This is a genomic window from Pseudomonas sp. KH_046_1 (assembly GCF_057839025.1).
On record NZ_CM174481.1, the window covers coordinates 630,749 to 686,817 of the forward strand.

Sequence of the window (56,069 nt, forward strand, 5' to 3'; positions counted from 1 at the left end):
TCGGCAGCAAAGCTGCCAACCCTGGACACAGATCCGGTGGGCCTGATCAGATCATCGGGCCCTGAGGGTCTCAGGCGTCGGGCGCCTGATCTTTCGGTGCTTCAACATCACTTTCTGCGGCCACTTCACCTTCTGCTTCCGGGTTCAGTGCGGCTGCTTCTTCTTCAGCTGTAGCTTTCTTGCGCTGAAGCTTTTCCTCTTTCTTCTGCTCCTTGGCCAAGTCTCTCTGACGTTTGGCGAAGGAATAATTAGGTTTGGCCATGGGCGATCCTCTGGGGTCGAAGGTGAGGTTGAGCGGCGCATATTCTGCCCTGTATCGGTGCCAAGCCGTTAGCTGGGTTTTTGCTCGGCCCATTTTGGCGCTATGGACGGTTGCCAGGCATCCAGAGCATCGAGCAGGGTTTGCGGCGATTCGCTCACTTGCAGCATGTCACGGTGCTGCCCGCGAACGAAGCCTTCGCCGACGATATGATCGAGAAAAGACGTCAATTTGCTGTAGAAACCGTTCACTTCCAGCAATCCCAGCGGTTTTCCGTGGTAGCCGAGCTGGCCCCAGGTCCAGACTTCGAACAGTTCTTCGAGGGTGCCAAGGCCGCCGGGCAGCGCGATAAAGGCATCGCTGAGCTCGGCCATCCGCGCCTTGCGCGCGTGCATGCCATCGACGACTTCCAGGCGAGTCAGGCCGCTGTGGCCGATTTCCTTGTCCTTGAGGCTTTGCGGGATGATGCCGATCACTTCACCGCCGGCCGCCAGGGCCGCATCGGCGACGATGCCCATCAGGCCCACGGCGCCACCGCCATACACCAGGGTCAGCTTGCGCTCGGCCAACGCCCGGCCAAGGGCCACGGCTGCTTCGCGGTAAGCGGGGTTGGTGCCGGTGCTGGCACCACAAAATACACAAACGGATGTTAAAGACATGCCTTGCTCCATGGTCGATCAGGGCCACAGAGTAAAGGCAGGCGCGCGGCAGTCCAAGGGCTAGACTTGGTGTTCCGGGGTTTCGTACGTACCGCTGGCGCCGCAAGCGTAGGCGGCCAGCAAACTGCACAACAGGCTGTTGATCGACATGACAGACGTTCCATTTGAAGGGGGACGGCCAGATGATAGGCCCGGGCCAGACACTTGGCCGGTAGATAATTTGCATCAGCGTCATAGCCCGAAAGTTGTATACAATTTTTGATTCAAGTCATATGAACTTGCGAAGTTTTCAGGCAGTCTTCTGTTCATTCGCGATTTCGTTAACCCTGCCTTGGAGATTCACCATGTTTGCCAAACTTGTTGCGGTATCCCTGTTGACACTGGCCAGCAGCCAACTGATGGCTGCAGAGTGCAAAGTCACCGTCGACTCCACCGACCAGATGTCTTTCGACACGAAGGCCATTGAAATCGACAAGAGCTGCAAGACGTTTACCGTGGAACTCAAGCACTCCGGCAGCTTGCCGAAGAACGTCATGGGCCATAACTGGGTGCTGAGTAAAGAAGCCGACATGCAGCCGATCGCCACCGACGGCCTGAGCGCCGGCATCGACAAGAACTACCTGAAGGAAGGCGACGCCCGCGTGATCGCCCACACCAAGATCATCGGCGCCAAGGAAACCGACTCGGTGACCTTCGATGTGTCGAAGCTCGCGGCCGGTGAAAAGTACGGGTTCTTCTGCTCGTTCCCAGGCCACATCTCGATGATGAAAGGCACTGTGACCCTGAAGTAATCAGGCACACCGCGTCATCGTTCTTCGCGAGCAAGCCCGCTCCCACAAGGTTCTATGTCGGACACAATTTTTGTGAACACCTGAAACCCTGTGGGAGCGGGCTTGCCCGCGAAGGGGCCAGAAGCATCGACGCATGTTTTGGCCAAAGAAAAAGCCCGCTGAAGCTCAACACTTCAGCGGGCTTTTTCATTCAATCACCAATCACGGCGCAAACGGCATCACCCGCTTGTGATGGGTCTTGTTGTAGGTATCCACAATGATCTTGAACGCCTCTTCACGCACCGGCTCGCCGTGCAGGAAGGCGTCGATTTCAGCGTAAGTCACGCCGTGGGACGCTTCGTCCGGTTTACCCGGCGAAAGATCCTCAAGGTCGGCGGTCGGGATTTTCTCCACCAGCGACTCCGGCGCGCCGAAGCTGCGGGCGATGGCGCGGACCTGGTTTTTCACCAGGCCACTGAGTGGCGCCAGGTCGCAGGCGCCGTCACCGAACTTGGTGAAGAAACCCATCACCGCTTCCGCCGCGTGATCGGTGCCGATCACCAGCCCCTGGGCTGCGCCGGCGATGGTGTACTGGGCGACCATGCGCATGCGCGCCTTGGTGTTGCCGAGCACGAAGTCCACCGACACCGCATGTTTGCCTTCGAAGGCTGCCACTTCATTGGCCAGGGATTTGACCGCCGGGCCGATATTCACGGTGTGGCGCTCGTCCGGCTTGATGAAATCCACCGAAGCCTGGGCGTCGTGCTCATCGAACTGGGTTTCGTAGGGCAGGCGCACGGCAATGAACTTGTAGCTGTCTTCGCCCGTGCGTTGGCGCAATTCACGCATTGCACGTTGGGCCAGCAGGCCGGCGGTCAGGGAATCGACGCCGCCACTGATGCCCAGCACCAGGGTCTTGAGCCCGGAGTTGACCAGGCAGTCCTGAATGAAGATCAACCGCCGGGCGACCTCGGCCTCAAGGGCGGCTTCGTCGGCGAATGGCGGCTGGACCTTGAGCTGTTCAGCAATCTCACGCTGTACGGCTTGCATGAATTCACTCCTTGCTTGATGTACTTGAAAGGGCGGCAGGAACCTGGAAAACGTGTCGCAGGTAAGCGACGAAATTCGGGTCTTTGCAGTGCGTCTTGCCTGGCTCGTCGGAGATCTTCGCCACCGGCTGGCCGTTGCAGGCGGTCATTTTAAGCACGATGCTCATCGGTTCGACACCTGGAATATCACAGGTCAGGTTGGTGCCGATGCCGAAGCTGACATTGATCCGACCGCGCAGCGCCCGGAATATCTCCAGGGTCCTGGGCAATGTCAGGCTATCGGAGAAGGTCAGCGTCTTGCTCATCGGGTCGATGCCGAGCTTGTGATAGTGGGCGATGGCTTTTTCCGCCCAGACCACCGGATCGCCCGAGTCGTGGCGCAAACCGTCGAAAAGCTTGGCGAAAAACAGATCGAAATCGCCGAGGAAAGCATCCATGGTGATGCAGTCGGTCAGGGCAATCCCCAGCAGGCCACGGTATTCACGGACCCAGCAATCGAGTGCGGCGATCTGGCTGTCGATCAGCCGCGGGCCGAGTTGCTGGTGCGCCATGATCCATTCGTGGGCCATGGTACCCAGGGGTTTCATGTCCAGTTCCCGGGACAGGTGCACGTTGCTGGTGCCGACGAAGCGTCCGGGGAAATCGTGCTTGAGCACATTCACCACTTCTTCCTGCACCCGATACGAGAAGCGACGGCGCGTGCCGAAATCGGCCACCTGCAATTCGGACAATTCATCACTGCTGGCGTTGGCGCTCAGCCAGTCGAACTTGCGGTAGAGCTGCTCACGGGCCTGCTCCAGCACGACTTCGCGGTAGCGATAGCGGTTGCGCACCTCGCTGACCAGCGCCAGCAGCGGCACTTCGAACAGGATCACATGCAGCCAGGGGCCCCGCAGGCGGATAAACAGCTCACCGTTTTCGAGGCCGGTGTGGATGTAGCGCAGGTTGAAGCGAAACAACCCGAGAAAACGCAGGAAGTCCGGCTTCAGGAAGCTGATGCGTTCCAGAAAGCTCAACTGGTCGGCGCTCAGGCTCAACTCGGCCAGGCGTTCGATCTGGAAACGGATTTCCGCCAGGTACGGGCGCAAGTCCTCGCTGTTACGGCAACGAAACTCCCATTCGACTTCGACGTTCGGGTAGTTGTGCAGCACCGCCTGCATCATCGTCAGTTTGTAGAAGTCGGTGTCGAGCAGGTTCTGCACGATGCGATCGGCAAATACACTCTCGCTCATAACGGGAATCTCCAGCGTTGCTGCGGTATTGATCAGTGGCGTTAGTGGCGCATATCAGAGGGCTGGATTGCCAGCGATTTCTTGGATCACTCTAGATCCCACAGGGAATGCGCAAGGCTCAGTGTTGTGGAGCATCCGGGCTATCGATCTGCTCCAGCATCCACTTCACAAAGTCCCGCACCTTCGGCACTTCAGCCGAATGCTCCGGGTATGCAAGGTAATAGGCATCGGTGCTGGGCATTGCATGCTGCCAGGGAATGACCAGTTTGCCGTCCGCCAGTTCCTCTTCCACCAGAAAACGCGGCAACAACGCCACGCCGCAGCCAACCTGGGCGGCGCGAATGCACATATAAAAGGTTTCGAAGCGCGGGCCGTGGTAGCTGTGTTCGGTGTGGTAGCCCTGATGGTCGAACCAGTCATGCCAGGCCTGGGGGCGGGAGGCGTTTTGCAGCAGGACCAGGTCAGTCAGTTGCGTCGGATCGGTGAACGGCGTGTCCGGCAGGCTGCCCGGGGCGCACACTGGCACCAGCTCTTCGCCGAACAGCTTCAGGCATTCGGAGCCGGGCCGCGAGCCCTGGCCGAAATAGAACGCCAGGTCGCTGCGCCCTTGCTGCAGATCGTCGGCTTCCTGCTCGCTGCACAGGTCCAGGTGAATCGACGGATGACGCAGGCGCCAGCCCTTCAGGCGCGGCACCAGCCAGCGCGCACCGAAGGTAGGAGGCGTCGAGACGCGCAGGACTTCTGTTTCGCCACCGTAGGAACGCAGGTAATGGGTCGACATCTCGACCTGCGTGAGGATTTTTCGCACTTCAACCAGGTACAGGTCGCCGGCCGGTGTCATCTGCAGGCGGCGGCGCACCCGACGAAACAGCAGGTGTTGCAACAGCTCTTCGAGTTGCGCGACCTGTTTGCTTACGGCGCTCTGGGTCAGGTTCAACTCTTCGGCGGCCCGGGTGAAGCTCAAATGCCGGGTGACGGCCTCGAAGCACTGCAATGCAGCGATCGATGGCAAGTAGCGTTTATTCAGCATGGGCGGTCCTTGGTTCTTGTCTCTTTATTGCCAGCAATGCACAGCATGAATAAACGGAATGATATCTCTCTTAATCGTCGTTTGTTGAGTAACCTCCGGGCAGCTAAAACTACAGGTCTGATCAGCCGTGAATTTCCGGCTGCACGTGTTCTGTCTTTTGCTTGAGGAGTGACCCATGGTTGCCGCATTGCTTGATCGTCTAGGTGTGAACCCGGCCCTGTACCAGAACGGCAAAGTGCCGGTGCATTCGCCGATCGATGGCAGCAGGATCGCCGCCGTGAACTGGGAAGGCGCCGCTGAAGTCGAGCAGCACATCAGTCGCGCAGATCATGCGTTCGAACTGTGGCGCAAGGTTCCGGCACCGCGCCGTGGCGAACTGGTGCGGCAACTGGGTGACATCCTGCGGGAATACAAGGCCGACCTCGGCGAGCTGGTGTCCTGGGAAGCTGGCAAGATCACCCAGGAAGGCCTGGGTGAAGTTCAGGAAATGATCGACATCTGCGACTTCGCCGTCGGCCTGTCCCGTCAGCTGTACGGTTTGACTATCGCCTCCGAGCGTCCTGGCCACCACATGCGCGAAACCTGGCATCCGCTGGGCGTCGTTGGCGTGATCAGTGCGTTCAACTTCCCGGTCGCGGTCTGGGCCTGGAACGCCACGCTGGCGCTGGTCTGCGGCAACCCGGTGATCTGGAAACCGTCGGAAAAGACTCCACTGACCGCACTGGCTTGTCAGGCGCTGTTCGATCGCGTGCTGAAGAACTTCAGCGATGCGCCGCCGTACCTGAGCCAGGTGATTATTGGCGGTCGCGATGCCGGCGAAGCCCTGGTCGATGATCCGCGTGTCGCGCTGGTCAGCGCCACCGGCAGCACCCGCATGGGCCGTGAAGTGGCGCCGAAAATCGCCGCACGTTTCGCCCGCAGCATTCTGGAGCTGGGCGGCAACAACGCAATGATCCTCGGCCCAAGCGCCGACCTGGACATGGCCGTTCGCGCGATCCTGTTCAGCGCCGTCGGCACCGCCGGTCAGCGTTGCACCACTCTGCGTCGCCTGATCGCCCATGAGTCGGTGAAAGAAGAAATCGTCACCCGCCTGAAAGCTGCGTACTCGAAAGTGCGTATCGGCCATCCGCTGGAAGGCAACCTGATTGGCCCGCTGATCGACAAGCAAAGCTTCGACAACATGCAGGATGCGCTGGAGCAGGCTTTGAGCGAAGGCGGCCGGGTGTTTGGCGGTGAGCGTCAGCTGCAAGACAAGTTCCCGAATGCCTACTACGTGTCGCCAGCCATCGTCGAAATGCCGGAGCAGAGCGATGTGGTCTGCCACGAAACCTTCGCCCCGATCCTGTACGTGGTTGGCTACAGCGATTTCCAGGAAGCCCTGCGCCTGAACAACGCCGTGCCGCAAGGCCTGTCCTCGTGCATCTTCACCACCGACGTGCGTGAAGCCGAGCAGTTCATGTCGGCGGTAGGCAGCGACTGCGGCATCGCCAACGTCAACATCGGCCCGAGCGGCGCGGAAATCGGCGGCGCGTTCGGTGGCGAGAAAGAAACCGGCGGCGGTCGTGAGTCCGGCTCCGATGCATGGCGCGGCTACATGCGCCGCCAGACCAACACCGTGAACTATTCGCTGGAGTTGCCGTTGGCGCAGGGCATCACCTTCGACTGATTCTCACGTCGAGCAGTGATCCCCTGTGGGAGCGAGCCTGCTCGCGAAGGCGTCGGCACATTCAGCATCAATGTGACTGACAGGCCGCATTCGCGAGCAGGCTCGCTCCCACATTTGAACTGTGTGTTTGTTGGGTTTCTGTTGGAGTCTGGCAATGCCGTTACGCGAAGAGTGTCTGTGGGAAAAACTGACGCCACAAAGGCCGGACAATTCGGCCCTCAAGGGTGAGGTTTCGGTGGATGTCTGCGTCATCGGCGCCGGGTTTACCGGTTTGTCGGCGGCGGTGCATCTGCTGGAGCAAGGCAAGACCGTTTGTGTGCTGGAGGCTCACCGCGCCGGCCATGGTGGTTCGGGGCGCAACGTCGGGCTGGTCAACGCCGGGATGTGGATTCCCCCGGACGAGATCGAAGCCGGGTTTGGCGAGGCCGTCGGCAGCCAGCTCAACCGCATGCTGGGGGCGGCGCCATCCCTGGTGTTCAGCCTTGTGGACAAGTACAGCATCGATTGCCAGTTGCGTCGCGAAGGCACGCTGCACATGGCGCACAACGCCCGCGGGGAAGCCGATCTGCGCAGTCGTGAAGAACAATGGAAACGTCGCGGTGCGCCGGTAGAGCTGCTCACCGGGCAAGCTTGCGAACAAGCCACCGGCACGAAAAAGATCGCCGCCGCGCTGCTCGATCGCCGCGCCGGCACGCTCAACCCGATGGCCTACACCACAGGGCTGGCCAAAGCGGCCATCGGCCTCGGTGGTCAATTATTCGATCATTCCCCGGTCACCCGACTCGAACGTCAGGGTCAGCGCTGGTCAGTACAGACTGCCCAGGGCTCGGTCATGGCCGAGAAGGTGGTGATTGCCTCCAATGCCTACACCGAAGGCGACTGGACGGAACTGCGGCGCAATTTCTTCCCGGGTTATTACTATCAGGTGGCCTCGGCCCCGCTGACCGAAGAAGCCGCCCGGCAAATTCTGCCCGGTGGCCAAGGGTCCTGGGACACCCGACAGGTGCTCAGCAGTATCCGTCGCGACAAAGACGGTCGCCTGCTGCTTGGCAGCCTGGGTAATGGCAATCAGAAACCGGCCTGGTTTCTCAAAGCCTGGGCCGACCGGGTGCAGCAACATTACTTCCCTTACCTGAAACCGGTGGAATGGGAGTGCACCTGGACCGGTTGCATCGCTTTCACCCCCGATCATTTGATGCGTCTGTTCGAACCGGCGCCCGGTTTAGTGGCAGTCACCGGTTACAACGGCCGGGGCGTGACCACGGGAACAGTGGTCGGCAAGGCCTTTGCCGATTACCTGTGTAACGGAAATCCTCAAGCGCTTCCGATTCCCTTTGCTCCCATGCAGCCACTGACCGGGGTGGGGTTGCGCAGCTGTCTGTATGAGGCGGGATTCTCGCTGTATCACGCAGGCCAGTGCCTGCGGATCGTGATCTGAAGGTTGATTTTTGCAGTGGGAAGCGGCGCTTTTTCGATCTGCAGCTAGCCTGTAGTGGTGCGGGTTGTAGCAGTCCCGCACCAGCAGTGTGCACTTCGGTGACGCACGTTGTTACAGGCTGGTTGCACGTCGTTTAAAGCCGCGGTTGCAATGATGGCGCAGGCGGGTTGCGCCTCAAAAAAATAATGGTTTCACCTTCCGCGGTTTAGACGGTTGCACGCCCAATGAAAATGGGACCGAAACAGTCGAATTAACAAGACAGCAGCGACTTTTTTCAGAATAAAAAACCGATGGCACGGCCCTTGCTCTGAGCATTCAGTGAAGTCGCAGTGCCAATTAAAAAAACCATGGAGCACCACCTCATGTCCCAGACGTTTTACAAGAAAGGCTTTCTGGCCCTCGCAGTGGCAACTGCGCTGGGTGTTTCTGCGTTTGCTCAGGCTGACATCAAGATCGGCGTAGCGGGACCAATGACAGGCGCCAACGCGGCATTTGGCGAGCAGTACATGAAGGGTGCACAGGCGGCGGCCGATGCGGTCAACGCGGCGGGCGGGGTTAATGGGGAAAAAATCGTACTGGTCAAGGGCGATGACGCCTGCGAACCGAAACAGGCTGTGACGGTCGCCAAAGACCTGACCAACCAGAAAGTCGCCGGCGTGGTCGGTCACTTCTGCTCCTCGTCGACCATCCCGGCCTCCGAGATCTACGACGAAGCGGGCATCATCGCCATCACTCCAGGCTCCACCAACCCGGCTGTGACCGAGCGTGGCCTGAGCGCCATGTTCCGTATGTGCGGGCGTGACGACCAGCAAGGCATCGTGGCCGGCGACTACATCGTCGACGTGCTCAAGGGCAAGAAAGTTGTCGTGCTGCACGACAAGGACACCTACGGCCAGGGCCTGGCGGATGCCACCAAGGCTCAACTGGTCAAGCGCGGCGTAACGCCTGTGCTGTATGAAGGCCTGACCCGTGGCGAGAAAGACTTCAGCACCATCGTGACCAAAATCCGCGGCGCCGGCGCTGACGTCGTCTACTTTGGTGGCCTGCACCCGGAAGCCGGTCCTCTGGTGCGTCAACTGCGTGAACAAGGCCTGAAAGACGTCAAGTTCATGTCCGATGACGGCATCGTGACCGACGAACTGGTGACCACCGCTGGCGGTCCGCAATTCGTTGACGGCGTGCTGATGACCTTCGGTGCCGACCCACGCATGCTGCCAGACAGCAAGACCGTGGTAGACGCCTTCCGCAAGGCCGGTACCGAGCCTGAAGGCTACACCCTGTACGCCTACGCTTCGGTCCAGACCCTGGCAGCAGCCTTCAACGGCGCCAAGTCCAACAAGGGCGAAGAAGCGGCAGCATGGCTGAAGAAGAACCCGGTCAAGACCGTCATGGGCGAGAAGACCTGGGACAGCAAGGGCGACCTGAAAATCTCCGACTACGTGGTTTACCAGTGGGACAAGGATGGCAAGTACCACCAGCTGGAAAAACAGAAGTAAGGGCTGACCCGATCAGCTGACTCCACAGTTCCCCTGTAGGAGCGAGCCAGCTCGCGATGACGGACTGACAGGCAACTCATTCGTTGAATGTTAAACCGCAATCGCGAGCAGGCTCGCTCCTACAGGGAGCGGTGGTGTGTCGGCTGATCGTGGCTGACATTGCTCCGACGTATATCTGTATTTTCCTTAGAGGAACCGCACAGCCACATGTGCAGGTTCTCATTGCGTGAGATTGCGTTATGGATGGTATTTTCCTGCAGCAACTGGTCAACGGCCTGACCCTCGGGTCGGTCTATGGCCTGATCGCCATCGGCTACACAATGGTCTATGGCATCATCGGCATGATCAACTTCGCCCACGGCGAGGTTTACATGATTTCCGCTTACCTCGCGGCAATCAGTCTGGCTCTGCTGGCTTACTTCGGTATCGAATCCTTCCCGCTGCTGATGCTTGGCACACTGATCTTCACCATCGTCGTCACGGCGGTGTATGGCTGGGTCATCGAGCGCGTCGCCTACAAGCCCCTGCGCAACTCCACCCGACTCGCACCGTTGATCAGTGCGATCGGTATCTCCCTGATCCTGCAAAACTACGCACAGATCTCCCAGGGCGCGAAGCAACAAGGCGTTCCGACTTTGCTCTCGGGTGCCTGGCGCGTTGATATCGGTACCGGTTTCGTTCAGTTGACCTACACCAAGGTCTTCATTCTGATCGCAGCGTTCGTCGGGATGGCTGCGCTGACCTACATCATCAAGTACACCAAGCTCGGCCGCATGTGCCGTGCAACCCAGCAAGACCGCAAGATGGCTTCGATCCTGGGGATCAACACCGATCGGGTGATTTCCTACGTGTTCATCATCGGTGCAGCGATGGCGGCCCTGGCCGGCGTGCTGATCACCATGAACTACGGCACATTCGACTTCTATGCCGGCTTCATCATCGGGATCAAGGCGTTCACCGCCGCGGTACTTGGCGGGATTGGCTCACTGCCCGGCGCGATGCTCGGCGGGATCATTCTCGGGATTTCCGAGTCGCTGTTTTCCGGTCTGGTGAACTCGGACTACAAAGACGTTTTCAGCTTCTCGTTGCTGGTCCTCGTTCTGGTCTTTCGGCCTCAAGGCCTGCTCGGCCGTCCTCTTGTGTCGAAGGTGTAAGCGATGTCTTCAACCACTAAAAAAACCATTGATATCAAAAAAAGTCTGGTTGACGCGATTCTTGCCGGCCTCATTGCCCTGATCGTGTTCGGGCCGATCGTCGGCGTCGTTCTCGATGGCTATGGCTTCAACCTGGAAACCACTCGTGTGGCGTGGATTGTCGCTATCGTCATGGCCGGTCGTTTTGCCCTGAGCATGTTCCTGCAAACCCCCAAGGGCCTGAGAATCCTCGAAGGTTTTGAAAGCACTGGCTCCGGGGTGCATGTACTGGCACCGGATTACAAATCGCGGTTGCGCTGGATCATCCCGCTGATGATCGTCATCGCCGTGGTGTTCCCGTTTTTCTCCAACTCCTACCTGTTGGGCGTGGTCATTCTCGGGCTGATCTACGTGCTGCTGGGGCTGGGGCTGAACATCGTGGTTGGCCTGGCCGGCCTGCTCGACCTCGGTTACGTGGCGTTCTACGCCATCGGTGCCTACGGCCTGGCGCTCGGTTATCAATATCTTGGATTGGGCTTCTGGACGGTGTTGCCGCTGGCGGCGATTACCGCCGGCCTGGCCGGTTGCATCCTCGGCTTCCCGGTGTTGCGCCTGCATGGCGACTATCTGGCGATCGTGACCCTGGGTTTCGGTGAAATCATCCGTCTGATCCTCAACAACTGGTTGTCGCTGACTGGCGGCCCGAACGGCATGGCAGCGCCGTTGCCAACCTTCTTCGGCATCGAGTTCGGAAAAAGGGCGAAAGAGGGCGGAGTGCCGTTCCATGAGTTCTTCGGCATCGCCTACAACCCTGACGTGAAGTACTACTTCATCTACGTCGTGTTGTTCCTGGTGGTCCTGGCCGTGCTGCACATCAAGCATCGCCTGACCCGCATGCCGGTCGGCCGCGCCTGGGAAGCCCTGCGCGAAGACGAAATCGCCTGCCGCTCCATGGGCCTGAACCACGTACTGGTCAAGCTCTCGGCGTTCACTATCGGTGCCTCGACGGCCGGTCTGGCCGGGGTTTTTTTCGCCACCTACCAGGGCTTCGTCAACCCAACCTCGTTCACCTTCTTCGAATCGGCGCTGATCCTCGCCATCGTGGTACTGGGGGGCATGGGTTCGACCATAGGCGTCGTAATTGCAGCCTTCGTGCTGACCGTCGCCCCGGAACTGCTGCGTGGCTTCGCCGAATACCGCGTGCTGCTGTTCGGCATCCTGATGGTGTTGATGATGATCTGGCGACCGCGCGGCCTGATTCGGATCAGCCGTACCGGTGTGACCCCGCGTAAAGGAGTAGCGCCATGAGCGAAGTCGTACTCAGTGTAGAAAAGCTGATGATGCACTTCGGCGGCATCAAGGCGTTGAGCGATGTCAGCCTGAAAGTGCACCGCAACTCGATCTTCGCCTTGATCGGGCCTAACGGCGCCGGCAAGACCACGGTGTTCAACTGCCTGACCGGGTTCTACAAAGCCTCCGGCGGCAAGATCGAACTCAACATCCGTGGGCAACAGACCAACGTCATCAAGTTGCTGGGTGAGTCGTTCAAGCCAACCGATTTCGTTTCGCCGAAATCCTTCGCCAGTCGGCTGTTCTACAAGGCATTCGGCGGCACCCACCTGGTGAACCGGGCAGGCCTGGCGCGGACCTTCCAGAACATTCGTTTGTTCAAGGAAATGTCCGTACTGGAAAACCTGCTGGTGGCCCAGCACATGTGGGTCAACCGCAGCATGCTCGCCGGCATCCTCAATACCAAGGGCTACCGCAAGGCCGAAAGCGATGCGCTGGACCACGCGTTCTACTGGCTGGAAGTGGTGGATCTGGTGGACTGCGCCAACCGCCTGGCCGGTGAACTGTCCTACGGCCAGCAACGCCGCCTGGAAATCGCCCGGGCCATGTGCACCCGTCCGCAGATCATCTGCCTCGACGAACCGGCCGCCGGCCTCAACCCTCAGGAAACCGAAGCGCTGAGCGCGATGATCCGGCTGCTGCGCGACGAGCACGATCTGACCGTGGTGCTGATCGAACACGACATGGGCATGGTTATGAGTATCTCCGACCACATCGTGGTGCTGGACCACGGCATCGTCATTGCCGAGGGTGGTCCCGACGACATCCGCAACGACCCGAAAGTGATTGCTGCGTACCTGGGCGCCGAAGAAGAGGAGGTGGTATGAGTAAACCCATCCTCGAACTCAAGGATCTGGACGTGTTTTACGGCCCGATCCAGGCCCTTAAAGGTGTCTCGCTGCACATCAACGAAGGGGAAACCGTCAGCCTGATCGGCTCCAACGGTGCCGGCAAGTCGACCCTGCTGATGTCGATCTTCGGCCAGCCAAGGGCGGCGGACGGTCAGATCCTCTATCAGGGCGTGGATATTACCCACAAGTCGTCCCACTACATCGCCTCCAACGGCATCGCGCAATCGCCGGAAGGGCGGCGGGTGTTCCCCGACATGACCGTCGAGGAGAACCTGCTGATGGGCACCATCCCTATCGGTGACAAGTACGCCAAGGAGGACATGCAACGCATGTTCGAGCTGTTCCCGCGGCTCGAAGAGCGGCGTACCCAGCGGGCGATGACCATGTCTGGCGGCGAGCAGCAAATGCTCGCCATCGCCCGGGCCCTGATGAGCCGGCCGAAGTTGTTGCTGCTCGATGAGCCGAGCCTGGGCCTGGCGCCGATTGTGGTGAAGCAGATCTTCGCCACCCTGCGGGAACTGGCCAAGACCGGCATGACCATCTTCCTGGTGGAACAGAACGCCAACCACGCCCTGCGGTTGTCGGACCGGGCGTATGTGATGGTCAACGGCGAGATACGCATGACCGGCACCGGCAAGGAGTTGTTGGTCAACGAGGATGTGCGTAACGCCTATCTCGGCGGGCACTGAGTCTGCTTTGTCATGCACAGCCCCGGCGCGCAATCGCCGGGGCTTTTTTACATCTCCCAAACATCACTAAACCCTGTGGGAGCGAGCTTGCTCGCGATAGCGGTGCGTCAGTCACCACGATGCAAACTGTGCCCCGGTCATCGCGAGCAAGCTCGCTCCCACAGGGTTTTTGGCATGCCTCAAGAGAATTGTGGAAAACAATATTCCCAAGCTCGTAAAGCGCGACATAAAGCCGCTGCAAATAGTTGTTTTGTCACGGTTTTGACTTGTCCCCGTTTGCTGTGGAACCGGCTGTGAATAACGTGGGAGTAGCTGGCTGGAGGCCTTTTAAACCGTGGCTTGCAGAGGTGTGGTTGTTTTTTGATCAGGTGTTTTTGCGCAGCTTGCAGGCCGCTTTGTCAACCTTTTTGTTCGGGATGAAAGTGCGTGGAATCGGCGTGGACAAGCCTGTGGATAAGTCTGTGATTAAACTCTGGAAAGACCCCGCTGAAGGCCGTGGTTACTGGCTTGGCGCCATCGTCGGTTTGACCCGTCAGTCATGAAAATGGCCAAGAGCTACACAGCAGGCGGTTGAGGGTCAAGCAAAAAAGTTTCAAAATCCCGCGCAAAGCCTTGTGGATAGCGGCTTGCAGCTTTTCCACTTGCCCCCAAAGACTGTGGACCGGCCTGTGGATAACGTGCGCGCACATGGCTGTAGGCCACGCTGGTCAAGGGCTTGCCGGAGTTGAGCGTTTTTTGAACAGTTTGAACGGTGGTTGCCGCTGTGAACAAGGCCGGGCATGCTGCCTGCTGATTTTCTATTCCAATGGCTGGCGATCAGCCGAAGCAAGGAGAACACGATGTCCAACACCCTGTTTATTACCGGCGCGACCTCCGGTTTTGGTGAAGCCTGTGCCCGTCGTTTTGCCGAGGCCGGCTGGAAACTGGTGCTGACTGGCCGTCGTGAGGAGCGCCTCAATGCGTTGTGCGCCGAGCTGTCGAAGCAGACCGAAGTCCATGGCCTGGTGCTCGATGTGCGTGATCGCAAGGCCATGGAGGAGGCGATTGCCAATCTGCCGCCATCCTTTGCCAAACTGCGCGGGTTGATCAACAACGCCGGGCTGGCCCTGGGGGTTGATCCGGCACCCAAGTGTGACCTCGACGACTGGGACACCATGGTCGATACCAACGTCAAAGGCCTGATGTACAGCACCCGTCTGCTGTTGCCGCGCCTGATCGCCCACGGTCGTGGTGCCGGTATCGTCAACCTGGGGTCCATCGCCGGCAACTACCCGTACCCGGGCAGCCACGTGTATGGCGCGACCAAGGCGTTCGTCAAACAGTTCTCCGTGAACCTGCGCTGCGACCTGCAAGGCACGGGCGTACGGGTCAGCAACATCGAGCCGGGCTTGTGCGAGAGCGAGTTCTCGCTGGTGCGTTTTGCCGGTGACCAGGAGCGCTACAACGCCACTTACGCCGGCGCCGAGCCGATTCAGCCGCAGGATATCGCCGAGACCATCTTCTGGGTGCTCAATGCACCGGCGCATATCAACATCAACAGCCTGGAGCTGATGCCGGTCAGCCAGACCTGGGCCGGGTTTACTATTGATCGCAGTGGTGGCAAGGCTTAATACCGAGTCATCGTTCTTCGCGAGCAAGCCCGCTCCCACATTAGACCGCGATCCAATGTGGGAGCGGGCTTGCTCGCGAAGGGACCGGAACGGATAAATCAGGACATCAGCTAGACTCCTCCCTCAAGCAGCCCGCCACACCCGGCGGTCTAGAGGTTTTAGAGGAGATCAAGTGAGTAATCGAGGCGAGCAGTCGCTGCTCAAACAATCGACCTTCCTGATGCTCGCCGTGACATTCGCCGGGATCATCACCGGTTTTGTTTCGGGCGCCCAATCCATCCTGTTCGATGGCTTTTTTTCGTTGGTCGCGGCCTTCATCAAGGTCCTGATGCTGATCACCGCCCGGTTGATCGCCAAGGAAAGCAACCAGCGCTTCCAGTTCGGTTCCTGGCACCTGGAACCCATGGTGCTGGTGATCGAAGGCTGTTTCATATTCCTGGTGGCCGTTTATGCGTTTCTCAACGGTGTGTTCGGCATCATCAATGGAGGCCGCGAGGTCGAACTCGGTCTGGTGATCCTCTACGCGGCGGTGTTCACCGTCGTTGAGCTCATTTACTTCTTCTACGTCCGCCATCGCAATCGCACACTCAAATCATCGCTGATCCAGTTCGACAACATCAGTTGGCTGGTGGACGCGATGCTGTCGGCGGGACTGCTGGTGAGTTTCCTCATCGCGCTGTTGCTCAAGACTCAGGGTTACGACAAGTGGGCGGTGTATGTCGACCCGATGATCCTGATCCTGCTGGCCCTGGGCATGCTCCCCCCAGCGTTCAAAATCCTCGGGCCGGCCTTGCGCGATGTGTTGGGGATCGTTCCTGATCAACTGGACGACAAGGTGCGTCAGGTGATGGAGGTGGCGAAGGTCGAGCATGGTTTCGACGATTACATTTCCTACGTGCAGAAACACGGCAGGGCCTGTTTTATCGAGATTCACATCGTATTGCCGAAGGATTACTGGCTGGACGGTGTGGGGCAACTGGACAGTTTGCGCGAGGAGATTTCCGCGAAACTCGGTAAGCCGGATGCCGCGCGATGGCTGACCATCAGCTTTACCGGGGATCGCAAGTGGACTGAGTGATTGGATTTCACCTTGTGGCGAGATATTGCGCCAACCCGCGATAGCAGGTCGCCAGGTGATAAGGCGTGGTCGACGGCATGTCGCGGCGGCTGACTTCACCGTGCTCGTCACGGCATTCGTGCCAGCCGCCGGTATGCAGCGAGCGCTGCTGCAATACTTGTAATTGACGCAGCACGACGGCCTCGTTATCCGGACGCAGCGTCAATGCGCGCAGGTACTCGGCCTGGGCCCAGATACGCTGCGTGGCGTCCCGGACGCCGCCATCCGCTGCAAAGTCGAGCATCGCCCGCACGGCACCCGTCTGCTGATCGACACCCACTTGCTCGGTAAAGGCGAAGGCCCGCTCCAGATCGGCATGCAGCGTCGAACTGCGCAACAGCGCCGAGGATTCCAGTAGGAAATACCACTCGAACTGGTGCCCCGGTTCAAACCAGTTATCCACAGATCCCAACGGCTTTTCCATCAACACGCCGTGCTGCGGATCGATAAAGCGCGCGTGCATGGCTGTGCATAACTCGACGAGCGCCTGTTGCACGTCGAGGTCTTCACGCACCGACAGGGTGGCAAGGAATGCTTCGGCCAGGTGCATCAGCGGATTTTGCAAAGGGCCGCTGTCCAGCGATGCCCAGTCGCGCTCGAGCGTGGCTTCGTACAGACCGTCGTCCGTGGCGAAACGCTGCGCAATCACTTCCAGCGAGGCATTGAGCACCGACTCCACCAGCGGCTCGCGGACCTTGTTCCAGTAATGGGCGCAGGCGAACAGGATGAAGGCGTGGGTGTAGAGGTCCTTGCGCTGATCCAGCGGCGCACCTTGCGCATCGACACTGTAGAACCAGCCACCGTGCTCGGCATCGTGGAAGTGCCGCTGCAACGAGCGGAACAACGCGGCGGCACGCTCTTCGGCGCCCGGCACCTGACCGATCAGGCTGGCAAACAGATACAACTGCCGCGCACAGGCCATGGCCCGGTAGCGTTGCGGTGGCAGCGGTTGGTGTTCGGCATCCAGCGCCTCGTAGGGCAACGCCATGTCGGCATTCCAGCCCGGACCTTGCCAAAGCGGCACGATGACGTTCAGGAAGTGCTGTTGCACCGAGGCAAACAGGGCGGTCAGTTCAGGCTGAGAGGCGGAGCGGGAAACAGGTGGCATTGGCTGGCGTCGTCACGGCAGGGGCGATTGCGCGACATGTTAGCAGGCCTGAGAGGGGTGGTGTCTGTCAGGCCGTCATCGCGAGCAGGCATCAAAAAATCAACCCGCCAACAACCATACCCCGGTCGCCGCCGAAGCCGCGCCCGCCAGTCGCACCAGAGGCGCTGCGGTCTGCGGCAACACCCGCACCAGCGCATAACCTGCTGCATGCAATGCTGCTGTGGCCGCTACGAAACCAGCGGCATAGGTCCATGGACTCGACATGTCCGGCAGTTCCAGCCCGTGCGCGACACCATGAAACAGTGCAAACAACGCCGTCGCACCCACCGCCATCACCAACGGTGGACGCACTGCCAAGGCAACAGCCAGCCCCAAGGCCAACACGGAAGCAGCAATCCCGCTCTCCAGTGCCGGCAGGTTCAATCCTTCAAAACCCAACAGCCCGCCAATCAACATAGTGCCGACAAATGCGCACGGCAGCGCCCAGCGTGCGGCGCCTTGCTGCTGTGCCGCCCACAAACCGACCGCGAGCATCGCCAGCAAGTGATCGAGACCGCCAAGCGGATGGCCGATACCGGCGATCAAGCCGTTGTCGCCATGCCCCGGATGGGCGAAGGCGAGGGTCGGGGCCAGCAGCAGGGCCAGGGCGCCGAGAATGCGTTTGAGTGTCATGGATAAGCTTCCTTGTTGATAAGTCGTGATCAGGCCGCGGTCAGCAAACCCTGGCGTTCGATGAAGGCGATGATCTCTTCCAGACCCAAGCCGGTTTTCTGATTGCTGAACACAAACGGCTTGCCGTTGCGCATGCGTTTTGTGTCGCTGTCCATCATTGTCAGCGAGGCACCGACCAGCGGCGCGAGGTCGATCTTGTTGATCACCAACAGGTCGGATTTGCAGATCCCCGGCCCACCCTTGCGCGGCAGCTTGTCGCCGGCCGAGACGTCGATCACGTAGATCGTCAGGTCGGACAGTTCCGGGCTGAAGGTCGCGGAGAGGTTGTCGCCCCCGGACTCCACGAGAATCAGGTCCAGCCCCGGAAAGCGGCGGTTCAGTTGATCCACGGCTTCGAGGTTGATCGAGGCGTCTTCGCGGATGGCCGTGTGCGGGCAGCCACCGGTTTCCACGCCGATGATGCGTTCCGGCGCCAGGGCTTCATTGCGCACCAGAAAATCGGCGTCTTCGCGGGTGTAGATGTCGTTGGTCACGACGGCCAGGTTGTAACGCTCGCGCAGGGCCAGGCACAGGGCCAGGGTCAGGGCGGTTTTGCCGGAGCCGACCGGGCCGCCGATGCCGACGCGCAGGGGTTGTGCGTTCATGTGATTCTCCAAAATTAAAGGCCCTAGGAACGGAACAGACGGCTGTACTGGCGCTCGTGGGCCATGCACGCCAGGGACAGGCCGAAAGCGGCGCTGCCGTAATGATCGGGATCGATTCGGGTGGCGTTCTGTTGAGCTTGTTGAAGCAGCGGCAGCAGTTCGCTAGTCAGGCGTTGGGCAGCTTGCTGACCGAGGGGCAGGGTCTTCATCAGCACTGCCAACTGGTTTTCCAGCCAGCTCCAGAGCCACGCGGCCAGGGCGTCCTGCGGGCTGATGTGCCAGGCGCGCGCGGCCAAGGCCCAACCCAGGGCCAGATGTGGCTCGCTGCGTTGTTCGAGGAAGGCACGGGCCGGCGCGTCGAGTTCCGGCAAGCCATTGAGCAATTGCTGCAACGAGTAGCCCATCTGCCGGCTCTCCTGATGCAGCTCGCGGGTTTCGCGACTGGCGCGATGCTCTTCACAGCTCTGCAGCAATTCGTCCCAGTTTTCCTCGCTGGCGGCCACGCAATGGGCGAGCAACAGCGGCGCTTCGAAGCGTGCCAGATTCAAAAGCAACTGATCGCTGATCCAGCGTCGGGCGCTGTCGGGGTCGTGAACGCGGCCGTTATCCACAGCCATTTCCAGCCCTTGGGAGTAGCTGTAGCCGCCAATCGGCAATTGCGGACTGGCCAGGCGCAACAGCGCCCAGGCCGGGTTCATGTGCGTACGCCGAACTGGTGCAGTTTCGGCGCGTAGTTGAAGTCTTCATCACCGTGGCGCGAGTGGTGATGACCACCGCCGTAGGCGCCATGTTCCGGCTGGAACGGCGCCTCGATGTTCACGGCAACGGCACCAAGTTGTTCGAGCATGGCCTTGAGCACGTAATCGTCGAGCAGGCGCAACCAGCCGTTGCCGACTTGCAGGGCGACATGGCGGTTGCCCAGGTGATAGGCCGCGCGGGTCAGTTCAAAAGCATTGGCGCAAGTGACGTGCAGCAATTGTTCGGGGCGGGCGCAAACGCGGACGATTCGCCCGTCTTCGGCTTGCAGGCATTCGCCGTCATGCAACGGCGGCTGGCCGCGCTGCAAAAACAACCCGACGTCTTCGCCTTCGGCACTGAAACAGCGCAAACGGCTTTTGCTGCGGGCTTCGAACGTCAGGTGCAGTTCGGCGGCCCAAACGGGTTGAGGGTCGATTCTGCGATGAATCACCAGCATCGGAAGGCTTCCAGCAATGGGCAATGCTCAGGCTAGAGCAAGGGGCTTGCCAATCGACATGATGCGTAGGAAATGGCTGAAGGAGACGTGGGATTGGTATCGTTGGAGTGAGTTTTTTGGTTGAAGTTGGTGCGTTGTTTTTGAGTTGCGCACCAAGTTGAAGCGGCGCAGTTCAATGTGGGAGCGAGCCTGCTCGCGATGGCGGCGTATCTGTCACATCGATTCCGAATGTGCCGACGCCATCGCGAGCAGGCTCGCTCCCACAGGGTTCGGGGGCAGTCTGAAACGGGGGGCATTACTCGGTGCTGCCAAGCCCTTGCCAATGTTTGAGGCCGATAAAGATAAACCGCAGTTGCTGGGTGATTTTCGCCTGGGGCGTCAGGTGCTCAGGCAAGGCGTCGGCTGGTGGGTCAATGATGTCTGGCAGGGTGGCGAACACGCTTTTGACGATCAGGTCCGCCATGACGCTCAGGCTGGCGATGTTCAGATGCTGCAGTTTCGGCATCAGTGACAAATCCGCCGCCAGGTCCGAGCTGATGTCTTCACGCAAACGGCCGATGGCCTGGCGCACCGGCAGCGAACCGCCGTATTGCTCGCGGGCGAGAAACAGGAACTGCGAACGGTTGGCGCTGACCACGTCGAGAAAGATCCGTACCGAGGCATCGATGATGCCGCCCATCACGAATTCGTTGTGTCGTACCAGGCGAATGGTTTCGCGGAATGTCTGGCCGACTTCGCTGACCAGCACCAGGCCCAATTCATCCATATCGGCAAAATGCCGATAGAAACCGGTCGGTACGATCCCGGCGGTTTTCGCGACTTCGCGCAGGCTCAGGCTGCCGAATCCTCGGCCGCCATCCATCAGGCGCCGGGCAGCGTCCATCAGGGCGTTACGGGTTTGTTGTTTCTGTTCGGCGCGGGGCAGCATCGCAAGGGCGTTTTCTGGACTGGGACGCGGCGCACTCTAGCAAATCGGCTTTGCCGGCGTCGAACGACTGTGGGGGGATCAAGCGGGGAAGTGTGGCATCTATCAAGTGGACTGCTGAAAAGTCAAAAGCCCAATCCGGTGATTGGGCTTTTTCTCAAGGCGGCCATGAGGCTTAGCTCAGGTCGCTGTTGCGTTCGATTACACGGTCACCACCGCCTTCAGCGAGGGTTTGACCTTGTGGAGTGCGATCCGAACCGTCGGCAGCGAGGGTCTGGCCTTGTGGAGTACGGTCGGAACCATCAGCAGCGAGGGTTTGGCCTTGTGGAGTACGGTCGGAGCCATCAGCAGCCAGGGTTTGGCCTTGTGGAGTACGATCCGAACCATCTGCGGCGAGGGTCTGGCCTTGTGGGGTGCGGTCCGAGCCATCCTGAGTGATCAGGCCTTTTTCTTTCAGACGATCATTACCACCTTCGGCAAGGGTCTGGCCTTGTGGGGTACGGTCGGAGCCATCGGCGGCGACGGTCTGGCTGAACACCGAGTGGTTCTGTTTCACTTGTGGAGTGGCCTGGTCAGCCGCTGGCAGGGCAAAAGCAGTGCTGGCCAGCATCGAGAGTGTAAGGCTAAGCAGTAGTTGGCGTTTCATGATTGTTTTGCTCCGTGGGGGTGCGAATAAGTGGGTACGAGAGCAATGCTACTCTCGATAAGTCGATATGAAAGTTCATAAACGCAATGGTAATAATCAACGGAATTGATTGTTTGCTGCGGAGGCTCTAGGCCGGGCGTTTCCGGCGAGCAGTCTTGCACCGAAGTGGGTATTTTCGACCCACCTTTGACGTGCAAAAGTGCAGGGCCGGTAACGCCGGTCGACTGGCTGGTCAGTATTGGACTGGGCGGATTCGGCGAAATCGGTCTATCGATTAAACCTGCCGGTTTTTTATCAGTCGTAGATTTCATGGCGGGTCGCTTGCGGCTCACCGTTTCACATGTGCGTCGCAGTCGGGGCGCTCAGTCGTATCAGGAGCCTTGTGCAATGACGCGCACTCAAAAAACGTTTGTCTGGACCCTTTCCACTTTTCTTACCTTGTTGATGGTGCTGGTGCTGATCATCGTGTTCTTCGACTGGAACCGGATCAAAGCGCCGCTCAACGCCAAAGTTTCCGAAGAGCTGCACCGCGCTTTCGCCATCAACGGCAATCTGTCGGTGGTCTGGCAGCTCGAGCCTGATGAAGGCGGCTGGCGCGCCTGGGTACCGTGGCCTCATGTGGTGGCCGAAGACTTGAGCCTGGGCAATCCTGACTGGTCGAAACAACCGCAGATGGTCACCCTCAAGCGGGTGGAACTGCGTATTTCACCCCTGGCATTGCTGGCGCAGCGGGTAGTGATCCCGCGTATCGATCTCACCGAGCCGAATGCCCAACTGCAACGCCTGGCTGACGGGCGCGCCAACTGGACTTTCAAATTCGACCCGCAAGACCCGAACGCCGAGCCCTCGAGCTGGGTGGTGGATATCGGCGCGATCGGCTTTGATAAGGGCCGCGTCACCCTCGACGACCAGAACCTGAAGACTCAACTCGACGTGCTGATCGATCCATTGGGCAAACCGATTCCGTTCAGCGATATCGTCGGCGACAAAGCGGCGAAAGCCGCTCAGGAAAAGGGCTCGTCCCCCCAGGATTATGCGTTCGCGCTCAAGGTCAACGGCCAGTACCACGGCCAGAAACTCGCGGGTCAGGGCAAGATTGGCGGGCTGTTGGCGCTGCAGGATGCGGCACGGCCGTTTCCGCTCCAGGCACAGGTGAAAATTGCCGATACGAGCGTTGAACTGGCCGGCACCCTGACCGATCCGCTGAATCTCGGCGCCCTGGATCTGCGCCTGAAACTGGCTGGCACCAGCCTGGGCAACCTCTACCCGCTGACCGGCGTGATCCTGCCGGATACACCACCCTATGCCACTGACGGCCACCTGGTCGCCAAGTTGCACGAGGCGGGAGGCGCGGTGTTCCGCTATGAGGAATTCAACGGCAAGATCGGCGAAAGCGACATCCATGGCAATCTGACTTACGTGGCCAGCCAGCCACGGCCAAAACTCAGCGGCTCGCTGTTGTCCAATCAATTGCTGTTCGCTGACCTGGCACCGCTGATTGGTGCCGACTCCAACGCACAACAGAAGGCCCGAGGCGGTGACAGCAAACAACCGGCGGACAAAGTGCTGCCGGTCGAAGAGTTCAAGACCGATCGCTGGCGTGATATGGACGCCGATGTCGAGTTCACCGGCAAGCGCATCGTGCACAGCGAAAAACTGCCGTTCAACGACCTCTATACCCATCTGGTGCTCACCGATGGCGTGCTCAGCCTCGAGCCACTGCGCTTCGGCGTGGCCGGCGGCAAGCTGGATGCGCAGATTCGCCTGAACGGCCACACCGATCCACTGGAAGGCCAAGCCAGACTCACGGCGCGAGGCTTCAAGCTCAAGCAGTTGTTCCCAGGCTTTGAGCCGATGAAAACCAGTTTCGGTGAAATCAACGGCGACGCTGATCTCAGCGGGCGCGGCAATTCGGTGGCCAAACTGCTGGGCAGCGCCAATGGCAATCTGAAAATGCTGATCAACGATGGCGCCATCAGTCGCGAATTGATGGAACTGGCAGGCCTGAACGTCGGCAACTACGTGGTTGGCAAGATCTTTGGCGACAAGGAAGTGAAGATCAACTGCGCCGCCGCCGACTTCGGCATCCAGTCCGGCCTGGCGAGTACCCGCCTGTTTGTGTTCGACACCGAGAACGCCATTGTTTACATCGATGGCACGGCGAACATGGCGACCGAACAACTGGACCTGACCATCACCCCGGAATCCAAGGGCTGGCGCCTGATTTCATTACGCTCGCCGCTGTATGTGCGCGGCAAATTCATCAAGCCCGATGCCGGGGTCAAGGCCGTGCCGCTGATGTTGCGCGGAGCCGGGATGGTGGCGCTGGGCGTGATCGCCGCACCGGCGGCAGGGTTGCTGGCGCTGGTGGCGCCAAGCGGCGGCGAGACGAACCAGTGCGCGCCGTTGCTGGAGCAGATGAAGGCGGGCAAGGCGCCTGTCACCGTCAAGTCAGCCAAGTAATCGGGTGCCAGTGACGGCCCCATCGTCGGAGCGCCGCCCGGAGCAGGCTCGCGCCCACATTGGTCCTGCGTTTACAGATCATTGTGGGAGCGAGCTTGCTCGCGATGGCAGTTTTGCAGGCACTGCATTTGGTTGCTTATGCCAAAGCATGTCCCGACACCAACGCCTCTTCACGCAGCCACGCAAAAAACGCCCGAACCGGTGGATGACGTTCGCGTCCCGGCACGCACAGTGCGCTGTAGCCGGCGCCATCGACCTGGATTTCTCCCCGGTACGGCAACAGCAGACCACTGGCCACGCTTTCCGACACCAGGATATTGCTTGCCAACACCAGACCTTGCCCGGCAATTGCCGCTTGCAGGGCGTAATGCTCTTCGTCGTATTCGCGCACCGCTGGCCGGTCGCTCAGCCAGGTTTCGCCGGATTGCGCGCACCAGGCCTCCCAGCCGTGGGCATAGAGTTTGGAGTTGTGCCAACGCACGCTGATCAGTGTTGGGGGGCGACTCGACGCCAGGGTCACTTGTTCGGGCGAACCGTAGACGCCGAAGGATTCGTCGAACAGGCACAACCCATACAGGTTGGGGTAATCGTCGAGGCTGTAGCGCAGCACCAGATCGACACTGGCGTCCTGATGCAGATCGATGACTTCGCAGTGGGTATCGAGGCGCACGTTGATGTTCGGGTGCCGGGCGTAGAAGCGTCCCAGCCGTGGCACCAGCCACAGCGCGGCGAAGGCAGCGGTGGTGGAGACCGTCAGGCTGGCGCCGCTGCGTTGCGGGCGCAGGGTATCGACGCTTTGCGCGACTTCCAGAAAAGCCCCGTGCAGGCTCTGGAACAGCCGTTCGCCGCATTCGGTCAGGCGCACCCGACGTGGCAGGCGCTCGAACAATGGCACGCCGAGCCAGCTCTCCAGGGAGCGGATCTGGTGGGACACCGCCGTCGGGGTGACGGACAGTTCTTCGGCGGCGGCCTTGAAGCTCAACAGGCGTGAGGCGGATTCAAAGGCCCGCAGGGCGGTCAACGGCAACGAGGCAAACATTGAACACTCCATGGATGAAATGGATTCATCCAGACTGATTTCTACTCATTTGAATGAGAGCAGCTGTGAGCTTCAAGCTGCAAGCCACAAGCCGTTTGAGTTTAGCCCTGAGGAGAGACAGATGAGTAAAATTCTTGCTGTTCACGCCAGCCCCCGTGGTGACCGTTCGCACTCCCGGCGTTTGGCCGAAGTGTTTCTGTCGGCCTGGCAGGCCCGTCATCCACACTCACAGTTGACCCGACGCGAAGTCGGTCGGGCGCTGATACCGCCGGTCAACGAGGCATTCGTGGCCGCCGCGTTTTACCCCGAGCCCCATGCTCGGCCACTGTCGATGCAGGCCGACCTGGCGCTCAGCGACGAACTGGTCGGCGAACTGCTTGGCCATGATGTGTTGCTGATTTCCACGCCGATGCACAACTTCAGCGTACCCAGCGGCCTCAAGGCCTGGATCGATCAGATCGTGCGAGTAGGGTTGACCTTCGATCACACCCTGGACAATGGCGTAGCCCAGTACCAACCCTTGGTGCAGGGCAAAAAAGCCCTGATCATCACCAGCCGTGGCGGCTTCGGTTTTGGCCCGGGAGGCGAGCTGGAAGCCATGAACCATGCCGATATGCTACTGCGCACGGTGCTCGGATTCATCGGCATCACGGATGTCACCGTGGTGGCTGCCGAGGGCGAAGAGTCCGCCGAGCGCAGCTTTGAAATCTCTGCCGCCGAGGCTGAGCAGCGCTTGTTGGCGCTGGCCGGGGAGTTCTAGATGGCCTGGCTGTTTCTGCTGGTCGCCGCCGGGTTCGAAGTCACCTTCGCCATGGGCATGAAGTACGCCGAGGGCTTCACCCGGCTCTGGCCTTCGCTGGTCACCGTGGTGGCCGCTGTGGGCGGGATCTACTTCCTGACCCTGGCCATGCGCGAGTTACCGGTGAGTATCGCGTACCCGATCTGGACCGCCATCGGTTCGCTGGGCACGGTGTTTCTCGGTTTCGCGTTGCTGGGTGAAAGCCTGACCGTGATCAAGCTGGTCTCGGTCGGGCTGATCGTGGCAGGTGTGGCGGGGTTGAAGTAGGGCGGATGACATAGACTTGTCGTCGAGTTGTCATCTTCGCAGGTGTAGCTTGGCGGATGTCTTGCATCCCGCCTTGCGTCACCGCCCGACCACAAGGATGTCCGCCCATGTCGCAAGGTTCTGCCCCGCGCTACCCGCTGGTGTTGGTCCCGGGAATGCTCGGGTTCATCCGGTTGGTGCTTTATCCGTACTGGTACGGGATCGTCGAGGCGTTGCGCCGGGGTGGTGCGGTGGTGTTTGCCGTGCAGGTCTCACCGCTTAATTCGAACGAAGTGCGCGGCGAGCAATTGCTTGTGCGTATCGACGAAATCCTGCGGGAAACCGGGGCCGCCAAGGTCAACCTGATCGGCCATAGCCAGGGCTCACTGACCGCCCGTTATGCAGCGGCCAAACGCCCGGACCTGGTGGCATCGGTGACCTCGGTGGCGGGGCCGAACCACGGCTCGGAACTCGCCGATTACCTGCACGAGCATTATCCCCATGACAGCGTACGTGGTCGTCTGCTGAGCTTTTTGCTGCGGATGGTCGGGGTGCTGATGGGGTGGCTGGATACCGGTTACCGCGGGCCGAAATTGCCGGTGGATATCCATGCGTCCCATCACGCCCTCACCAGCGCTGGCGTGGCGCTGTTCAACCAGCGTTATCCACAGGGTTTGCCTGAAACCTGGGGTGGTCACGGGCCGGAGGAGGTCAATGGCGTGCGTTATTACTCCTGGTCTGGCACCTTGCAACCGGGCATAACGGATCGAGGGCGCAATCTGCTGGACGGTACCAACCGCAGCTGTCGGCTGTTCGCTAAAGCCTTCGTCCGCGAAGCCGGGCATTGCGACGGCTTGGTCGGGCGCTACAGCTCGCACCTGGGCACGGTGATTGGTGACGAATATCCGCTGGATCACTTCGATATCGTCAACCAGTCGCTGGGGTTGGTGGGCAAGGGGGCCGAGCCGATCCGGTTGTTTGTCGAGCATGCGGCGCGGCTGAATGCGGCAGGGCTTTAGACCGGGTTATCGTTCATCGCGAGCAAGCTCGCTCCCACAGGTTTTCGGTCGTCCGCAACAGACGGGTTGGACACTACACCTGTGGGAGCGAGCCTGCTCGCGAAGGCGCCGGATCAGGCAACACTGACCTTACGACCCAACACCGTCGTCCAACGCTCGGAAACAATCACCCCACCCAGGGTCAACACCCCGCCCACCAGGTGATACAGCGCCAGTTGCTCATGCAACACCACTGCCGCAATCAATGCGGTAATCAACGGCAGCAAATTGAAAAACTGCGTGGTCCGGCTCGGCCCCAAACGCAGCACGGCCTGCATCCACGCCAGCGGCGCGACCATCGAAGCCAGCAGGCAGGCGTACAGCACCAGCGGAATGTTCTGCAGGGTCGGGCCGACTTTCGGTGAGGCGAGGAACAACGGAAACAGCACCACCACGGCCACCAGCACCTGCAAATACAGGAGCACCAGCGGCGGCAGTTTCAGTTGCCATTTTTTCAACAGGGTGCTGTAGACCGCGTAGGCCAGGGTGGCGACCAGCATCATCGCGTCACCCAGGTTGACCCCGTGTTCGAGCAATGCGCCAAGGCTGCCGGACGACACCACCACCAGGACACCGGCGAATGACAGCACTGCACCGGCCAAGGCACCCATGGTCAGGCGCTGGCCGAGGCTGATGATCGCCATGGCGAGCGACATCAGCGGCATCAGCGACAGGATGATGCCCATGTTGGTGGCCGAGGTCAGGCTCGCGGCGAAGTACGCCAGGCTTTGATAGACCGCCATGCCGAGAACACCGAGAACAAAGATCTTGCCCAGTTTCGGGCGGATCAGCGGCCAATGGGCGAGCACCGGTTTGAGCATGAAGGGCGTGAACAGCAACCCGGCCAGTAGCCAGCGGTAGAAACCGATCTCGGCGGGGAAGATCGCCCCGGCCGACATTTTGGTGATCACGGTGTTGCCGGCCCAGATAAAAATGGCCAGCAGGGGATAAGCGTATTGCATCGGGAAAAAACCAGAACGTTAATGAAGGGCAATTATCCGCTTGTCTGGATGCAAGCCTATACTTCGATCCAGACAACCGGCCCCTGATGACGGACAGCATGAGCAGTAAACACATCGACCTGCTGGATTTCAGCGAACTGCCATCGGCGGTGTACTTTCGCTATGCCGATTTCGACGCCCACGAATACGCTGCGCCCCATCGACATCCCTGGGGGACGCTGGAATACGCCGCCCACGGCGTGCTGCACATGGACGTCGAGGGCAGCCGTTTCATGTCGCCACCGCAATACGCGGTGTGGGTACCGCCGCAGATCGAGCACAGTTTCTACAGCCACCAACCGGTCAACTACCGCGCCGTGTGCCTGGCACCCAAGGTCTGCGCCGATCTGCCGCCGCGAGCCTGCACCCTGGCCATCAGCGACATTCTCAAGGCAATCCTCAAGGACTTCGCCGCCCGGGACGTGAAAATCCCCGAACAGGCCGCCGATCAGCGTCTGGCCCAGGTATTGGTGGACCAGTTGCAACACGCCCCGGTGCACGAGTGCTACCTGCCCTATGCCAGCAGCCCCGGATTGCTCGGGATTCTCGAAGCGTTGCAGGGCGAGCCTGGGGATAACCGGCCCCTGTCGGAATGGGCTGCACGCATCCATGTCAGTGAGCGCACCCTGGCGCGGCAGTTCGTGCGGGAACTGGGCATGAGTTTCGGTGAGTGGCGCCAGCGCCTGCGTTTTCTGGCGGCGATCGAAGCGCTGGATAGCCCGCGCAGCATTCAGGAAATCGCCTTCGACATGGGCTACAGCACCGGCTCGGCGTTTATCGCGATGTTCCAGCGCCAGGCCGGGTGTACGCCGGAGCAGTATCGGCGCAGCCATCTGGAGAACAGGAAGGTGTAACAGGGGTTGTCTACACTCCAGTACAAGGCCGCGCCCCTCGGTGTGGCGACCAGGAGAAAACACCATGAAGATGATGCGTGTCCCTTTGTTGATGATCGGTTTGCTGCTCTGTTCCCAAGGCTTTGCTGCTACAGCCCAACAGGAAAAGATGACTACCTGCAATGCCGACGCTACGGCTAAAAGTCTCAAGGGCGACGAGCGCAAAGTCTTCATGAGCACCTGCCTGAAGGCTACTCCGGCGGCAAACGATGCCGCTAAGGTCCTGACCCCACAGCAAGAAAAGATGAAGACCTGCAACGCCGACGCCGCCACCAAAGCCCTCAAGGGTGATGAGCGCAAGGCGTTCATGAGCGAGTGCCTGAAGAAGTAATAAACACAGGGCTGAAAAATGTGGGAGCTGTGAGGACCCCATCGCGAGCAGGCTCGCTCCTACATTGGGACTGAGCACACAGGACAAAGGTGGGAGCGAGCCTGCTCGCGAAGAGGCCGCAAAAGGCACTGCAAAAAATCCTGACCACCCCACTAAGGTCGCCCCACACAATCCCTAGTGCTCGCACCGGATCGCTGGCAGACTGCCAATCCTTTTTACGCCGTTCGTTTTTGAGGCTGTATGCCAACGTTTTCTCAGCGTCAAGTCTTGCTGGTCATCAGCTGGGTCATCATTTTTGGTGGGCTGCTGCTGGTCCTGCCACTGCGATTGCTGCCCAGCCTGCTCGCCGGGTTGCTGGTGTTCGAACTGGTCAACATGCTCACCCCGCAACTGCAACGGCTGATCGAAGGCCGGCGCGCGCGCTGGCTGGCGGTGGCGTTGCTGGGGACTCTGATTGTCAGCGTGCTGTCGCTGATCTTTGCCGGTGCCTTCAGCTTCCTGCTGCACGAGGCGGAAAACCCCGGTGCTTCCCTCGACAAGTTCATGGGGGTGGTCGACCGCGCACGCGGGCAATTGCCACCGTTCATCGACGCCTACCTGCCGGCCAGTGCTGCGGAGTTCCGCGTGGCGATTGGCGAGTGGGTCAGCAAACACCTCAGTGATTTGCAACTGGTGGGCAAGGATGCGGCGCACATGTTCGTGACCTTGCTGATCGGCATGGTGCTGGGTGCGATCATTGCCTTGCAGCGTGTGCCGGACCTGACCAAGCGCAAACCGTTGGCTGCGGCGCTGTTCGAACGCCTGAGCCTGCTGGTCCAGGCGTTTCGCAACATCGTGTTCGCCCAGATCAAGATTTCCCTGCTCAACACTGTCTTCACCGGGATTTTCCTGGCGGTGGTGCTGCCGATGTTCGGTATCAAGCTGCCGCTGACCAAAACCCTGATCGTGCTGACGTTCCTGCTCGGCCTGTTGCCAGTGATCGGCAACCTGATGTCGAACACCCTGATTACCATCGTCGGTTTGTCGTTGTCGATCTGGGTCGCTGTGGCGGCGCTGGGTTACCTGATTGTTATCCACAAGCTCGAATACTTCCTCAACGCGCGCATCGTCGGCGGGCAGATCAGTGCCAAGTCGTGGGAGTTGCTGCTGGCGATGCTGGTGTTCGAGGCCGCGTTCGGCCTGCCGGGGGTGGTGGCGGGGCCGATTTACTATGCGTACCTGAAGAGCGAGTTGAAGCAGGTGGGGATGGTTTGATCAGGTAGACATCTGTTGTCTGGCAGGCCCCCATCGCGAGCAGGCTCGCTCCCACAATAGTCCTGTGTTCGCAGGTCAATGTGGGAGCGAGCCTGCTCGCGATGGAGGCGCCTCGGTTTTGGATCAGTCCATCGAGCCGTAGCGCTTCGCAGCCTCGATCGCCAGACCGCTACCGATACTGCCAAAGATATTCCCTTCCACATGCCGCGCATTCGGCAACATCGCCGAAACACTGTTGCGCAGCGCCGGAATCCCGCTCGAACCACCGGTGAAGAACACCGTATCGACCTGATCGACCCGCACATCGGCGTCTGCCAGCAGTTGGGTGACGCTGTTGCGCACGCGTTCAAGCAGGTTGTCGATGGCCGACTCGAACAGAGCCCGGCTCAGCTCCACGCTCAAACCGGCTTCGATGCGGTCCAGCGGCACGTGGCGACTCTCGGCGTGGGTCAGCTGGATCTTGGTTTCTTCCACTTCCATCGCCAGCCAGTGCCCGGCGCGCTGTTCGATCAGCTTGAACAGACGGTCGATACCGCCGGTGTCTTCAATGTCGTAGCGCATGCTGCCCAGGGCCAGTTGCGATTTCTGCGAGTACACCGAGTTGATGGTGTGCCAGGTCGCCAGGTTCATGTGGTGACTGGTCGGCATGTAAGCGCCGCTCTTCATGCGGCTGCCGTAGCCGAACAGCGGCATCAGGCCTTGCAGGCTGAGCTGTTTGTCAAAGTCGGTTCCGCCGATGTGCACACCGCCAGTGGCGAGGATGTCCTCGTGGCGGTTATCCACGCCCCGACGCTCCGGCGACAGGCGCACCAGCGAGAAGTCGGATGTACCACCGCCGATGTCGACGATCAGTACCAGCTCTTCTTTCTCGATGGTCGACTCGTAGTCGAACGCAGCGGCAATCGGCTCGTACTGGAACGAGACTTCCTTGAAGCCGATCTTGCGTGCCACGTCGACCAGGGTGTCTTCGGCTTCCTTGTCGGCCATCGGGTCATCGTCGACAAAAAACACCGGACGACCCAGCACCACTTCTTCGAATTCCCGACCGGCGGCCGCTTCGGCGCGGCTCTTGAGCTGGCCGATGAACAGCCCGAGCAGGTCCTTGAACGGCATCGCCGTGCCTAGGACGCTGGTGTCGTGCTTGATCAGCTTGGAACCCAGCAGGCTCTTGAGCGAGCGCATCAGGCGGCCTTCGTAGCCTTCCAGGTACTCGTGCAGCGCCAGCCGGCCGTACACCGGGCGGCGCTCTTCGATATTGAAGAAGACCACTGACGGCAGGGTGATCTTGTCGTCCTCCAGCGCGATCAGCGTTTCCACGCCGGGGCGCAGCCAGCCGACAGTGGAGTTGGACGTGCCAAAGTCGATACCCAAGGCACGGGCTGGAGATGCGTTGTTCATGTCTTTCAGGTTCCGGTTAAAAAACGGCCGCGCAGTGTATGTCAGAGCGCGCCAGATTCGAAGGCCGGTTATCTGCTAAATCTCGCCTGATGATCCTTGAAAGACGAACCATCACCCCCAAACTACCCTGCATCAACCGGACAACCGCGGGAGTGCTTGCAAGAAGCCCCGCCGGCTGCCGATAAACTTCTGCCGCGCCGCCCGGTCACAAACTTGAGATCGGTCAGACCAATGGCTGCAAACAAGCGCATGCTGTGGCCCGTGACGCGATTTGATAACGGATGGTGATTCCCGCGATGGACTTCAAAGACTATTACAAGATTCTCGGTGTGGAACCGACCGCAGACGACAAGGCGATCAAGGCCGCCTATCGCAAGCTTGCGCGTAAATACCACCCCGACGTCAGCAAGGAAAAGGACGCAGAGTCCCGGTTCAAGGACGCCTCGGAAGCTTATGAAGCACTGAAAAGCGCCGACAAGCGCGCCGAGTACGATGATTTGCGCCGCTATGGCCAGCATGGCCAACCGTTCCAGGGACCACCAGGCTGGCAAAGCCGTGGCGGTTTCGGTGGCGGTGGCCAGGACACGGGCGATTTCTCGGACTTCTTCAGTTCGATCTTCGGCAACCGTGGGCCAGGCTTTGATGGTGGACAATCGCGTCGCAGTACCGGACGTCGAGGGCAAGACGTGGAAATGGAACTTGGGGTTTTTCTTGAGGAAACACTGTCGACCGAATCGAAGAAGGTCACCTTCCAGGTGCCGCAGTACAACGCGGCTGGCCAGCATGTGAGCAACACCAGCAAAAGCCTGAACGTGAAGATTCCGGCCGGTGTGAGCGATGGCGAGCGCATTCGCCTCAAGGGGCAGGGCGCTCCGGGTGTCGGTGGCGGGGCCAATGGCGACCTGTACCTGACGATCCGTTTTGCACCGCACCCGAAATTCGACGTCGAAGGCGAGAACCTGATCATCACCTTGCCACTGGCACCGTGGGAGCTGGCGCTGGGCGCTGAAGTCGCCGTGCCGACCCTGACGGGCAAGATCAACCTCAAGGTCCCGGCCGGCAGCCAGAACGGCCAGCGCATGCGTGCCAAGGGCCATGGCCTGATGAACAAGGCCGGTGAGCGTGGTTACCTGTTCGTGCAGTTGAAGGCCGTGATGCCGAAGAAATCCGACGATGACATCAAGGCCCTGTGGCAGGAGCTGGCGAAAAAAGCCGCGTTCGACCCGCGAGAGCATTTTTGATCCCTTAGAACCAAGGAGTCACTGACTATGAGCAGTCCCCTGATCGTTCAACTGGACATGGCAGAATTCTGTGAGGCGGCCGGGCTGTCGGACGTCTACGTGATCGAAATCGTCGAGCACGGCATCCTCGAACCTCAGGGTGCTCAGCCCAAGGACTGGGTTTTCAACGACTACGAGCTGACCCTGGCCAAGCGCGCCGCCAAGCTGCGGCGCGACCTTGACCTGGAATGGGAAGGCGTCGCCCTGGCGCTGGACCTGTTAGAAGAAGTCCAGCAACTGCGGGCCGAGAACCGCATGCTCAAGCAGCGATTGGGGCGGTTGGTGGTGGAGTAGGCGTTCAGGTATTTCTTTGCTGTCCGTTCGGACGCTATCGCGAGCAGGTTCGCTCCCACATTGGTTTGTGTCGTGATCAAAATCCCCTGTGGGAGCGAGCCTGCTCGCGAAGAACGATAACGCGGTCTTGCGCCATCACACCTTCCTGGGCAACACCACGGTAAACGTCGTGCCATCAATCTCGCTGGAGCTGACTCCAATCGTCCCCTCATGAGCATCGACCACTTCCTTGACGATAAACAACCCCAACCCAAGGCTGGTAGTAGGCTCGCCGAGTTCTTCGCTGGCACTGCGCACCAGCGGATCGAAAATCGTCGGGATCGCATCGCAGGGGATCGGGGCTCCGTCGTTGTGCACCGTCAGTCGGACGCTGTCGGCCTCGCCCTCGAGGCACAGCGTCACCTCGCGTTTGCTTGAGCCATGCTGCAAGGCATTGCCGATCAGGTTTTGCAGCATCTGATCGAGTCGGCGTGGGTCCCAGTTGCCGCGGGTGTCACCCTGTACATCCAAGGTCGGATTGCATTCCGGTTGACTGGCGCAGGCCCGGGCAATCGCTTCACGCGCCGCTTCGGCCAGGTCCATGGGCGCCGGCTCGATCGGCAGGCGCTTGCCCAGGCGGCTGCGCACCAGTTCCAGCAAGTCCCCGACCATCACCGCGAGGTGCCCGGTACTGCGCAGGATATTGACCGCGCACTTGAGCGCATCACCTTCGAGCGCGGCTTTGCGCAGCAGTATCTCGGTGGACATGCTCACCGCCTGCAGGGGCGCGCGCAGGTCATGGCCGAGGATCGCCAGAAAAATGTCCCGCGAACGATTGACCTGCTCGGCATACGTGGCCGTGGACTCGGCGAGGGCTTCGTCGATGGCTTCGTTGAAACGGATCATGTCCTGGAAGTAGGCCAGGTCAGGCGATTGCAGGCTGTTGACCCAAAGGCGGATGACACAGGCGCGCAAGTGACGGAATTCACTGGTCATCTGCACCAGATCAAAACCCAATGTATGGCGCAGTTCGCCGTGGCTGGCGCCGGCCTCGTCGAGGCTAGGGGTTTTCTCCGGTCCTTCGCCACGCGCCTTGGCCGCTTGTTCGGCAGGAGTCTGGGGTTTGCACATATCCCGGGCTGCGGCCAGCAGGATCGACCGGGCATGGTCGCGCAAGGCGACGCGGTCCATGGTTTCGGCCGCCGGGGTGATGGTTTTGGCAAACAGTTCCCACTCATCGACGATGCGATCAGCGTGTAACACGATGAACTCGGAAAGACGCATGGCAGTTACCTGAGCATGAACCGGAGGCAGCGAGTCGAATAGTAGTCCCTTTGCCGGAAAAAACACGACCGCTCATGCAGAGGCACAGGCGGACATGCCGATGGCGGTAGATATATGTTTTTGGCTCCCTGATTTTCGATCCCACAGAGCCATTTCAGGGGGGCGGTCAAGCAGCTATTTGGACTTTTGTTTCAGGTGCAGGTGAATAAGCTGGTGGTTCTTTTCCTGTCATCAAGGTGATTCAAAAGTGTCTGATTTGCATGGAAGCAACTCACAGAAAATACCGGACGGAGTGTCCATCGATAGTTACGGGATACATTACCGTCGTGCAAACGACGTGATCCCCGGCGCCATCAAGAATGCGCCGGTGGAGAGGTTGAAGTCCCTGCTGGCGCTCGAGCCGCAAATGCCCGAGTGGTATAGCGGCGCGCGGAAAATCGACCGTCAATACCTCAAGCAGTTGATGGATGAGCGCTGGCGTTTGCAAGGCGTGCTGGATCAGACCCTGGGCGACTTGAAGCACGACATCAATGCCTTCGCCGAACCGCTGCTCAAAACGGCATTGCAGTCAAAATTCACTACGGTCGAGAACTTCAACGAACTCACCGTGCAGCTCGAGGTGCCGAGCACCATCATTTTCGGCATCGATACCGGGGCCAGTCGTGTCCGCCAATCCACGTTGCTGGAAGCGGCGCTGCACAACTTTGAAGAGGACGAAACCGGTGAGGGCGAATTGCGTAATGGCTCCGGCATTTACCGCAAGGACAGCAGGGGCAGCCTAAGCCTTGAGCCGGCCATCACCCTCCCGGCGTTTGCAGCGTTGTGCCGAAGTCTCGACATCGGCGGCCAATACCAACGGTACATCAAGTCTGTCTTGCAGCCTGATACCCCTGAAGCTCGGCAAACCTTGCAACAGAACTCGGTGGCCAGTGAAAAGGCCGCCTTCGATGTAGCGGCACTGATTGCTCTGTTGAAGGGCGACATCACCAGTCATGCCTACGGCCAGCTGAGAAAGGTGCGTGACAGCCAGGCCAGCGTCACGCTGTACGAGCAACCGTTGCATTGCCATCGTTTGTCGCTGATGGGTTTCAGATTGTCTGGCGTCGTGCTTTTCAGTGCGGTGAGTGAACCCTCGAAAATCAAGCAATTGATTGATGAGCTGACCCCCGAATCATTGAGGTTCTGGAGTGAGTGGTCACAGCGACTGCCGGTGTTGCCCGACAAAGCCTACGAACAGTTCAAGTTGTTGCAGGCGTTCCTGGCCAATGGCGCTCAGGGCGTGAGCGAAGAGTTGATGCGCCGGGACGACATACAACAACAAAGCCGTTTGTCCGGCCCATTGATCGCCTATGTGCCGGATGATCCCGACCATCCCTTGAAGGAGTACCCGTCGCTGACCGCGTTCATGAAGGAGCTGTTGGGTCAGCTGAGAAATACCGACTACCAATCCTTTTTCAGCCGTTTCGTCGCGCAACAGGACAAAGGGAAGTTTTTCACCCGGGTCAACGAGCGTCTCACGACCTTCACCTGGCATGAGCGCGAACCGCTCGACATGAGGCCGTGGTGGCGTGAAACGGCGGTTGAAAATCCCAATGCAGAACCCATCACCAATCAGATTGCGGGTGATCTTTGGGAGGCACTGTTTTTGGCACGCCGTGACAAGGCCATTGCCGATGCCCGACTGATTGCCGTCCCGACCGACGACGAGGATGCCAACGCACGCTTCAAGCGCCTGACCAGTTACCTGTCAATCGGCTGGAACGTGTTCAATTTTGCCGCCATGTTGGTGCCCGGGCTGGGCGAAGCCATGCTCGGCATCATGGTCGCGCAAATGCTCGCCGAGGTGGTCGAAGGCATCGAGGACTGGAGCAAGGGTGACAAAGAAGAAGCCTCTGCCTACTTCAACGGGGTCTTGATCAACTTCGCGCAACTCGCGCTCATGGGTGCCGGACACGTGCTCCCGGGCGCGGGTGTCACGCCGATCAAGGTTTCACCGTTTGTCGAAGGCCTCAAGCCGGTGGAGGTTGGCGGCAAGGCGCGCTTATGGAATCCGGACCTCGGTCCCTATGAACAAACGGTTGCTCTGCCTGACGGGGCACAGGCCAGCGATAAGGGGCTGTACCGACATCAGGATCAGGATCTGCTGCGGATCGACGACAAATGCTATGGGGTCAAGCAAGACCCGGTTACGGGCGAGCACCGTTTGGAGCACCCGACCCGTGCCGATACCTATCAGCCGCTGCTGGAGCATAACGGTGCCGGTAGCTGGAAAACCGAACTCGACCAACCGCTTGAATGGGATAAACGGTTATTGCTCAGGCGTCTCGGTGCTTCTGTAGACGGGCTCTCCGATGAAACACTCGAACAGATTCTGACCGCCAGTGGCGTGCACGAAAATGCCCTGCGAAGGCTTCACGTCGAACACGAAACACCGCCCGCGCTGCTGACCGATACCCTCGAGCGTTTCAAGGCCCATGCCGATGCCGGCGCCTGTGCGGAACTGATTCAGGCCAATCGAATCGGCGCTGAGTGGGCCGATTACGCGGTGCGGTCGATGACCGAAATGCACGGCTGGCCCGGTGACAAGGCCATCGAGGTCTTCGAGGGACCTGGCCTGACAGGCAGCGCGATCAAGGATGGTTACGCCGATGCGGTGCCCGCCGATACGTTGCAGATGACCTGGTCCGATCTGCTCGCAGGGGCGCTACCTGAACGTGTGGTCGGGTTCCTGGATGAACAAGCGCTTCGCGAACTGCTTGGCGAATGGTTTGCAGGTGATGCGCAGAAGCGTACCGAAGCATTGCGCGATCAATGGGCGGGGCAGGTGAGTCAGCGTAAAAGCCAGCTGTTCGACCTGTTGTACAAGCGACGGACCCGTTCAGACGATTCGTTGGTAAACCTGCTCAAGGGCGACTTTGCAGATATCTCGATAAGCCAGGCGCAAGAACTGCTGGGTGAAGCGCATCCCTCTGACGTGCAACACCTGAACGAAAAAAAACGCGTGCCGCTGCGCCTGGCTGAACAAGCCCGGAAGGCCGCCGAGCAATTGCGGGTAACGCGAGCCTATGAAGGCCTGTACCTCGACACCTTGCACAACGCCGATACTGCGCGCCTGGAGCTGCATTCACTGGCAGCTCTGCCGGGCTGGCCGGCAGACCTGCGACTGGAGATTCGTGAATATTCATTCGAAGGAACGCTGACCGACAGTCTCGGCCCCGTCGACGCGCCGATCCGCAAAGTGCTGATCCTGGATGAGGATGGCAAATACGAAGCGAGGGACGACAGCGATCAACATCTGCACGGCAAGGACAATCTTTATGCCGCGGTGCTGCACGCCTTGCCCGACACGCAACGAACCGCCCTGGGTTTTGGCATCAACGAGGCGACGCGACTTGAGCAGGCAATTAAAGCCCGTCCATTGGATCGTTATGTATTTGAGCCGATCCTGCGGGACAACCCGAATTTCAAGCCGGCGTACGACCCAGAGGGCATGCGCCTGCGTGGCGGCATGCCCGGTTACGCCCGGCAAGCTCCGCACGGCATGGGGTTGCGGCGGCGAGCCCACGCTCTATATCCGGGCTTTACCCCGGCGGAAATCGAGACACTGCTTTTGGAACTCAATGATGGCGAGCGCACCGTGCATGAGCACCTGGCGGTGCTGGAGGCCGAGTTCAATCAGTTGAACCGCGACATGCGCCGCTGGATGAACTTGCCGACGGAGTCCTTTCGTTTTAGCCCGGCAGGCGTGGCGGAGTGGCATGCGCGAAACAATATCTACAAAGCACTCAGGCAATGCTGGCAGTGCACCGGGCCCGAAGGTATGGAAGCGGTGGGTGTGCAGCACCCGCAGTCCTTGAAGATCGAGAACATTCCAAAGTTGAGCGAGCTTCTGGATACCCTGCCGAAACTGGAGGCCAACTTCGATCATGTCACCGAGTTGAGCCTGTGCGGTGGCCGGTTGCGCGGCGAGCACATGTCATTCCTCGACTCGTTTCACCAGGTGCGCTATCTGAATCTGCAAGACAATCTGCTGACGGCGCTGCCGCAGGCGGTGAAGGACATGCCTCATCTCACTCATCTGTTTCTTGACGGCAATAATATTGAACTGGATGCATTGGCCGTCGATCGCCTGAAGAATCTGACGCGCATGATGTTCCTGCACTTGAAGGGCAACCCACTGAGGCTCATTCCGAACATCAGCCTAATGCCCTATTTGCAGGTGCTATCGCTGGGCGAAACGGGGCTGGACAGCTGGCCTGTCGGGCTGTTTTCGCAACCGCGGCTGCGCAGTTTCCGTCTTGATCTGAGCAATAACCCGATCAGCCGGATACCCGAGGTCGCGCCCGGTTCATTTCGCGCAGTGCTATTGGCGCGTACCGTGATCAGTCGGTCCCCGCACTGGATCTCGCCAGAGAATCTCGAGATCCTCAAGTCTTACATCGAGTCGGTCGGTATGGACCCGGAGCGTCCTTATCCGCCCCGTGGCGTATTCGATAGCAAGGACTGGGCGTCGGGCATGACCGAGCGGCAATGGCATTTAAAACAGAAATTCTGGAGCGCGGTCGAGGATGAATTCGATTCAGTGCCGTTCTTCAACGAAATCCGCAAGCTTACCCAATCCGCCGACTTCAAGGCTGGCGGCGCCTATCAGACGGAACTAACGACCAAGGTCTGGCGCATGCTCGAAGTCATGGCCAGCGACAGTGAACTGCGCATCAGGCTGTTCAACGAGGCGGCAACCCCCACCGAATGCGTGGATGGCGGCACACAGTTGTTCAATGCCATGGGCGTGCAGGTGTTGGTCCACGAAGCTTACGCCCTGGAGCGTTCGGACTTGATCGAAACACAGTTGCTGGAACTGGCCCTGGGCAAGTCCCGGCTCGATGAGCTCGGTGCCATTGCCCGCCAACGGGTGTCTGAACGGTTGGCGAAGGGAGAGCGGTTCCGCCGCTACGACGCCGATGGCGAAGTGACCGGCACTATCGATGAAGTGGAAGTGCACCTGGCTTACATGACTGATCTGGCCGAGCGCCTGGATTTGCCGTGGCAGGCGCGGGGCATGCAGTTCCGCAAGATCGCCAAGGTGAGCAAAGAGATGATCGAGGCAGCGTTCCAGCGGATCAAGGCGCTGGAGGAAGGTGACCTGCTGATCGACCGGATCTTCGAGCAACCGCTTTGGCGAGATTGGCTGGAGTCCACTTACCGCGAGGAATTGAATGGTTTGAAGCGCAAGATCGACTTTGCCTTTGACTTGCAGGAGGCGTTGCAGCGCAGGGCTGAAGGCGCGCGGCTTACGGCAGCGGAAAAGGCTCAAATCGAGGCGCAAATCAAGGCGTTTTGCGGCGAGCTTGGCAAAAGTGAAAGCGACTTCCCGGAGGGCCAACTCATGACCGACGATGCGTATGTACAGATCCTGGAAGACATCGACAAGCAGATCACGCAACAGCTGAAGACCCTGACTCGTGAGGCGATGAAACGGGCCAAACTGGACCGACTGCGGATAGAGTCCACTCAGTAACCACGGAAACGACAAAGGCCTCGACACGCAATGTGCGAGGCCTTTTCTTGTGGGGCAATTGAAGGCTCAGAACAGGAAGTAACGCTGGGCCATCGGCAAGGTTTGCGCCGGTTCACACCACAGCAACACGCCGTCGGCCTTGACCTGATAAGTCTGTGGGTCGACGTCGATGTTCGGCAGGTAATCGTTGTGGATCAGGTCGGTTTTCTGCACGTCACGGCAGCCTTTGGCCACAGCGATTTTTTTCTTCAAACCTAGCGCTTCGGGCAAGCCTGCATCGTGCGCCGCCTGGCTGATGAAGGTCATGCTGGTGGCATGTAGCGAGCCGCCGAAGCTGGCGAACATCGGGCGGTAGTGCACCGGTTGTGGCGTCGGGATCGAGGCATTGGCGTCGCCCATCAGGCTGGCCGCGATGGCACCGCCCTTGAGAATCAGCGTCGGCTTCACGCCAAAAAACGCCGGGCGCCAGAGCACCAGGTCTGCCCACTTTCCCACTTCGACCGAACCCACTTCATGGCTGATGCCGTGGGTGATCGCCGGGTTGATGGTGTACTTGGCGATGTAGCGTTTGGCGCGGAAGTTGTCGTTGCCTTGACCATCGCCGGGCAGCGGCCCGCGTTGTTTTTTCATTTTGTCGGCGGTCTGCCAGGTGCGGGTGATGACCTCGCCGACCCGCCCCATGGCCTGACTGTCGGAGCTGATCATCGAGAACGCACCGAGGTCGTGGAGGATGTCTTCGGCGGCAATCGTCTCGCGGCGGATGCGGCTTTCGGCGAAGGCCACATCCTCGGCAATGCTCGGGTCGAGGTGGTGGCAGACCATCAGCATGTCGAGGTGTTCATCAATGGTGTTGCGGGTGAACGGCCGGGTCGGGTTGGTGGAGCTGGGCAGCACGTTGGCCAAACCGCAGGCCTTGATGATGTCCGGCGCGTGACCGCCACCGGCACCTTCGGTGTGATAGGTGTGAATGGTGCGGCCCTTGAAGGCGGCTAGGGTGGTCTCGACGAAACCGGATTCGTTGAGGGTATCGGTGTGGATTGCCACCTGCACGTCGAACCGGTCGGCTACGTTCAGGCAGTTGTCGATGCTCGCCGGCGTGGTGCCCCAGTCCTCATGCAACTTGAGGCCGATGGCACCGGCCTTGACCTGTTCGATCAAAGGCTCCGGCAGGCTGGCGTTACCCTTGCCGGTCAGGCCGATGTTCATCGGGAAGGCATCGGCGGCCTGGAGCATGCGCGCCAGGTGCCACGGCCCGGAGGTGCATGTGGTCGCATTGGTGCCGGTGGCCGGCCCGGTGCCGCCACCGATCATGGTGGTGACGCCGCTCATCAATGCCTCTTCGATCTGCTGTGGGCAGATGAAGTGGATGTGGGTGTCGATGCCGCCGGCGGTGAGAATCATGCCTTCACCTGCGATGACTTCGGTGCTGGCGCCGATGGCGATGTTGACGTTGGGCTGGATGTCCGGGTTGCCGGCCTTGCCGATCGCCGCGATGCGCCCGTCCTTGAGACCGACGTCGGCCTTGACGATGCCCCAGTGGTCGATGATCAGCGCATTGGTGATCAGCGTGTCCACCACTTCGGCGGCCAGCAACTGGCTCTGACCCTGGCCGTCACGGATGACTTTGCCGCCCCCGAATTTCACTTCTTCGCCGTAGGTGGTGAAGTCCTGTTCCACTTCGATCCACAACTCGGTATCGGCCAGGCGCACCTTGTCACCGACAGTGGGGCCGAACATGTCGGCGTAGGCTTGACGGGAAATCTTCATTCGTTCGCCTTGAGATTCAATTGAATTTGAGACTGTTCGCTTCGCTCACAGATTCGCGAGCAAGCCCGCTCCCACATTCGATCGCGTTCCCCTGTGGGAGCGGGCTTGCTCGCGAAGGCGTCAGTGGGGACATCGCATTACTTAGAGGTCACCCATGATCCGCCCGGCAAAGCCGAACACCCGGCGATGCCCCGCCAAATCCACCAACTCCACCTCGCGGCTCTGTCCCGGCTCGAAGCGCACCGCCGTGCCAGCGGGGATGTTCAGACGCATGCCGCGGCTGGCGGCGCGGTCGAACGTCAGCGCGTCGTTGGTTTCGAAAAAGTGGTAATGCGAGCCGACCTGGATCGGCCGGTCGCCGCTGTTGGCCACCTTGAGGCTAAGGGTGCGCCGACCAACGTTGAGTTCGATCTCGCCGGGTTGGATCTGGTATTCACCGGGAATCATCAATGGGCTCCTTGGAGAATTTTGTAGTACAGCGCGGTCGGCTTGTAGCGACCGCTCGGATCGCAGGCGTAGTCGGGGATTTCACCGGCGCGGGTATAGCCCAGCGATTGGTAGAAAGCTTCTGCAGGCGAACCAGCCTCGGTGTCGAGGTAAAGCATGCCGCGCTTGTGCTGCAGGGCGGCCGCCTCCAGGGCACTCATCAGTTGCTGGCCCAGACCACGACGCCGCGCATGTTCGCGCACCAGCAGCTTCTGCACTTCGGCGCGGTTCAGGCCGTTGGCTTTCTGGCACAGACTCAGTTGCACGCTGGCCTGCACCTGCTCGTCCTTGACCACCACCCACAGCAACACATTGCCCTTGTTCAGGTTGTCCTGGACCTCGTCGAAGTAGGCGTGGGCCTGGGTAGTATCGAGGTCAGCCATGAAGCCGACACTGGCGCCATAACCGACGGCATCGAGCAGCAGGTCGATCAAGCCCTGGCGATAATGCGCAAAACTTTCAACGTTGACGCGTCGCAGTTGGGCGGGATTCATGGGCGATCACTCCTTGTTGGCGGCGGGTGGTTGCGCGCCAGGATTGAGGGTCAGTTGCATGAAAGTCAGGTCCAGCCAGCGGCCGAATTTGGTGCCGACCTGAGGCATTTGCCCGGTGGTGATAAAGCCGATGCGCTCATGCAAGCGAATGGAGGCAGCGTTACCGCTTTCGATGGCGGCGACCATCACGTGCTTGTCGCAGCCCTTGGCGCATTCAATCAGCGCTTCCATCAGTTGCGGGCCGAGGCCGTTGCCGCGCTGGTCGCTGCGCACATAGACCGAGTGCTCGACGGTGTGGCGGAAACCGTCGAAGGGTCGCCAGTCGCCGAACGAGGCGTACCCGAGCACCGTGTTGTCGGCATCGACGATCACCAGAATCGGATAAGCCTGGGCTTGCCGGGCGTTGAACCAGGCCTGGCGGTTGCCGAGGTCGACCGCTTGCTCGTTCCAGATCGCCGTGGTGTTGAGCACCGCGTCGTTGTAGATGTCGCGGATGGCTGGCAGATCGGCAGGCACGGCATCGCGGATGTGGTAAGTCATAGCGCGGCCTCAGGCGATGGGTTGGTGGACGGTGACCAGTTTGGTGCCGTCGGGGAACGTGGCCTCGACCTGGATTTCCGGGATCATTTCCGGGATGCCTTGCATCACTTGTTCGCGGGTCAGCAGGGTGGTGCCCAGGTGCATCAGGTCGGCCACGGTCCGGCCGTCGCGGGCGCCTTCAAGCAGGGCTGCGGAAATGTAGGCCATGGCCTCTGGGTAATTGAGTTTCACGCCGCGAGCCAAACGCCGCTCGGCCACCAGGCCGGCGGTGAAGATCAGTAGCTTGTCTTTTTCGCGTGGGGTCAGGTCCATTGTTGCAATCCGTACTCGGCAGTTAAAGGTGTTGGATCTGTGAATACAAATCCCCTGTGGGAGCGAGCTTGCTCGCGATGGCGTCGGCACAATCAATATTAATGGCGTCTGACACACCGCTATCGCGAGCAAGCTCGCTCCCACAGAAAAGCAATTCAGGTGTTCCATATTCTTGGAGGTATTGCTTCGCGGCCAAGCAACGCAGGCCTAAGCAATCGCCACAAATCAATCAACCACCCCCGCGCCAACAACGCTTCACTGGCCAGACACCGTGCTACCAGCAATCCCGGCAACTGCGTCAGATCTCCGCGCACGTCGTTGGGTAGCGAGCGGCAGGTTTCCAGCAGTTCGCTGTCGATCTCACCCGTCACCAGCAACGTCGCAAACACCGGTTGCCCATCCAGCCCGATGGGCGAATCCAGCAAACCGTCCGCCCCGACAATGCGCTGGCGTTCATGCCAGAGCAACTGGCCGTCGCGGCGGATATCCAGTTGCGCCTGGAAGTGCCCAAGGTCAAAACGCTCGCCGCTGGCCGGACGGCCCAGGGCGACGACGTCCCAGTAGAACAACCGCGCATCGCCTTCAAGGTCGATGGAGGTACTGAGTTCCGCCTGGGCAGCGCTGAAAATGATCGTCTCCTGGGGCAGCCATTCCAGTGTCGCACCGGCCGCCACCTTCAACGTCAGCTGCTGATAGGCGGGGCCGGCGGCGCGATACCACTTGGCTGCGCCGGGGCTGGTGATTTGTGCCCAGGCATCGCGCTCGACGCTGGCCGAGATGTCCAGCCGATCACCGCCGGCAATGCCGCCGGGTGGGTGGACGATGATGTGCTGGCAGACTTCTGGCCCTTCGGCATACAGGTGTTTTTGCACCCGCAACGGACCTTTGTGTCGACGCTGGACCGGGCGAGTGGTGTTGTCGAATCGGGCGTAGCCCAGCTCCAGTTCGGCGTGCCAACTGGGGGTAAACAAGGCGCCAGATGCGGGAAGAGTCATAGTCAGTGCTTATCGTGAGGTCGTCATGATAGTTGCAAAGGCTGTGCCGCAAGGTATCCCGGGCAGGACACAGCTATTGCGTGGCTCGGTGCACCAGCAAGAGGCGCGCCATGAAATGTCACGCAACAAATTGGTGCTTCGCCCGTCTTTCCAGACATACATATGTACCGCCATCCGTGCTCCCGGAGAACTCAGGATCCAGGCGTGCGCTCCCTCCTTCTGCGGGGCGACTGAGCAACTTGGAGTTTCTTGATGACTACCGATACAGATCGTAAAAATGCACGCGAATTGCTTGAACAACTTGCAAATCCACCCCTTGAACAACCACCATCGGCCGCGCCCGTGTTGCCACCCGTGAGCCCGCCCTTCATTTCCGAAGACGATGCTGCATTTTGGGTTCACCAGCATGAGCGCGTGAGCGACAGAGAGTACGGTGCACTCATTTTGCGGCGCCCTGACGGTAAATTTGTCGCCACTACTCCGTTAAAAGGTGAGGCATCAAGTTTCGATATTGAGCGTTTGCTGGCGTACGACCGACAGACCCGGACGATCACCCATCCAGCGGGATTCATTTGCGTGGGTACTTATCACAGCCATCCGGACTCTGCGGAAAGGTTTGCCCGAGCTTATCCCAGATACAACGAGTACCAGGTCAAGTTGCATCAGGCGCTCCCATCGACCGTCGATCTTTCTACAACTTTCCGACATGTGGATATCTTTAAAACCGATTACATTTCAGGTCCCGATGGATCACTGGTGGCCTACTCCATCAATCCGCAGAACGCATCCGGCAGTCCTGAATACGGGTTGGGTTCGACACCCGAAAGTCGAATCAAGAGAATTGTGAGTATTGGACAGATGCGAGTCCTCGATCCAGGCACCCTTTTGGGTGGATTTCGCGGCCCGATCACGGCTGAATGGACTGCCAACCAGCCGGTCATACCCGGACCTCCCGCCCTCCAACCGTTCTATACGTCGGTTTTTGAAGATCCGGCGTCGGCGTTGAATGCAGCCTTGAGTCGCGTGTCCGCCACAGCAGCGAATCTGCGCGTGGGATTTATCCTCAGGCATCGCGACCGTGACGAATATGTCGCGACTTTGCCGTTCCACCGACCTGATGGATTGTTGGCAATCGAGCAGGTATTTCCCGCGACGCCAGACGGTTTTCTGTTACCAGATAATCAGACGTTGGCAGGTGTGTACCTGGGGCCAGAGTTGCTGGCGACGCCACTACCGGAAAAAGAGGCTGACCTGTATCAGCAATTTTTCTCACCCCAGTCATTGGTGTTCAGTGTTCTGCAGGCTCGGGGATCAGGGTTGGTGGACACCTCCTTGGGTTATTCGGTGTTCCGCCAGACCCCGGACGGTGCATTGCTGAAGTACCACAGCACGTTTTCTGAGGCCGAAGCCTGGGTTATCAAGACCGAAGGGGCGATGGGCGTCAACATCGATAAACTCTTGCTGGGTGGACATCTGAGCGCTAAGGATTTTGTCTTGTGTGTTGCAGTAACGGGCGTACTGACGGTCGAAAAAAGTAGCCCGCTCTGGGATGTTGGCGGCGTGGTGGGTTCTGAATGGCTGCCCTATGCAGGGTCAAACCGCATCACCCCGGTTTCTGAATGAGCGCTGACAGTTCACTGCTCAGATCGTAACCAGCCCGCGCACGCCTTCGACCTCCATATTCACGCCGCGACCCTGTTGCACGATTTCGCCCCGGGACATCACCAGGTATTGATCGGCCAGTTCGGCGGCGAAATCGTAGAACTGCTCGACCAGTAGAATGGCCATGTCGCCCCGGGCCGCGAGTTTTTTGATCACGGCACCGATCTCCTTGATCACCGACGGCTGGATGCCTTCGGTGGGTTCGTCGAGGATCAGCAGGCGAGGGCGACTGGCCAGCGCGCGGCCGATGGCCAGTTGTTGTTGCTGGCCACCGGACAAGTCGCCACCCCGGCGTTGCTTCATTTGCAGCAGCACCGGGAACAGCTCGTAGATGAACGCCGGCACTTCCTTCGCTTCGCTGCCGGGAAAGCGCGACAGGCCCATCAGCAGGTTTTCTTCCACGGTCAGGCGGCCGAAGATCTCCCGGCCTTGCGGCACGTAGGCGATTCCGGCGTGCACACGCTGGTGCGGCTTGAACGTGGTGATCGGCTTGCCTTCCCAGTTCACGGCGCCTTCCTTGGCTGGCAGCAGGCCCATCAGGCATTTGAGCAGCGTGGTCTTGCCCACGCCGTTTCGGCCGAGCAGGCAGGTGACTTCGCCGACCTTCACGTCAAACGTCAGGCCGCGCAGGATGTGGCTTCCGCCGTAGTACTGGTGCAGTTTTTCGACTTGCAGCATGTTCGAATTCCTTCTGTTTTACACAGAAACCTGTGGGAGCGGGCTTGCTCGCGAATGCGGACTGACATTCAACATTTGCATCGACTGGCACACCGCTTTCGCGAGCAAGCCCGCTCCCACATGGGTCGGTGTTCACATGTCTATCGACCGAGATAAACCTCGATCACCCGCTCGTTGTCCTGTACCTGCTCCAGCGACCCTTCGGCCAGCACGCTGCCCTGATGCAACACCGTGACGTGGTCGGCAATCGAACCGACGAAGCCCATGTCGTGTTCCACCACCATCAGCGAGTGCTTGCCGGCCAGGCTTTTGAACAGCTCGGCAGTGAATTCGGTTTCGGCGTCGGTCATGCCCGCCACCGGCTCATCGAGCAGCAGCAATTGCGGGTCCTGCATCAGCAACATGCCGATCTCCAGGAACTGCTTCTGACCGTGGGACAGCAAACCGGCGGGGCGATTGACCGATGAGGTCAGGCGAATGGTCTCCAGCACTTCGGCGATGCGGTCTTTTTGTTCGCCATTCAAGCGAGCGCGCAAACTGGCCCACACCGACTTGTCGGTTTTCTGCGCCAGTTCCAGATTCTCGAACACGCTCAAGGCTTCGAACACCGTGGGTTTCTGGAACTTGCGACCGATGCCGGCCTGGGCGATCTGCACTTCGCTCATTTGCGTCAGGTCCAGGGTTTCGCCGAACCAGGCCTTGCCGTGACTGGGACGGGTTTTGCCGGTGATCACGTCCATCAGCGTGGTCTTGCCCGCGCCGTTGGGGCCGATGATGCAGCGCAGTTCACCGACGCCGATGTACAGGTTCAGATTATTCAGCGCGCGGAAGCCGTCGAAGCTGACACTGATGTCTTCCAGGGTCAGGATGGTGCCGTGGCGGGTGTTCAGACCTGGCCCGACGCGTTGGCCAAGGCCGATGGCATCGCGGCTGCTGCCGGCGTCCTTGTTGGGCTCCACAGGAAAAAACGCTGGTTCGAGCATGAATTCAGCAGTTGCAGTGACTCTCATTGCTCACCTCTTTTCTTCAACAGACCGATCACGCCCTTGGGCAAATACAGGGTCACGACGATGAACAGCGCGCCGAGGAAGAACAGCCAGTACTCGGGGAACGCTACGGTGAACCAGCTCTTCATGCCGTTGACCACGCCGGCGCCGAGCAACGGGCCGATCAAAGTCCCGCGCCCGCCCAGTGCTACCCATACTGCTGCTTCGATCGAGTTGGTCGGCGACATCTCGCTCGGGTTGATGATCCCCACTTGCGGCACGTACAGCGCACCGGCCAGGCCGCACAACACCGCGCTCAAAACCCACACGAACAACTTGAAGCCGCGCGGATCGTAGCCACAGAACATCAGGCGGTTCTCCGCATCGCGTAGCGCGGTCAGGACCCGGCCGAACTTGCTCTGCGCCAGACGCCAGCCGATGTACAGGCTCGCCACCAGCAACAGCACCGTGGCGAAAAATAGCACCGCGCGGGTGCCTGGCTCAGTGATGCCGAAGCCAAGAATCGTGCGGAAATTGGTGAAGCCGTTGTTGCCGCCGAAGCCGGTTTCGTTGCGGAAGAACAGGAGCATCCCGGCGAAGGTCAGGGCCTGGGTCATGATCGAGAAGTACACGCCCTTGATCCGCGAACGGAAGGCGAAGAAGCCGAACACCAAGGCCAGCAAGCCCGGTGCCAAAACCACCAGGCACAGGGTCCAGAGGAAGCTGCTGGTGCCGGTCCAGAACCACGGCATTTCGGTCCACGACAGGAAGGTCATGAATGCAGGCAAGCCATCGCCCGAGGCCTGACGCATCAGGTACATGCCCATGGCATAGCCGCCGAGGGCGAAGAACAGGCCGTGGCCGAGGGACAGCAGGCCGGCGTAACCCCACACCAGATCCAGTGCCAGTGCGACGATGGCGTAGCAAAGAATTTTGCCCACCAGCGTCAGTGTGTAGGCCGAAACGTGCAGCGTGTTGTCGGGCGATAACAGCGACAGCAGCGGTAGTGCCAACAGCAGAACGAGGATCACTGCACCGACGGCAATCGAGACTTTGGGGCCGGCTTTTTGGGTCGCGGTAACGAGCAGGGGCTGGTTCATCAGTCGATCACCCGTCCTTTGAGTGCGAAGAGGCCTTGCGGACGCTTCTGGATGAACAGAATGATCAGCGCGAGGATGAGGATCTTGCCGAGCACGGCACCGATCTGCGGTTCGAGAATCTTGTTGGCGATCCCCAGGCCGAACGCCGCCAGCACGCTACCGGCCAACTGACCGACACCGCCGAGCACCACCACCAGGAACGAGTCGATGATGTAGCTCTGGCCGAGGTCCGGGCCGACGTTGCCGATCTGGCTCAGGGCCACGCCACCGAGGCCGGCGATGCCCGAGCCGAGGCCGAAGGCGAGCATGTCCACGCGCCCGGTGGGTACGCCGCAGCAGGCGGCCATGTTGCGGTTCTGGGTGACGGCGCGAACATTCAGGCCCAGGCGAGTCCTGTTCAGCAGCAGCCAGGTCAGCACCACCACAAACAGCGCAAAGGCAATGATGACGATGCGGTTGTACGGCAGCACCAGGTTCGGCAGCACTTGAATGCCGCCCGACAGCCACGCCGGATTGGCCACTTCGACGTTCTGCGCGCCGAACACCAGGCGAACCAGTTGAATCAGCATCAGGCTGATGCCCCAGGTGGCGAGCAGGGTTTCCAGCGGACGGCCGTAGAGGTGGCGAATCACCGTGCGCTCCAGCGCCATGCCGATGGCCGCGGTGACGAAAAACGCCACGGGCAGCGCGATCAGTGGATAGAACTCGATGGCCTGCGGTGCGAAGCGCTGGAACATCAGTTGCACCACATAGGTCGAGTAGGCGCCGAGCATCAGCATCTCGCCGTGGGCCATGTTGATCACGCCGAGCAGGCCGAAGGTGATTGCCAGCCCCAGGGCGGCGAGCAGCAGAATCGAACCCAATGACATGCCACTGAAGGCCTGCCCCAGGAGCTCGCCGACCAGCAGTTTGCGTTTGACTTGAGCCAGGCTGGTTTCGGCAGCCGTGCGTACATTGGCATCGGCCTCAACGCCAGGTTCGAGCAAACCTTCGAGGCGGGTGCGGGCCAGCGGGTCGCCGGTTTCGCCGAGCAAGCGCACAGCGGCCAGCCGTACGGCCGGGTCGGCATCCACCAGTTGCAGATTCGCCAGGGCCAGACTGAGGGCGGCGTGAACGCCCTCGTCCTTTTCGCCCGCCAACTGCTGGTCGAGGAATTTCAACTGCGCCGGCTTGGCACTTTTCTGTAGTTGCTGCGCAGCACTCAGACGGAGTTTTGCGTCGGCGGCGAGCAATTGATGACTGGCCAACGCGGTGTCGATCAGACCCCGCAGGCGGTTGTTCAGACGCAGGGTTTTCGGCTGGCCGTCGACGGTCAACTCGCCTTGTTGCAGGGCGTTGATCAATTCGATACGGGCCGGATCGGGCTGCGCCGCCCAGGCTTCCAGCAGCCTGGCTTGCTGCACGGGATTGGCGGCGACGAAATCTTCGGCGTCGCCGGCGTGGACGGCCATCGGCAGTAAAAATGCGATGGCGAAGATGAGACGATAAAGGGCGGTGGGCATAGATAGTCGCCTTGACGCGGACATTGTGGGAGCGAGCCTGCTCGCGATAGCGGTTGTTCAGTCACAGAAATGTTGAATGTGCCGCCGTCATCGCGAGCAGGCTCGCTCCCACAGGAATTTGTGTCAGGCCCGAATGCTTGGGCCCGACACCCAATGGCTCAGTTGCTCTTCACCGCATACTCCGGTTTCTTGTCGTTGCCCGGAATGAACGGGCTCCACGGCTGGGCGCGGATCGGACCATCGGTCTGCCACACCACGTTGAACTGACCGTCGGCCTGGATCTCGCCGATCATCACCGGCTTGTGCAGGTGGTGATTGGTCTTGTCCATGGTCAGCGTGTAACCGGACGGCGCGGCAAAGGTCTGGCCGGCCAGGGCTTCGCGGACTTTGTCGACGTCGGTGGATTTGGCTTTTTCCGCCGCTTGCGCCCACATGTGGATACCGACGTAAGTGGCTTCCATCGGGTCGTTGGTCACCGCCTTGTCGGCGCCCGGCAGGTTGTGTTTCTTCGCGTAGGCTTTCCAGTCATCGACGAATTTCTTGTTCACCGGGTTCTCGACCGATTCGAAGTAGTTCCACGCCGCCAGGTTGCCCACCAGTGGCTTGGTGTCGATGCCGCGCAGTTCTTCTTCGCCGACCGAGAACGCCACGACCGGAACGTCGGTGGCTTTCAGGCCCTGGTTCGCCAGTTCTTTATAGAAGGGCACGTTGGAGTCGCCGTTGACGGTGGAGATAACCGCCGTCTTGCCACCGGCCGAGAACTTCTTGATGTTGGCGACGATGGTCTGGTAGTCGCTGTGACCGAACGGGGTATAGACCTCTTCGATGTCCTTGTCGGCCACGCCTTTGGAGTGCAGGAACGAACGCAGGATCTTGTTGGTGGTGCGCGGGTAGACGTAGTCGGTGCCGAGCAGGAAGTAGCGCTTGGCGCTGCCGCCTTCTTCACTCATCAGGTATTCAACGGCAGGGATCGCCTGCTGGTTCGGCGCCGCGCCGGTGTAGAACACGTTCGGCGACATTTCTTCGCCTTCGTATTGCACCGGGTAGAACAGCAGGCCGTTGAGTTCTTCGAACACCGGCAGTACCGATTTGCGTGACACGGAAGTCCAGCAACCGAACACTACGGCGACCTTGTCCTGGGTCAGCAATTGACGACTTTTCTCGGCGAACAGCGGCCAGTTCGAGGCAGGGTCGACCACCACCGGCTCCAGCATCTTGCCGTTCACGCCGCCCTTGGCGTTGATCTCGTCGATGGTCATCAGCGCCATGTCTTTCAACGACGTTTCGGAGATCGCCATGGTTCCGGACAACGAATGCAGAATACCGACCTTGATGGTCTCGGCGGCCTGGACAGTCCAGGTCATGCCCATCGCGGCGATGCTTGCCGAGAGTGTGAAAGCCTTGATCAAACTGCGACGCTTCATTGTGCGATCTCCATGAACTTATGAGTTTTCTTGGTTGGCAGATGCGGACTACTGAAGGTGTGTTTTGCAAGGGCTGTGCCCGGTCGGCAAAAGGCAGGGAAATGCCGTTTTAGAGCGGTTGAGCGGTTTGATGTCGCACCATGAAGGATCGCGTCTGGCGCGTTGGTGCGAAGAGCTGCGCCAGATTGGGGCGGGTAGCATCGATCAATTGTGGGAGCGGGCTTGCTCGCGAAGAGGGTGTGTCAGACAACATGAATGGCAACTGAAACACCGCATTCGCGAGCAAGCCCGCTCCCACAAGGTCAGCGGCGCAACAAATCAGCTTTTAATGCAGGTTTCAAAACCATGTCCACCACCTTCGTACTCTGGACCGTAATAGTATTTGCTGAAGGACACTTCTCCTTCAGGGGTTGAAGTGATTTTTGCAATTCCAACTCCGTAGTCTTTAAGCGCTGGATCCGTGTGGGCAAAGTACATGGCGAGGGAGTTAAGGTTGGCGGCGGCGAACCCGTCATAGTGGGACTGGTCGGGCAGGATCAACGTAAAGTTGTAGGCGCTATACTCGCCGCTGCTTTGTTCGGCGTTTAGTTTCATTTGGATGACGCCGCTGAATTCGCCAATGTGGCTGTCCACGCCGGTACATGCGTACTGCCCGCTGTAATCAGGACCGTTGAATGGGAGGGGGGCTGCCCATACAGGGGCCGAAATGAACGCGAAGGTTGTGACAATCTTTTTGAACATCTTTACCTCTTTCCGCTTTTGTAGGAATTATGTCGGTTAAGTTGTAGGAGTTATCTTTATCAAAGTGTGCGGGAGTCAGTTACTTGTTCGCTCGCGGGTCGGAGTGTAAATTTGTTCGTAAAGTTGTTCATGGTTAACTTGAGACAATGTTTTTCAACGCGAGAGCGGCTTGGAATAAGTTACCTGTCTGAGTAAACAAGTTGTTAGCGGCGGCGCATCAAGCCGATGAAGAACAACCCGCCAATTGCTGCAGTGGCAACACCGATGGGCAAGTCTTCGGGGGCGATCAGTGTCCGGGCGGCGACGTCGACCCAAACCAGAAAAACGCTGCCGAGCAACACGCACACCGGCAACAATTTTCGGTGTTCAGCGCCGGCCAGGCGCCGTGCAATGTGCGGCACCATCAGCCCGACAAAACCGATCGAGCCACTGATCGACACCAGCACCCCGGTCATCAATGACGCAATCAGAAACACTCGCAGGCGTACGGTGCGTGCATTCAGGCCCAGGGTCACCGCCGTCTGCTCACCGGCCATCAGTGCATTCAGCGGTCGCGCCATGCCCAGCAGCAACATCAGCCCGAGCAATACACTGGCTGTCGGCACCGCCAGCAGCTCCCAGCGTGCCAACCCGAGCCCGCCGAGCATCCAGAACATCACTGCCGAACTGGACCGATGGTCGCCCATGAACAGCAGCAAATTGGCAATCGCCATCATCACGAACGACACCGCCACGCCACACAGCAGCAAGCGGTCACTGTCGAGGCGACCCTGGCGACTGGCGATCATCAGCACCACCAGCATGCTCAGCAATGCACCGATAAATGCCGCGATCGGCAAGGTCAGCAGGCCAACGATTTCACCGACATGCAGCACCACGATGACTGCGCCCAAGGTCGCACCGGAAGTCACGCCGAGTAGATGAGGGTCAGCCAACGGGTTGCGCGTGACCGCTTGCAGCACCGCGCCGATCAACGCCAGGCCGGCGCCCACCAACGCGCCGAGCAGCATGCGCGGGACGCGGATCAGCCAGACGATATGCTCTTGTCCAGGGTTCCAGTCCGGCACACCGAAACCGAACAGTTTGTGCAACAGGATGCGCCACACCACATCCAGCGGCACCCGTGCCGGGCCGAAACCCAGGGACACCACGCACGACACCAGCAACAGGGTACCGAGGGCGATCAGCAACAGGGCGTAGCGACGGTTGATCATTCGCCGTGGAAACCCTTGGCCAGGGTGGCGACCGCCAGCACGTTATCGATCCCCGGCGTGGCCTGCACGTAAGGGATGACGATGAAGCGCTGGTGCTTGATCGCGTCCACCGAGTGCAGGGCCTTGTTGCTCAGCAGGAACTGAATCTTCTGTTCGGCAGTGATTTCGCTGTAGTCGACAATCACGATCACCTGCGGGTTGCGCTCGACCACGGTTTCCCAATTGACCCGGGTCCAGCTCGCGTCGACATCCTCCAGGACATTGCGTCCGCCAGCGGCGTCGATCAGTGCTTGCGGCATGCCCAGACGCCCCGAGGTCATGGCCCGGTCTTCGCCGCTGTCGTACAGGAAGACCCGCGGTTTTTCCGCGGGCAGGTCTTTGCGAATATTCGCCACTTGCGCCTGCATGTCGGCGATCAGGGCATTGGCGCGGTCCTGTACGTCGAAGATTCTGCCGAGGTTGCGCAGATCGTTGTAGGTGTCTTCGAGGCTGGCCGGCGGGCGCTTCATCACGAAGGCGCAGGATTCGCTCAGCTCGTACACATTGATGCCCAGCGGTTGCAGGGTTTGTGGCGTGAGATCGCCGCCGATACGCATGCCGTAGTCCCAGCCGGCGAAGAAGAAATCGACGTTGGCATTGAGCAGGGTTTCCACCGACGGGTACTTGGCCACCAGTTCCGGCAGGCCTTCGAGAATACCCTGCATCTCGGGCGTCACGGCCTTCCAGCCACTGATGCCGCTGTAACCGGCCATCTGCGGTTTGAGGCCGAGGGCGAGCATCATCTGGGTCATGTTGATGTCGTGGCTGAGGGCGTGTTGTGGTGCCTGCTTGAAAGTCACTTCGCGGTTGCAGCTTTTGATTGTCAGCGGGTAACGGGTGGCTTCGGCCAATGCCTGGGCGCAGCCCAGCAGCATCACGAGAGGGAGGCAGCAGCGCAGCAGGGAACGCAAAGTCATGGTTGGGTTATCCAGGTGATTCGTGGGTAGCCGTGCAGTGGGTGTTCATCGATCAGTGCTTCGACGCCGAACACATTGCGCAGCAGCGCAGCCGTCAGGACTTCTTTTGGCGTGCCGCTGGCGACGATACGACCATGATTGATCACGTACAGCCGATCACAAAAAGCCGCCGCCAGATTGAGGTCGTGGATGCTTGCCAGGGTGCCGATGTTCAAGCGCGTGACCAACTGCAAAAGCTCAAGCTGGTAACGCGGGTCGAGGTGGTTGGTCGGCTCGTCGAGGATCAGCAATTGTGGTTGCTGGGCCAGGGCGCGGGCGAGGATGACTCGCTGTTTTTCACCACCGGAGAGAGTGACGAACCCGTGGTCTTCGAAGCCCTTGAGGCCGACGGATTCCAGGGCCTGATTGATCAGGTCGCGGTCTTCAAAGGTGTCGCCATCGAACAAGCCTTTATGCGGGGTGCGGCCCATGGCGACCACTTCCTCGACGGTCAGGCCGAAGGCATCAGGGAATTCCTGCAACACAACGGCGATGCGTTGCGCGCACCAGCGCGAGGATTGTTTCCAGACGTTCTGGTGATCGAGTCTGACCTCGCCGCTTTCCGGTTTGTTGAAGCGCCAGGCACATCGCAACAGGCTGGTCTTGCCGCTGCCGTTGGGGCCGATCAGTCCGACGAACTCACCGGCGGCCACCTGTAGCGAGGCGTCACGCAGCTGGAATTGATGATGGCAATGGCCGTGACCCAGTGGGGACCAGGTGAGGTTTGTGAGGTTCAGCGAGGTCATGCAGTGGCTCTTGAGGTGATGCTGATGGCCCCATCGCGGGCAAGCCCGCTC

The 56,069-nt window shown here is 60.0% G+C and carries 53 protein-coding genes; 22 read left to right on the forward strand and 31 right to left on the reverse strand.

Translation table 11 applies throughout. From position 1 onward, the window contains the following. Positions 1–70 precede the first annotated feature (70 nt). Positions 71–262: a hypothetical protein gene (locus AC3IT9_RS02760; protein WP_110660080.1), complete on the reverse strand. Its 192-nt coding sequence runs from the start codon at positions 260–262 to the stop codon at positions 71–73. Between the two features lie 68 nt (positions 263–330). After that, positions 331–918 (reverse strand): cytokinin riboside 5'-monophosphate phosphoribohydrolase, encoded by a 588-nt coding sequence (locus AC3IT9_RS02765; protein ID WP_057397746.1) that lies wholly within the window; start codon positions 916–918, stop codon positions 331–333. A 344-nt stretch (positions 919–1,262) separates the two neighbouring features. Between AC3IT9_RS02765 and azu the strand changes: the two genes are divergently transcribed. Beyond that, complete coding sequence (azu, locus tag AC3IT9_RS02770; RefSeq protein ID WP_015093240.1) at positions 1,263–1,709, forward strand: azurin; 447 nt, start codon at positions 1,263–1,265, stop codon at positions 1,707–1,709. Between the two features lie 201 nt (positions 1,710–1,910). Here the strand turns inward: azu and nadE are convergent, their stop codons facing one another. The 3 genes from nadE to AC3IT9_RS02785 form a co-directional block, all read right to left on the reverse strand. Then, positions 1,911–2,738: an NAD(+) synthase gene (gene nadE / locus AC3IT9_RS02775; protein ID WP_489271952.1), complete on the reverse strand. Its 828-nt coding sequence runs from the start codon at positions 2,736–2,738 to the stop codon at positions 1,911–1,913. A gap of 4 nt (positions 2,739–2,742) precedes the next feature. Further along, the gene (pncB, locus tag AC3IT9_RS02780; protein WP_353741986.1) at positions 2,743–3,969 is read right to left on the reverse strand and encodes a nicotinate phosphoribosyltransferase; all 1,227 of its coding nucleotides are present in this window, start codon (positions 3,967–3,969) and stop codon (positions 2,743–2,745) included. A gap of 118 nt (positions 3,970–4,087) precedes the next feature. Then, entirely contained in the window at positions 4,088–4,999 is a 912-nt protein-coding gene (locus AC3IT9_RS02785; RefSeq protein ID WP_150727867.1) for a LysR family transcriptional regulator, read from the reverse strand. Positions 5,000–5,174: 175 nt separating this feature from the next. Here AC3IT9_RS02785 and amaB point away from each other — a divergent pair, with 175 nt between their 5' ends. The 10 genes from amaB to AC3IT9_RS02835 all read left to right on the forward strand — a co-directional run bounded on the left by amaB (position 5,175) and on the right by AC3IT9_RS02835 (position 16,310). Next, a complete protein-coding gene (amaB, locus tag AC3IT9_RS02790) occupies positions 5,175–6,665 on the forward strand; it encodes an L-piperidine-6-carboxylate dehydrogenase (protein ID WP_489271954.1) in 1,491 nt (496 codons plus the stop codon). 154 nt (positions 6,666–6,819) lie between these two features. Next, the gene (amaA, locus tag AC3IT9_RS02795) at positions 6,820–8,103 is read left to right on the forward strand and encodes an L-pipecolate oxidase (RefSeq protein ID WP_423502396.1); all 1,284 of its coding nucleotides are present in this window, start codon (positions 6,820–6,822) and stop codon (positions 8,101–8,103) included. Between the two features lie 362 nt (positions 8,104–8,465). Continuing rightward, complete coding sequence (locus AC3IT9_RS02800) at positions 8,466–9,599, forward strand: ABC transporter substrate-binding protein (RefSeq protein ID WP_053153757.1); 1,134 nt, start codon at positions 8,466–8,468, stop codon at positions 9,597–9,599. A gap of 239 nt (positions 9,600–9,838) precedes the next feature. Then, a complete protein-coding gene (locus AC3IT9_RS02805) occupies positions 9,839–10,753 on the forward strand; it encodes an ABC transporter permease subunit (RefSeq protein ID WP_150727864.1) in 915 nt (304 codons plus the stop codon). Between the two features lie 3 nt (positions 10,754–10,756). Continuing rightward, on the forward strand, positions 10,757–12,040 hold the full coding sequence (livM, locus tag AC3IT9_RS02810) for a high-affinity branched-chain amino acid ABC transporter permease LivM (protein WP_150755829.1): 1,284 nt from the start codon (positions 10,757–10,759) through the stop codon (positions 12,038–12,040). Beyond that, positions 12,037–12,909: an ABC transporter ATP-binding protein gene (locus AC3IT9_RS02815; protein ID WP_095945441.1), complete on the forward strand. Its 873-nt coding sequence runs from the start codon at positions 12,037–12,039 to the stop codon at positions 12,907–12,909. Before livM ends, AC3IT9_RS02815 begins: the two co-directional genes overlap by 4 nt. Next, positions 12,906–13,622, forward strand: a complete 717-nt coding sequence (locus tag AC3IT9_RS02820; RefSeq protein WP_007979701.1) for an ABC transporter ATP-binding protein — start codon at positions 12,906–12,908, stop codon at positions 13,620–13,622. The genes AC3IT9_RS02815 and AC3IT9_RS02820 overlap by 4 nt, the downstream gene beginning before the upstream one ends. Positions 13,623–13,915: 293 nt before the next feature. Beyond that, positions 13,916–14,164 (forward strand): hypothetical protein, encoded by a 249-nt coding sequence (locus tag AC3IT9_RS02825; protein ID WP_489271956.1) that lies wholly within the window; start codon positions 13,916–13,918, stop codon positions 14,162–14,164. A 297-nt stretch (positions 14,165–14,461) separates the two neighbouring features. Then, positions 14,462–15,232 (forward strand): SDR family oxidoreductase, encoded by a 771-nt coding sequence (locus AC3IT9_RS02830; RefSeq protein WP_223461592.1) that lies wholly within the window; start codon positions 14,462–14,464, stop codon positions 15,230–15,232. A 172-nt stretch (positions 15,233–15,404) separates the two neighbouring features. Further along, a complete protein-coding gene (locus tag AC3IT9_RS02835; protein WP_489271957.1) occupies positions 15,405–16,310 on the forward strand; it encodes a cation diffusion facilitator family transporter in 906 nt (301 codons plus the stop codon). Between the two features lie 7 nt (positions 16,311–16,317). Here AC3IT9_RS02835 and AC3IT9_RS02840 read toward each other — a convergent pair whose 3' ends face one another. The 7 genes from AC3IT9_RS02840 to AC3IT9_RS02870 all read right to left on the reverse strand — a co-directional run bounded on the left by AC3IT9_RS02840 (position 16,318) and on the right by AC3IT9_RS02870 (position 21,539). Then, complete coding sequence (locus AC3IT9_RS02840) at positions 16,318–17,457, reverse strand: AGE family epimerase/isomerase (protein WP_489271959.1); 1,140 nt, start codon at positions 17,455–17,457, stop codon at positions 16,318–16,320. Positions 17,458–17,556: 99 nt separating this feature from the next. Beyond that, positions 17,557–18,129: a HupE/UreJ family protein gene (locus AC3IT9_RS02845; RefSeq protein WP_489271960.1), complete on the reverse strand. Its 573-nt coding sequence runs from the start codon at positions 18,127–18,129 to the stop codon at positions 17,557–17,559. A 29-nt stretch (positions 18,130–18,158) separates the two neighbouring features. Continuing rightward, complete coding sequence (gene ureG / locus AC3IT9_RS02850; protein ID WP_150727856.1) at positions 18,159–18,773, reverse strand: urease accessory protein UreG; 615 nt, start codon at positions 18,771–18,773, stop codon at positions 18,159–18,161. A gap of 23 nt (positions 18,774–18,796) precedes the next feature. Next, the gene (locus AC3IT9_RS02855) at positions 18,797–19,471 is read right to left on the reverse strand and encodes an urease accessory protein UreF (RefSeq protein WP_150755834.1); all 675 of its coding nucleotides are present in this window, start codon (positions 19,469–19,471) and stop codon (positions 18,797–18,799) included. Next, positions 19,468–19,968 carry an urease accessory protein UreE gene (ureE, locus tag AC3IT9_RS02860; protein ID WP_150727854.1) on the reverse strand — a complete coding sequence of 167 codons (501 nt, stop codon included), beginning with the start codon at positions 19,966–19,968 and terminating at the stop codon, positions 19,468–19,470. The genes AC3IT9_RS02855 and ureE overlap by 4 nt, the downstream gene beginning before the upstream one ends. A 295-nt stretch (positions 19,969–20,263) precedes the next feature. Further along, complete coding sequence (locus AC3IT9_RS02865; protein WP_223447649.1) at positions 20,264–20,896, reverse strand: TetR family transcriptional regulator; 633 nt, start codon at positions 20,894–20,896, stop codon at positions 20,264–20,266. A gap of 172 nt (positions 20,897–21,068) precedes the next feature. Beyond that, positions 21,069–21,539, reverse strand: a complete 471-nt coding sequence (locus AC3IT9_RS02870) for a hypothetical protein (RefSeq protein ID WP_150727852.1) — start codon at positions 21,537–21,539, stop codon at positions 21,069–21,071. Positions 21,540–21,926: 387 nt separating this feature from the next. Between AC3IT9_RS02870 and AC3IT9_RS02875 the strand changes: the two genes are divergently transcribed. Beyond that, positions 21,927–24,002, forward strand: a complete 2,076-nt coding sequence (locus AC3IT9_RS02875) for an AsmA family protein (protein ID WP_489271963.1) — start codon at positions 21,927–21,929, stop codon at positions 24,000–24,002. A 136-nt stretch (positions 24,003–24,138) separates the two neighbouring features. Here AC3IT9_RS02875 and AC3IT9_RS02880 read toward each other — a convergent pair whose 3' ends face one another. Next, positions 24,139–25,053 (reverse strand): LysR substrate-binding domain-containing protein, encoded by a 915-nt coding sequence (locus AC3IT9_RS02880; RefSeq protein WP_489271964.1) that lies wholly within the window; start codon positions 25,051–25,053, stop codon positions 24,139–24,141. A 109-nt stretch (positions 25,054–25,162) separates the two neighbouring features. Between AC3IT9_RS02880 and AC3IT9_RS02885 the strand changes: the two genes are divergently transcribed. From AC3IT9_RS02885 to AC3IT9_RS02895, 3 genes are all read left to right on the forward strand, one after another. Further along, entirely contained in the window at positions 25,163–25,801 is a 639-nt protein-coding gene (locus tag AC3IT9_RS02885) for an FMN-dependent NADH-azoreductase (RefSeq protein ID WP_489271966.1), read from the forward strand. Continuing rightward, complete coding sequence (locus tag AC3IT9_RS02890; RefSeq protein WP_353741994.1) at positions 25,802–26,107, forward strand: DMT family transporter; 306 nt, start codon at positions 25,802–25,804, stop codon at positions 26,105–26,107. Positions 26,108–26,214: 107 nt separating this feature from the next. Then, on the forward strand, positions 26,215–27,105 hold the full coding sequence (locus tag AC3IT9_RS02895) for a lipase family alpha/beta hydrolase (protein WP_489271967.1): 891 nt from the start codon (positions 26,215–26,217) through the stop codon (positions 27,103–27,105). Between the two features lie 113 nt (positions 27,106–27,218). Here the strand turns inward: AC3IT9_RS02895 and AC3IT9_RS02900 are convergent, their stop codons facing one another. Beyond that, the gene (locus tag AC3IT9_RS02900) at positions 27,219–28,106 is read right to left on the reverse strand and encodes a DMT family transporter (RefSeq protein ID WP_489271969.1); all 888 of its coding nucleotides are present in this window, start codon (positions 28,104–28,106) and stop codon (positions 27,219–27,221) included. Positions 28,107–28,204: 98 nt separating this feature from the next. Here AC3IT9_RS02900 and AC3IT9_RS02905 point away from each other — a divergent pair, with 98 nt between their 5' ends. From AC3IT9_RS02905 to AC3IT9_RS02915, 3 genes are all read left to right on the forward strand, one after another. After that, positions 28,205–28,999: an AraC family transcriptional regulator gene (locus tag AC3IT9_RS02905; protein ID WP_489271971.1), complete on the forward strand. Its 795-nt coding sequence runs from the start codon at positions 28,205–28,207 to the stop codon at positions 28,997–28,999. 64 nt (positions 29,000–29,063) lie between these two features. Continuing rightward, positions 29,064–29,369: a PsiF family protein gene (locus tag AC3IT9_RS02910; protein WP_150727844.1), complete on the forward strand. Its 306-nt coding sequence runs from the start codon at positions 29,064–29,066 to the stop codon at positions 29,367–29,369. Between the two features lie 240 nt (positions 29,370–29,609). After that, positions 29,610–30,623, forward strand: coding sequence for an AI-2E family transporter (locus AC3IT9_RS02915; RefSeq protein WP_150727843.1), 1,014 nt, complete (start codon positions 29,610–29,612; stop codon positions 30,621–30,623). A 123-nt stretch (positions 30,624–30,746) separates the two neighbouring features. On the opposite strand, the gene AC3IT9_RS02920 is transcribed toward AC3IT9_RS02915, so the two are convergent. Then, on the reverse strand, positions 30,747–32,021 hold the full coding sequence (locus AC3IT9_RS02920) for an Hsp70 family protein (RefSeq protein WP_053153825.1): 1,275 nt from the start codon (positions 32,019–32,021) through the stop codon (positions 30,747–30,749). A 296-nt stretch (positions 32,022–32,317) separates the two neighbouring features. Here AC3IT9_RS02920 and AC3IT9_RS02925 point away from each other — a divergent pair, with 296 nt between their 5' ends. Next, a complete protein-coding gene (locus AC3IT9_RS02925) occupies positions 32,318–33,262 on the forward strand; it encodes a DnaJ C-terminal domain-containing protein (protein WP_150727842.1) in 945 nt (314 codons plus the stop codon). A gap of 27 nt (positions 33,263–33,289) precedes the next feature. Next, positions 33,290–33,595 carry a chaperone modulator CbpM gene (locus AC3IT9_RS02930; protein WP_056725368.1) on the forward strand — a complete coding sequence of 102 codons (306 nt, stop codon included), beginning with the start codon at positions 33,290–33,292 and terminating at the stop codon, positions 33,593–33,595. A 135-nt stretch (positions 33,596–33,730) separates the two neighbouring features. Here the strand turns inward: AC3IT9_RS02930 and AC3IT9_RS02935 are convergent, their stop codons facing one another. Beyond that, positions 33,731–34,858, reverse strand: a complete 1,128-nt coding sequence (locus AC3IT9_RS02935) for a sensor histidine kinase (protein ID WP_150756727.1) — start codon at positions 34,856–34,858, stop codon at positions 33,731–33,733. A gap of 247 nt (positions 34,859–35,105) precedes the next feature. On the opposite strand from AC3IT9_RS02935, the gene AC3IT9_RS02940 reads away from it, so the two are divergent. Beyond that, a complete protein-coding gene (locus AC3IT9_RS02940; RefSeq protein ID WP_489271974.1) occupies positions 35,106–40,376 on the forward strand; it encodes a dermonecrotic toxin domain-containing protein in 5,271 nt (1,756 codons plus the stop codon). 66 nt (positions 40,377–40,442) lie between these two features. Here the strand turns inward: AC3IT9_RS02940 and ureC are convergent, their stop codons facing one another. The 6 genes from ureC to AC3IT9_RS02970 all read right to left on the reverse strand — a co-directional run bounded on the left by ureC (position 40,443) and on the right by AC3IT9_RS02970 (position 44,970). Then, positions 40,443–42,143 carry an urease subunit alpha gene (gene ureC, locus AC3IT9_RS02945; RefSeq protein ID WP_150756725.1) on the reverse strand — a complete coding sequence of 567 codons (1,701 nt, stop codon included), beginning with the start codon at positions 42,141–42,143 and terminating at the stop codon, positions 40,443–40,445. 141 nt (positions 42,144–42,284) lie between these two features. Further along, the gene (locus tag AC3IT9_RS02950; RefSeq protein WP_102669228.1) at positions 42,285–42,590 is read right to left on the reverse strand and encodes an urease subunit beta; all 306 of its coding nucleotides are present in this window, start codon (positions 42,588–42,590) and stop codon (positions 42,285–42,287) included. Beyond that, entirely contained in the window at positions 42,590–43,123 is a 534-nt protein-coding gene (locus tag AC3IT9_RS02955) for a GNAT family N-acetyltransferase (protein ID WP_489271976.1), read from the reverse strand. Before AC3IT9_RS02955 ends, AC3IT9_RS02950 begins: the two co-directional genes overlap by 1 nt. A gap of 6 nt (positions 43,124–43,129) precedes the next feature. Continuing rightward, on the reverse strand, positions 43,130–43,663 hold the full coding sequence (locus AC3IT9_RS02960) for a GNAT family N-acetyltransferase (protein WP_489271978.1): 534 nt from the start codon (positions 43,661–43,663) through the stop codon (positions 43,130–43,132). Between the two features lie 9 nt (positions 43,664–43,672). After that, positions 43,673–43,975: an urease subunit gamma gene (locus AC3IT9_RS02965; protein ID WP_095944230.1), complete on the reverse strand. Its 303-nt coding sequence runs from the start codon at positions 43,973–43,975 to the stop codon at positions 43,673–43,675. 155 nt (positions 43,976–44,130) lie between these two features. Next, positions 44,131–44,970, reverse strand: coding sequence for an urease accessory protein UreD (locus tag AC3IT9_RS02970; RefSeq protein ID WP_489271980.1), 840 nt, complete (start codon positions 44,968–44,970; stop codon positions 44,131–44,133). A 252-nt stretch (positions 44,971–45,222) separates the two neighbouring features. Between AC3IT9_RS02970 and AC3IT9_RS02975 the strand changes: the two genes are divergently transcribed. After that, the gene (locus AC3IT9_RS02975) at positions 45,223–46,593 is read left to right on the forward strand and encodes a DUF4329 domain-containing protein (protein WP_489271982.1); all 1,371 of its coding nucleotides are present in this window, start codon (positions 45,223–45,225) and stop codon (positions 46,591–46,593) included. An 18-nt stretch (positions 46,594–46,611) separates the two neighbouring features. Here the strand turns inward: AC3IT9_RS02975 and urtE are convergent, their stop codons facing one another. The 9 genes from urtE to AC3IT9_RS03020 form a co-directional block, all read right to left on the reverse strand. Then, complete coding sequence (urtE, locus tag AC3IT9_RS02980; RefSeq protein ID WP_489271984.1) at positions 46,612–47,310, reverse strand: urea ABC transporter ATP-binding subunit UrtE; 699 nt, start codon at positions 47,308–47,310, stop codon at positions 46,612–46,614. A 140-nt stretch (positions 47,311–47,450) separates the two neighbouring features. Further along, complete coding sequence (gene urtD / locus AC3IT9_RS02985; RefSeq protein WP_150727834.1) at positions 47,451–48,320, reverse strand: urea ABC transporter ATP-binding protein UrtD; 870 nt, start codon at positions 48,318–48,320, stop codon at positions 47,451–47,453. Continuing rightward, positions 48,317–49,396, reverse strand: coding sequence for an urea ABC transporter permease subunit UrtC (gene urtC / locus AC3IT9_RS02990; protein ID WP_489271986.1), 1,080 nt, complete (start codon positions 49,394–49,396; stop codon positions 48,317–48,319). Before urtC ends, urtD begins: the two co-directional genes overlap by 4 nt. After that, positions 49,396–50,898 (reverse strand): urea ABC transporter permease subunit UrtB, encoded by a 1,503-nt coding sequence (gene urtB, locus AC3IT9_RS02995; RefSeq protein WP_489271987.1) that lies wholly within the window; start codon positions 50,896–50,898, stop codon positions 49,396–49,398. Before urtB ends, urtC begins: the two co-directional genes overlap by 1 nt. A gap of 158 nt (positions 50,899–51,056) precedes the next feature. Beyond that, positions 51,057–52,322 (reverse strand): urea ABC transporter substrate-binding protein, encoded by a 1,266-nt coding sequence (urtA, locus tag AC3IT9_RS03000; RefSeq protein WP_489271989.1) that lies wholly within the window; start codon positions 52,320–52,322, stop codon positions 51,057–51,059. 318 nt (positions 52,323–52,640) lie between these two features. Continuing rightward, positions 52,641–53,063, reverse strand: a complete 423-nt coding sequence (locus AC3IT9_RS03005; RefSeq protein ID WP_150755857.1) for a hypothetical protein — start codon at positions 53,061–53,063, stop codon at positions 52,641–52,643. A gap of 203 nt (positions 53,064–53,266) precedes the next feature. Further along, complete coding sequence (locus AC3IT9_RS03010) at positions 53,267–54,277, reverse strand: FecCD family ABC transporter permease (protein ID WP_489271990.1); 1,011 nt, start codon at positions 54,275–54,277, stop codon at positions 53,267–53,269. Next, positions 54,274–55,233 carry an ABC transporter substrate-binding protein gene (locus AC3IT9_RS03015; RefSeq protein ID WP_489271991.1) on the reverse strand — a complete coding sequence of 320 codons (960 nt, stop codon included), beginning with the start codon at positions 55,231–55,233 and terminating at the stop codon, positions 54,274–54,276. Before AC3IT9_RS03015 ends, AC3IT9_RS03010 begins: the two co-directional genes overlap by 4 nt. Next, entirely contained in the window at positions 55,230–56,018 is a 789-nt protein-coding gene (locus AC3IT9_RS03020; protein ID WP_489271992.1) for an ABC transporter ATP-binding protein, read from the reverse strand. The genes AC3IT9_RS03015 and AC3IT9_RS03020 overlap by 4 nt, the downstream gene beginning before the upstream one ends. Positions 56,019–56,069 lie beyond the last annotated feature (51 nt).

Coding starts and splice junctions, on each gene's coding strand:
- AC3IT9_RS03005 (WP_150755857.1), bottom strand. CDS start 53,063: ATGTTCAAAAAGATTGTCACAACCTTCGCGTTCATTTCGGCCCCTGTA.
- AC3IT9_RS02800 (WP_053153757.1), top strand. CDS start 8,466: ATGTCCCAGACGTTTTACAAGAAAGGCTTTCTGGCCCTCGCAGTGGCA.
- AC3IT9_RS02955 (WP_489271976.1), bottom strand. CDS start 43,123: ATGAATCCCGCCCAACTGCGACGCGTCAACGTTGAAAGTTTTGCGCAT.
- livM (WP_150755829.1), top strand. CDS start 10,757: ATGTCTTCAACCACTAAAAAAACCATTGATATCAAAAAAAGTCTGGTT.
- ureC (WP_150756725.1), bottom strand. CDS start 42,143: ATGAAGATTTCCCGTCAAGCCTACGCCGACATGTTCGGCCCCACTGTC.
- AC3IT9_RS02875 (WP_489271963.1), top strand. CDS start 21,927: ATGACGCGCACTCAAAAAACGTTTGTCTGGACCCTTTCCACTTTTCTT.
- urtD (WP_150727834.1), bottom strand. CDS start 48,320: ATGAGAGTCACTGCAACTGCTGAATTCATGCTCGAACCAGCGTTTTTT.
- AC3IT9_RS02785 (WP_150727867.1), bottom strand. CDS start 4,999: ATGCTGAATAAACGCTACTTGCCATCGATCGCTGCATTGCAGTGCTTC.
- nadE (WP_489271952.1), bottom strand. CDS start 2,738: ATGCAAGCCGTACAGCGTGAGATTGCTGAACAGCTCAAGGTCCAGCCG.
- AC3IT9_RS02855 (WP_150755834.1), bottom strand. CDS start 19,471: ATGAACCCGGCCTGGGCGCTGTTGCGCCTGGCCAGTCCGCAATTGCCG.
- AC3IT9_RS03020 (WP_489271992.1), bottom strand. CDS start 56,018: ATGACCTCGCTGAACCTCACAAACCTCACCTGGTCCCCACTGGGTCAC.
- AC3IT9_RS02965 (WP_095944230.1), bottom strand. CDS start 43,975: ATGGACCTGACCCCACGCGAAAAAGACAAGCTACTGATCTTCACCGCC.
- azu (WP_015093240.1), top strand. CDS start 1,263: ATGTTTGCCAAACTTGTTGCGGTATCCCTGTTGACACTGGCCAGCAGC.
- AC3IT9_RS02895 (WP_489271967.1), top strand. CDS start 26,215: ATGTCGCAAGGTTCTGCCCCGCGCTACCCGCTGGTGTTGGTCCCGGGA.
- AC3IT9_RS02900 (WP_489271969.1), bottom strand. CDS start 28,106: ATGCAATACGCTTATCCCCTGCTGGCCATTTTTATCTGGGCCGGCAAC.
- AC3IT9_RS02950 (WP_102669228.1), bottom strand. CDS start 42,590: ATGATTCCCGGTGAATACCAGATCCAACCCGGCGAGATCGAACTCAAC.
- AC3IT9_RS02930 (WP_056725368.1), top strand. CDS start 33,290: ATGAGCAGTCCCCTGATCGTTCAACTGGACATGGCAGAATTCTGTGAG.
- urtC (WP_489271986.1), bottom strand. CDS start 49,396: ATGAACCAGCCCCTGCTCGTTACCGCGACCCAAAAAGCCGGCCCCAAA.
- amaA (WP_423502396.1), top strand. CDS start 6,820: ATGCCGTTACGCGAAGAGTGTCTGTGGGAAAAACTGACGCCACAAAGG.
- AC3IT9_RS02910 (WP_150727844.1), top strand. CDS start 29,064: ATGAAGATGATGCGTGTCCCTTTGTTGATGATCGGTTTGCTGCTCTGT.
- AC3IT9_RS02840 (WP_489271959.1), bottom strand. CDS start 17,457: ATGCCACCTGTTTCCCGCTCCGCCTCTCAGCCTGAACTGACCGCCCTG.
- AC3IT9_RS02760 (WP_110660080.1), bottom strand. CDS start 262: ATGGCCAAACCTAATTATTCCTTCGCCAAACGTCAGAGAGACTTGGCC.
- AC3IT9_RS02880 (WP_489271964.1), bottom strand. CDS start 25,053: ATGGAGTGTTCAATGTTTGCCTCGTTGCCGTTGACCGCCCTGCGGGCC.
- AC3IT9_RS02845 (WP_489271960.1), bottom strand. CDS start 18,129: ATGACACTCAAACGCATTCTCGGCGCCCTGGCCCTGCTGCTGGCCCCG.
- urtE (WP_489271984.1), bottom strand. CDS start 47,310: ATGCTGCAAGTCGAAAAACTGCACCAGTACTACGGCGGAAGCCACATC.
- pncB (WP_353741986.1), bottom strand. CDS start 3,969: ATGAGCGAGAGTGTATTTGCCGATCGCATCGTGCAGAACCTGCTCGAC.
- AC3IT9_RS02815 (WP_095945441.1), top strand. CDS start 12,037: ATGAGCGAAGTCGTACTCAGTGTAGAAAAGCTGATGATGCACTTCGGC.
- AC3IT9_RS02905 (WP_489271971.1), top strand. CDS start 28,205: ATGAGCAGTAAACACATCGACCTGCTGGATTTCAGCGAACTGCCATCG.
- AC3IT9_RS02920 (WP_053153825.1), bottom strand. CDS start 32,021: ATGAACAACGCATCTCCAGCCCGTGCCTTGGGTATCGACTTTGGCACG.
- AC3IT9_RS03015 (WP_489271991.1), bottom strand. CDS start 55,233: ATGACTTTGCGTTCCCTGCTGCGCTGCTGCCTCCCTCTCGTGATGCTG.
- AC3IT9_RS02885 (WP_489271966.1), top strand. CDS start 25,163: ATGAGTAAAATTCTTGCTGTTCACGCCAGCCCCCGTGGTGACCGTTCG.
- AC3IT9_RS02765 (WP_057397746.1), bottom strand. CDS start 918: ATGTCTTTAACATCCGTTTGTGTATTTTGTGGTGCCAGCACCGGCACC.
- urtA (WP_489271989.1), bottom strand. CDS start 52,322: ATGAAGCGTCGCAGTTTGATCAAGGCTTTCACACTCTCGGCAAGCATC.
- ureE (WP_150727854.1), bottom strand. CDS start 19,968: ATGCTGGTGATTCATCGCAGAATCGACCCTCAACCCGTTTGGGCCGCC.
- AC3IT9_RS02970 (WP_489271980.1), bottom strand. CDS start 44,970: ATGACTCTTCCCGCATCTGGCGCCTTGTTTACCCCCAGTTGGCACGCC.
- AC3IT9_RS02830 (WP_223461592.1), top strand. CDS start 14,462: ATGTCCAACACCCTGTTTATTACCGGCGCGACCTCCGGTTTTGGTGAA.
- AC3IT9_RS02805 (WP_150727864.1), top strand. CDS start 9,839: ATGGATGGTATTTTCCTGCAGCAACTGGTCAACGGCCTGACCCTCGGG.
- AC3IT9_RS02890 (WP_353741994.1), top strand. CDS start 25,802: ATGGCCTGGCTGTTTCTGCTGGTCGCCGCCGGGTTCGAAGTCACCTTC.
- AC3IT9_RS02865 (WP_223447649.1), bottom strand. CDS start 20,896: ATGCTGCCCCGCGCCGAACAGAAACAACAAACCCGTAACGCCCTGATG.
- AC3IT9_RS02870 (WP_150727852.1), bottom strand. CDS start 21,539: ATGAAACGCCAACTACTGCTTAGCCTTACACTCTCGATGCTGGCCAGC.
- AC3IT9_RS02820 (WP_007979701.1), top strand. CDS start 12,906: ATGAGTAAACCCATCCTCGAACTCAAGGATCTGGACGTGTTTTACGGC.
- AC3IT9_RS02960 (WP_489271978.1), bottom strand. CDS start 43,663: ATGACTTACCACATCCGCGATGCCGTGCCTGCCGATCTGCCAGCCATC.
- AC3IT9_RS02935 (WP_150756727.1), bottom strand. CDS start 34,858: ATGCGTCTTTCCGAGTTCATCGTGTTACACGCTGATCGCATCGTCGAT.
- AC3IT9_RS02925 (WP_150727842.1), top strand. CDS start 32,318: ATGGACTTCAAAGACTATTACAAGATTCTCGGTGTGGAACCGACCGCA.
- amaB (WP_489271954.1), top strand. CDS start 5,175: ATGGTTGCCGCATTGCTTGATCGTCTAGGTGTGAACCCGGCCCTGTAC.
- AC3IT9_RS02915 (WP_150727843.1), top strand. CDS start 29,610: ATGCCAACGTTTTCTCAGCGTCAAGTCTTGCTGGTCATCAGCTGGGTC.
- ureG (WP_150727856.1), bottom strand. CDS start 18,773: ATGAACGCACAACCCCTGCGCGTCGGCATCGGCGGCCCGGTCGGCTCC.
- AC3IT9_RS02975 (WP_489271982.1), top strand. CDS start 45,223: ATGACTACCGATACAGATCGTAAAAATGCACGCGAATTGCTTGAACAA.
- urtB (WP_489271987.1), bottom strand. CDS start 50,898: ATGCCCACCGCCCTTTATCGTCTCATCTTCGCCATCGCATTTTTACTG.
- AC3IT9_RS03010 (WP_489271990.1), bottom strand. CDS start 54,277: ATGATCAACCGTCGCTACGCCCTGTTGCTGATCGCCCTCGGTACCCTG.